The sequence below is a fragment of the Spongiactinospora sp. 9N601 genome (genome assembly GCF_044326295.1).
Classification (GTDB): domain Bacteria; phylum Actinomycetota; class Actinomycetes; order Streptosporangiales; family Streptosporangiaceae; genus Spongiactinospora; species Spongiactinospora gelatinilytica.
Map to the genome: position 1 here is coordinate 1 of NZ_JBIRBB010000003.1, position 56,871 is coordinate 56,871.

54 protein-coding genes, 1 tRNA gene and 1 rRNA gene (1 of these 56 only partly in view) are annotated in these 56,871 nt (G+C 71.9%); 32 read left to right on the plus strand and 24 right to left on the minus strand.

Translation table 11 applies throughout. The features are described from left to right. The first annotated feature begins 184 nt into the window (after positions 1–184). The 23 genes from rrf to ACH34R_RS07160 all read left to right on the plus strand — a co-directional run bounded on the left by rrf (position 185) and on the right by ACH34R_RS07160 (position 26,660). Positions 185–301: ribosomal RNA gene (gene rrf, locus ACH34R_RS07050) — 5S ribosomal RNA — on the plus strand. 159 nt (positions 302–460) lie between these two features. Continuing rightward, entirely contained in the window at positions 461–1,750 is a 1,290-nt protein-coding gene (locus tag ACH34R_RS07055; protein ID WP_397561016.1) for a bifunctional folylpolyglutamate synthase/dihydrofolate synthase, read from the plus strand. 58 nt (positions 1,751–1,808) lie between these two features. Continuing rightward, positions 1,809–2,159 (plus strand): DUF4233 domain-containing protein, encoded by a 351-nt coding sequence (locus ACH34R_RS07060; RefSeq protein WP_233508517.1) that lies wholly within the window; start codon positions 1,809–1,811, stop codon positions 2,157–2,159. A 101-nt stretch (positions 2,160–2,260) separates the two neighbouring features. Further along, a complete protein-coding gene (locus ACH34R_RS07065; protein ID WP_397560477.1) occupies positions 2,261–3,838 on the plus strand; it encodes a hypothetical protein in 1,578 nt (525 codons plus the stop codon). A gap of 55 nt (positions 3,839–3,893) precedes the next feature. After that, on the plus strand, positions 3,894–4,304 hold the full coding sequence (gene ndk, locus ACH34R_RS07070; RefSeq protein WP_225878921.1) for a nucleoside-diphosphate kinase: 411 nt from the start codon (positions 3,894–3,896) through the stop codon (positions 4,302–4,304). A gap of 209 nt (positions 4,305–4,513) precedes the next feature. Next, positions 4,514–5,545 (plus strand): rod shape-determining protein, encoded by a 1,032-nt coding sequence (locus ACH34R_RS07075; protein ID WP_397560478.1) that lies wholly within the window; start codon positions 4,514–4,516, stop codon positions 5,543–5,545. After that, the gene (gene mreC, locus ACH34R_RS07080; protein ID WP_397560479.1) at positions 5,545–6,861 is read left to right on the plus strand and encodes a rod shape-determining protein MreC; all 1,317 of its coding nucleotides are present in this window, start codon (positions 5,545–5,547) and stop codon (positions 6,859–6,861) included. The genes ACH34R_RS07075 and mreC overlap by 1 nt, the downstream gene beginning before the upstream one ends. Positions 6,862–6,909: 48 nt before the next feature. Beyond that, complete coding sequence (gene mreD, locus ACH34R_RS07085) at positions 6,910–7,440, plus strand: rod shape-determining protein MreD (RefSeq protein WP_397560480.1); 531 nt, start codon at positions 6,910–6,912, stop codon at positions 7,438–7,440. Then, positions 7,437–9,503 carry a penicillin-binding protein 2 gene (gene mrdA / locus ACH34R_RS07090; RefSeq protein ID WP_397560481.1) on the plus strand — a complete coding sequence of 689 codons (2,067 nt, stop codon included), beginning with the start codon at positions 7,437–7,439 and terminating at the stop codon, positions 9,501–9,503. The genes mreD and mrdA overlap by 4 nt, the downstream gene beginning before the upstream one ends. Further along, positions 9,500–10,657 (plus strand): rod shape-determining protein RodA, encoded by a 1,158-nt coding sequence (rodA, locus tag ACH34R_RS07095; protein ID WP_397560482.1) that lies wholly within the window; start codon positions 9,500–9,502, stop codon positions 10,655–10,657. The genes mrdA and rodA overlap by 4 nt, the downstream gene beginning before the upstream one ends. Before the next feature lie 130 nt (positions 10,658–10,787). Next, positions 10,788–11,057, plus strand: a complete 270-nt coding sequence (locus tag ACH34R_RS07100) for a hypothetical protein (RefSeq protein ID WP_111171223.1) — start codon at positions 10,788–10,790, stop codon at positions 11,055–11,057. Continuing rightward, positions 11,054–12,484: a hypothetical protein gene (locus ACH34R_RS07105; RefSeq protein WP_397560483.1), complete on the plus strand. Its 1,431-nt coding sequence runs from the start codon at positions 11,054–11,056 to the stop codon at positions 12,482–12,484. The genes ACH34R_RS07100 and ACH34R_RS07105 overlap by 4 nt, the downstream gene beginning before the upstream one ends. Further along, a complete protein-coding gene (locus tag ACH34R_RS07110; RefSeq protein ID WP_397560484.1) occupies positions 12,481–13,374 on the plus strand; it encodes a phosphotransferase enzyme family protein in 894 nt (297 codons plus the stop codon). Before ACH34R_RS07105 ends, ACH34R_RS07110 begins: the two co-directional genes overlap by 4 nt. Positions 13,375–13,390: 16 nt before the next feature. After that, positions 13,391–15,301, plus strand: a complete 1,911-nt coding sequence (locus ACH34R_RS07115; RefSeq protein WP_397560485.1) for a TIGR03960 family B12-binding radical SAM protein — start codon at positions 13,391–13,393, stop codon at positions 15,299–15,301. A gap of 136 nt (positions 15,302–15,437) precedes the next feature. After that, positions 15,438–16,235 carry a TIGR03936 family radical SAM-associated protein gene (locus tag ACH34R_RS07120; protein ID WP_397560486.1) on the plus strand — a complete coding sequence of 266 codons (798 nt, stop codon included), beginning with the start codon at positions 15,438–15,440 and terminating at the stop codon, positions 16,233–16,235. Positions 16,236–16,332: 97 nt separating this feature from the next. Beyond that, positions 16,333–19,092, plus strand: a complete 2,760-nt coding sequence (locus ACH34R_RS07125) for a ribonuclease E/G (protein WP_397560487.1) — start codon at positions 16,333–16,335, stop codon at positions 19,090–19,092. 201 nt (positions 19,093–19,293) lie between these two features. Then, positions 19,294–19,596 (plus strand): 50S ribosomal protein L21, encoded by a 303-nt coding sequence (gene rplU / locus ACH34R_RS07130; protein WP_111169688.1) that lies wholly within the window; start codon positions 19,294–19,296, stop codon positions 19,594–19,596. Positions 19,597–19,614: 18 nt separating this feature from the next. Further along, the gene (gene rpmA / locus ACH34R_RS07135) at positions 19,615–19,875 is read left to right on the plus strand and encodes a 50S ribosomal protein L27 (protein WP_111169687.1); all 261 of its coding nucleotides are present in this window, start codon (positions 19,615–19,617) and stop codon (positions 19,873–19,875) included. Between the two features lie 95 nt (positions 19,876–19,970). Further along, a complete protein-coding gene (gene obgE / locus ACH34R_RS07140; RefSeq protein WP_397560488.1) occupies positions 19,971–21,323 on the plus strand; it encodes a GTPase ObgE in 1,353 nt (450 codons plus the stop codon). A 28-nt stretch (positions 21,324–21,351) separates the two neighbouring features. Beyond that, a complete protein-coding gene (gene proB / locus ACH34R_RS07145) occupies positions 21,352–22,497 on the plus strand; it encodes a glutamate 5-kinase (protein WP_397560489.1) in 1,146 nt (381 codons plus the stop codon). Continuing rightward, on the plus strand, positions 22,490–23,776 hold the full coding sequence (locus ACH34R_RS07150) for a glutamate-5-semialdehyde dehydrogenase (RefSeq protein ID WP_397560490.1): 1,287 nt from the start codon (positions 22,490–22,492) through the stop codon (positions 23,774–23,776). Before proB ends, ACH34R_RS07150 begins: the two co-directional genes overlap by 8 nt. A 120-nt stretch (positions 23,777–23,896) precedes the next feature. Further along, positions 23,897–24,661: a DoxX family protein gene (locus ACH34R_RS07155; protein WP_397560491.1), complete on the plus strand. Its 765-nt coding sequence runs from the start codon at positions 23,897–23,899 to the stop codon at positions 24,659–24,661. 103 nt (positions 24,662–24,764) lie between these two features. Then, complete coding sequence (locus ACH34R_RS07160; protein ID WP_397560492.1) at positions 24,765–26,660, plus strand: serine/threonine-protein kinase; 1,896 nt, start codon at positions 24,765–24,767, stop codon at positions 26,658–26,660. Positions 26,661–26,681: 21 nt separating this feature from the next. On the opposite strand, the gene ACH34R_RS07165 is transcribed toward ACH34R_RS07160, so the two are convergent. After that, on the minus strand, positions 26,682–27,704 hold the full coding sequence (locus ACH34R_RS07165; protein WP_397560493.1) for a M48 family metallopeptidase: 1,023 nt from the start codon (positions 27,702–27,704) through the stop codon (positions 26,682–26,684). 86 nt (positions 27,705–27,790) lie between these two features. Here ACH34R_RS07165 and nadD point away from each other — a divergent pair, with 86 nt between their 5' ends. The 4 genes from nadD to ACH34R_RS07185 all read left to right on the plus strand — a co-directional run bounded on the left by nadD (position 27,791) and on the right by ACH34R_RS07185 (position 29,674). Further along, complete coding sequence (nadD, locus tag ACH34R_RS07170; protein WP_199537162.1) at positions 27,791–28,408, plus strand: nicotinate-nucleotide adenylyltransferase; 618 nt, start codon at positions 27,791–27,793, stop codon at positions 28,406–28,408. A gap of 36 nt (positions 28,409–28,444) precedes the next feature. Beyond that, on the plus strand, positions 28,445–28,849 hold the full coding sequence (gene rsfS / locus ACH34R_RS07175) for a ribosome silencing factor (RefSeq protein WP_397560494.1): 405 nt from the start codon (positions 28,445–28,447) through the stop codon (positions 28,847–28,849). Continuing rightward, positions 28,846–29,487, plus strand: coding sequence for a histidine phosphatase family protein (locus tag ACH34R_RS07180; protein WP_397560495.1), 642 nt, complete (start codon positions 28,846–28,848; stop codon positions 29,485–29,487). Before rsfS ends, ACH34R_RS07180 begins: the two co-directional genes overlap by 4 nt. Before the next feature lie 114 nt (positions 29,488–29,601). Beyond that, a tRNA-Ala gene (locus ACH34R_RS07185) sits at positions 29,602–29,674 on the plus strand. A gap of 34 nt (positions 29,675–29,708) precedes the next feature. On the opposite strand, the gene ACH34R_RS07190 is transcribed toward ACH34R_RS07185, so the two are convergent. The 9 genes from ACH34R_RS07190 to ACH34R_RS07230 all read right to left on the minus strand — a co-directional run bounded on the left by ACH34R_RS07190 (position 29,709) and on the right by ACH34R_RS07230 (position 40,405). Next, positions 29,709–30,152: a Pycsar system effector family protein gene (locus tag ACH34R_RS07190; RefSeq protein WP_397560496.1), complete on the minus strand. Its 444-nt coding sequence runs from the start codon at positions 30,150–30,152 to the stop codon at positions 29,709–29,711. 43 nt (positions 30,153–30,195) lie between these two features. Next, entirely contained in the window at positions 30,196–31,539 is a 1,344-nt protein-coding gene (locus tag ACH34R_RS07195) for a hypothetical protein (protein ID WP_397560497.1), read from the minus strand. Continuing rightward, positions 31,540–32,835 carry an OmpA family protein gene (locus tag ACH34R_RS07200; RefSeq protein ID WP_397560498.1) on the minus strand — a complete coding sequence of 432 codons (1,296 nt, stop codon included), beginning with the start codon at positions 32,833–32,835 and terminating at the stop codon, positions 31,540–31,542. Further along, a complete protein-coding gene (locus tag ACH34R_RS07205; RefSeq protein WP_397560499.1) occupies positions 32,832–33,731 on the minus strand; it encodes a hypothetical protein in 900 nt (299 codons plus the stop codon). Before ACH34R_RS07205 ends, ACH34R_RS07200 begins: the two co-directional genes overlap by 4 nt. Then, positions 33,728–35,836, minus strand: coding sequence for a hypothetical protein (locus tag ACH34R_RS07210; protein WP_397560500.1), 2,109 nt, complete (start codon positions 35,834–35,836; stop codon positions 33,728–33,730). Before ACH34R_RS07210 ends, ACH34R_RS07205 begins: the two co-directional genes overlap by 4 nt. After that, on the minus strand, positions 35,833–36,588 hold the full coding sequence (locus tag ACH34R_RS07215) for a hypothetical protein (protein ID WP_397560501.1): 756 nt from the start codon (positions 36,586–36,588) through the stop codon (positions 35,833–35,835). Before ACH34R_RS07215 ends, ACH34R_RS07210 begins: the two co-directional genes overlap by 4 nt. Positions 36,589–36,734: 146 nt before the next feature. Next, entirely contained in the window at positions 36,735–37,442 is a 708-nt protein-coding gene (locus ACH34R_RS07220) for a Crp/Fnr family transcriptional regulator (protein ID WP_397560502.1), read from the minus strand. 501 nt (positions 37,443–37,943) lie between these two features. Continuing rightward, positions 37,944–39,200 carry a cytochrome P450 gene (locus ACH34R_RS07225; RefSeq protein ID WP_397560503.1) on the minus strand — a complete coding sequence of 419 codons (1,257 nt, stop codon included), beginning with the start codon at positions 39,198–39,200 and terminating at the stop codon, positions 37,944–37,946. A gap of 101 nt (positions 39,201–39,301) precedes the next feature. Then, positions 39,302–40,405, minus strand: a complete 1,104-nt coding sequence (locus ACH34R_RS07230) for an NAD(P)/FAD-dependent oxidoreductase (protein ID WP_397560504.1) — start codon at positions 40,403–40,405, stop codon at positions 39,302–39,304. 184 nt (positions 40,406–40,589) lie between these two features. On the opposite strand from ACH34R_RS07230, the gene ACH34R_RS07235 reads away from it, so the two are divergent. Next, positions 40,590–41,495, plus strand: coding sequence for a GNAT family N-acetyltransferase (locus ACH34R_RS07235; RefSeq protein ID WP_397560505.1), 906 nt, complete (start codon positions 40,590–40,592; stop codon positions 41,493–41,495). A gap of 333 nt (positions 41,496–41,828) precedes the next feature. On the opposite strand, the gene ACH34R_RS07240 is transcribed toward ACH34R_RS07235, so the two are convergent. Together ACH34R_RS07240 and ACH34R_RS07245 are read right to left on the minus strand one after the other, a co-directional pair. Continuing rightward, the gene (locus ACH34R_RS07240) at positions 41,829–42,539 is read right to left on the minus strand and encodes an N-acyl homoserine lactonase family protein (protein ID WP_397560506.1); all 711 of its coding nucleotides are present in this window, start codon (positions 42,537–42,539) and stop codon (positions 41,829–41,831) included. A 94-nt stretch (positions 42,540–42,633) separates the two neighbouring features. Next, the gene (locus ACH34R_RS07245) at positions 42,634–43,149 is read right to left on the minus strand and encodes a DUF523 domain-containing protein (protein ID WP_397560507.1); all 516 of its coding nucleotides are present in this window, start codon (positions 43,147–43,149) and stop codon (positions 42,634–42,636) included. A 122-nt stretch (positions 43,150–43,271) separates the two neighbouring features. Here ACH34R_RS07245 and ACH34R_RS07250 point away from each other — a divergent pair, with 122 nt between their 5' ends. The 4 genes from ACH34R_RS07250 to ACH34R_RS07265 all read left to right on the plus strand — a co-directional run bounded on the left by ACH34R_RS07250 (position 43,272) and on the right by ACH34R_RS07265 (position 46,238). Next, the gene (locus ACH34R_RS07250; RefSeq protein WP_397560508.1) at positions 43,272–43,634 is read left to right on the plus strand and encodes a hypothetical protein; all 363 of its coding nucleotides are present in this window, start codon (positions 43,272–43,274) and stop codon (positions 43,632–43,634) included. Further along, a complete protein-coding gene (locus ACH34R_RS07255; protein WP_111165840.1) occupies positions 43,631–44,035 on the plus strand; it encodes a hypothetical protein in 405 nt (134 codons plus the stop codon). Before ACH34R_RS07250 ends, ACH34R_RS07255 begins: the two co-directional genes overlap by 4 nt. Before the next feature lie 123 nt (positions 44,036–44,158). Then, positions 44,159–45,442 carry a CynX/NimT family MFS transporter gene (locus ACH34R_RS07260; RefSeq protein ID WP_397560509.1) on the plus strand — a complete coding sequence of 428 codons (1,284 nt, stop codon included), beginning with the start codon at positions 44,159–44,161 and terminating at the stop codon, positions 45,440–45,442. Then, positions 45,387–46,238, plus strand: coding sequence for a metal-dependent hydrolase (locus ACH34R_RS07265; protein ID WP_397560510.1), 852 nt, complete (start codon positions 45,387–45,389; stop codon positions 46,236–46,238). The genes ACH34R_RS07260 and ACH34R_RS07265 overlap by 56 nt, the downstream gene beginning before the upstream one ends. Positions 46,239–46,265: 27 nt before the next feature. Here the strand turns inward: ACH34R_RS07265 and ACH34R_RS07270 are convergent, their stop codons facing one another. From ACH34R_RS07270 to ACH34R_RS07325, 12 genes are all read right to left on the minus strand, one after another. Next, positions 46,266–47,108 carry an SMP-30/gluconolactonase/LRE family protein gene (locus ACH34R_RS07270; protein WP_397560511.1) on the minus strand — a complete coding sequence of 281 codons (843 nt, stop codon included), beginning with the start codon at positions 47,106–47,108 and terminating at the stop codon, positions 46,266–46,268. 58 nt (positions 47,109–47,166) lie between these two features. Continuing rightward, positions 47,167–47,565 carry a hypothetical protein gene (locus tag ACH34R_RS07275; RefSeq protein WP_397560512.1) on the minus strand — a complete coding sequence of 133 codons (399 nt, stop codon included), beginning with the start codon at positions 47,563–47,565 and terminating at the stop codon, positions 47,167–47,169. Positions 47,566–47,648: 83 nt separating this feature from the next. Beyond that, positions 47,649–48,953, minus strand: a complete 1,305-nt coding sequence (locus ACH34R_RS07280) for a hypothetical protein (protein WP_397560513.1) — start codon at positions 48,951–48,953, stop codon at positions 47,649–47,651. Position 48,954: 1 nt separating this feature from the next. Continuing rightward, complete coding sequence (locus tag ACH34R_RS07285; RefSeq protein ID WP_397560514.1) at positions 48,955–49,698, minus strand: VOC family protein; 744 nt, start codon at positions 49,696–49,698, stop codon at positions 48,955–48,957. A gap of 5 nt (positions 49,699–49,703) precedes the next feature. Beyond that, positions 49,704–50,585, minus strand: coding sequence for an aminoglycoside phosphotransferase family protein (locus ACH34R_RS07290; RefSeq protein WP_397561017.1), 882 nt, complete (start codon positions 50,583–50,585; stop codon positions 49,704–49,706). Between the two features lie 37 nt (positions 50,586–50,622). After that, positions 50,623–51,600 (minus strand): helix-turn-helix transcriptional regulator, encoded by a 978-nt coding sequence (locus ACH34R_RS07295; RefSeq protein ID WP_397560515.1) that lies wholly within the window; start codon positions 51,598–51,600, stop codon positions 50,623–50,625. A gap of 36 nt (positions 51,601–51,636) precedes the next feature. Continuing rightward, positions 51,637–52,470, minus strand: coding sequence for an alpha/beta hydrolase (locus ACH34R_RS07300; protein WP_397561019.1), 834 nt, complete (start codon positions 52,468–52,470; stop codon positions 51,637–51,639). 38 nt (positions 52,471–52,508) lie between these two features. After that, positions 52,509–53,693: a copper amine oxidase gene (locus ACH34R_RS07305; protein WP_397560516.1), complete on the minus strand. Its 1,185-nt coding sequence runs from the start codon at positions 53,691–53,693 to the stop codon at positions 52,509–52,511. A gap of 2 nt (positions 53,694–53,695) precedes the next feature. Beyond that, positions 53,696–54,421 (minus strand): hypothetical protein, encoded by a 726-nt coding sequence (locus ACH34R_RS07310; protein ID WP_397560517.1) that lies wholly within the window; start codon positions 54,419–54,421, stop codon positions 53,696–53,698. A 148-nt stretch (positions 54,422–54,569) separates the two neighbouring features. After that, the gene (locus tag ACH34R_RS07315; RefSeq protein WP_397560518.1) at positions 54,570–55,079 is read right to left on the minus strand and encodes a DUF1990 family protein; all 510 of its coding nucleotides are present in this window, start codon (positions 55,077–55,079) and stop codon (positions 54,570–54,572) included. Between the two features lie 8 nt (positions 55,080–55,087). Next, positions 55,088–55,891, minus strand: a complete 804-nt coding sequence (locus ACH34R_RS07320; protein ID WP_397560519.1) for a YndJ family protein — start codon at positions 55,889–55,891, stop codon at positions 55,088–55,090. A gap of 163 nt (positions 55,892–56,054) precedes the next feature. Beyond that, positions 56,055–56,871, minus strand: partial view of a serpin family protein gene (locus tag ACH34R_RS07325; protein ID WP_397560520.1) — the 3' portion only. Its footprint extends 386 nt past the window's final position; only the last 817 of its 1,203 coding nucleotides appear in the window; the start codon falls outside the window, past its right edge — the gene reads right to left on this strand; its stop codon occupies positions 56,055–56,057.

Sequence of the window (56,871 nt, forward strand, 5' to 3'; positions counted from 1 at the left end):
GTGGAAGCGTTGTGAGGCGTGGAGCTGACCGGTACTAATAGGCCGAGGACTTGACCACAACAAACATGCTTTCTTTTTGTGCTGTGTGTGGTGCTCGCGTTCACTGTGTGATTCTGAGACTGCAACCGGGTCATGGCTCGTCGTTTCGGCGGTGGGTTGTGTCGGGTTGGTGGTTTCGTGGGGTTGCGGTGGTTATGGCGGTGGGGAGACACCCGGTTACATTCCGAACCCGGAAGTTAAGCCTGCCTGCGCTGATGGTACTGCACTGGGGACGGTGTGGGAGAGTAGGTCGCTGCCGCACAATCATTGAATAAAGAGAAAAGGGTCCGACACATTTTCATGTGTCAGGGCCCTTTTTTCATGCCCTTGATCAGGGCCCGCCCGTGGGTCAGCGGATTCACCACCGCGTCGGGTCAGTAGGGTTGGTGGTGTGGAGTATCGCGCGGTAGAGCAGGCCATCATGGGACGCGGCGTCGAGTGGCAGTTCGACCCGACGCTCGACCGGATCGTGGCGTTGATGGATCTCCTCGGTTCGCCACAGCGCTCCTACCCGGTCGTACATCTGGCCGGCACCAACGGCAAGACCAGTACCGCACGCCTCACGGAGAGCCTGCTGATGCGGCGCAACCTGCGCGTGGGCAGGTTCACCAGTCCGCATCTGACTTCGGTGCGGGAGCGGATCTGTGTGGACGGCGTCCCGCTGTCGGAGGAGCGGTTCGTCGAGGTCTACCAGGACGTCCTGCCGTACATCGAGCTGATCGACAAGCAGGTCGGCAAGGTGTCGTTCTTCGAGACGCTGACCGTGATGGCGTTCGCGGCGTTCGCGGACGCGCCGGTCGACATCGCGGTGATCGAGACCGGGATGGGCGGCACCTGGGACGCGACGAACGTCGTCGACTCCGCCGTGGCCGTGATCACGCCGATCTCCCTGGACCACACCGAATACCTGGGCGACGACGTCGCGACCATCTCCGAGGAGAAGGCCGGGATCATCAAGCCGCACATCACGGCCGTGCTCGCGCAGCAGGACGTGACCGCCGCCGAGGTGCTGATGCGCAGGGCGGCGGAGGTGGAAGCCGTCGTCGCGCGTGAGGGGCTGGAGTTCGGGGTTCTGGCAAACGAGGTGGCGGTCGGTGGCCAGTTGCTCCGGTTGCAGGGTCTCAAGGGGGTCTATGAGGAGGTCTTCCTCCCCTTGTACGGCGCGCACCAGGCGAGCAACGCCGTCTGCGCCCTGGCGGCCGTGGAGGTCCTGACCGCCGGCGACGACCCGTTGGACCAGGAGCTCGTACGGCAGGCGTTCGCCGCCGCCTCCTCGCCGGGCCGGCTGGAGGTCGTCCGGCGCGGCCCCACCGTCCTGGTGGACGCCGCGCACAACCCCGGGGGCATGCAGGCGACCATCGAGGCGGTCCACGAGTCCTTCGACTTCGCCCGCCTGATCGGCGTCGTCGCCGTGATGGCGGACAAGGACGTCAGGGGCCTGTTGGACCTGCTGGAGCCGATCGTGTCGGAGATCGTGGTGACCCGCAACTCCTCTCCCCGGTCCATGGAGCCCGCCGAGCTGGCGGAGCTGGCGGAGGGGTTGTTCGGCGCGGACCGCGTGCGGGTCGCGGACAGGCTCGACGACGCCATCGACACGGCGGTGGGGCTGGCCGACGAAGACGGCGAGTTCGGTGGCGCGGGGGTGCTGATCACCGGTTCGGTGGTGACGGCGGGAGACGCCAGGCACCTGCTGCACGTGGAAGGCGCGTGAGCGGGCCGGGCGGACGCGAGGCGGGGCAGTGGTCGGAAGCGATGACAGGAGGGATGCCGTGGCACGCAAGACGTTCCAGGTGACGCCGGGTATGCGGCGGTTGGGCTCCACCGTGCTCGGCATGGAGGCGATCGTGGTGGCCCTGACCGCGCCCGTGGCGATCAACCTGAACGGCACGCCCCCGGGCACCGCCCTGGCGGTCGGCCTGGGCGTGGCCGTCGTGTGCGTGGTGGCCGCGGCGCTGCTGAAGCGGCCGTTCGGGTACATCCTCGGGAGCGTGCTCCAGGCGGTCGTGATCGCCACCGGTTTCCTGGTGTTCCCGATGTTCTTCCTCGGTGTGATCTTCGCCGCGCTGTGGATAACGGCGATATTCGTCGCTCGCCGTGTCGAGGGCGTGACTTCACGCTAAAGTCGGCGGACATGGCCGACCCCCTCACTGAGCGGTCCCAGGCGGCGACCGGCGGACCTTCGACGACGAAGGCGACAAAGGCGACGAAGGCGACGAAGGCGATGCATACGACGAAGGCGCGTGACACGCGCGTCTCCCGCGTTCATGACGTGGTGCTCGGGCTGCTCGTCATGGTCGCGCTCCCGCTGGCGATCGTCGCGGTGCCCAACACGATCTCGGTGGTGTCCGCGCTGCTGCCGCCCGGAGTGCCGGCCGCCGACATGGTCCGCGCCCACGGGCTCGCGCTGCCCGCGATGATGCTGACCGTGCCGTTCGCCGCGCTGCTCGTGCGCCGCGTGCCCGCCGCGCCGGTCCTGGTCGGCGGGCTGACCGTGCTCGCGGTCGCCGACGTGGCGGGCGGGTTCGCCGGCACGCCCATGGTGGTCGGCGTACTGCGTGCCCTGCACGGCGTGGGGGCGGGCCTGCTGGTGCCCGCCACCCTGGTGGCGGTGCGGGAGCGTCCCGCCCCGCTGCGCGCGCTGTGGGCGGCGACGCTCGCGATGAGCATGCTCGGCGCGCAGGCTCTGGCGCTGTGGCCGCTCGACGACGTGGCGGCATGGCAGGTGACTTTGCAGCCCTACCCGCTGCTGACCGGCATCGCGCTGGCGCTCGCCGCCGTCTACATGATGCTCCGGACACCGGCGCGTGGCGCTCGGTCGCTGCAGGTCGCCGCCGGGCCGGGCGCGCCTGGCCGTACGCCGGCGGCGGCCCACGCCGAGCCGGGCCGGAGGCATGGGCGCACGCCGGCGGCGGCGCATGCCGAATCGACCCGGCACCGGCTTGCGCTCACCGCGGTGCCCGCCGCGGGGATCGCGGTGCTGGGGTTCGCGATCTCCAACGCCTGGCCCGTGCCGGTGGTGCTGCTCGCGTCCCTGCTGGCGCTGGTCGCGTTGCTCGCCGTGGCGTCGCTGGGCGGCGCGCGCCCCGCGGCCTACGTCATGGTGGCGGTGGGGGCCGTCGTGCTGCCCACCGGGGCGCAGGTCACCAACATGGAGCTGGGGGGCTTGGGCGGCCCGGGGCTCTCAGGGCTGTGGCCGGCGTTCGTGCTGGCCGCCGTGGTGGCCGTGGGCGTGGCGTGGGCGGTCGCCAGGGCGCGCACGCACACGCCGGTGATGGTGAGCGAGGCGGGGCTGGTGGCGCTGGTGGCCGGGTTGTGCGCGGTATGGCGGCTGGTGCCGACCGAGCAGGGGATCATACTGCTGCTGCCGTTCGCGCTGATCGCGGCGGGTGCGGCGGTCGCACTCAGTGCCGCGCTGTCCTCGGCCGACACGGACGGCGCGCTGTTCGCGCTGTCGCTGTGCTTCCCGGCGATGCTGGCCGGGTTCCTGCTGGGCAGCGGCATCCAGTTGCCCGGCATGCGCGCCGCCACCTCCCCGGAGGGGCTGGCCGACGCGTTCCTGTCCGCGCTGGACCTTTGGACACTGGCCGCCGGGCTGCTGGTGGTGGCCGTGATCCTGCTGGCCGCCTTCCTGGCGCGGCGCGAGTCGTACGCCGGGGAGCCGGCCCACGTGGGCGCGCCCCTGGAGATGCCCGACGAGCCCGGCAGGCCCGATGGCGACGACGCCGAGGCGGGTGAGCGCCCGGCGGTACCGCCGCCTACTCCTTCGCCGGAAAGCGGCGGATCGCCGCAAGGACGGTAGGCTTCGCGCATTCACCGCATTCTGCGAGAAATTCCATGGTTGAAGGAGAACCACAGTGTCCGAGCGCACACTTGTCCTGATCAAGCCTGATGGTGTGGCCCGTGGGCTGGTCGGCGACGTGATCGGCCGGATCGAGCGCAAGGGCCTCACGATCGTGGCGATGGACCTGCGCACCCTCGACGCCGACACGGCCAAGGCCCACTACGCCGAGCATTCCAGCAAGCCGTTCTTCGACAGCCTGGTGGAGTTCATCACCTCCGGCCCGCTGGTGGCCATGGTGGTCGAGGGTCCGCGGGCCATCGAGGCGTTCCGCGGGCTGGCCGGTCTGACCGACCCGGTCAAGGCCGCGCCCGGCACGATCAGGGGCGACCACGCGCTGGAGATCGGCGAGAACATCGTGCACGGCTCCGACGCGCCCGAGTCCGCCTCCCGGGAAATCAAGATCTTCTTCCCCGACCGCTTCTAGCGGCCCACGCACACACGACAAAGGGCGCCGTTTCCGGCGCCCTTTTGCGTTCCCGAACCGAACCGGCGATCCGCGGCCAGGGGCGGGGCGCGGGAAAGTTTTCCCGAGGCCGGGGCGGCCTTTGCGGTTGACGGTGGGTACGTCACGTTACGATGCGAATGCGGTAGGTGACCGTTCGCTGATCGACGTACGGAAGGCTCGGCGTCCCCATGGGTAGCAAGCTCGCTCTTTTCGGCCGTGACATGGCCGTCGACCTCGGCACCGCGAACACGCTGGTGTACGTCCGGGGCCGCGGCATCGTGCTGAACGAGCCCTCCGTGGTGGCCCTCAACACCATGACCGGCAAGATCGTCGCGGTGGGCGTCGAGGCCAAGCGGATGATCGGCCGCACGCCGGGCAACATCCTCGCGGTGCGCCCGCTGAAGGACGGCGTGATCGCCGACTTCGAGGTGACCGAGCGGATGCTGCGCTACTTCATCCAGCGGGTGCTCCGCCGCCGCCACTTCGCCAAGCCGCGCATCATCGTCGCGGTGCCGAGCGGCATCACCAGCGTGGAGCAGCGGGCGGTCAAGGAGGCCGGCTACCAGGCCGGGGCTCGGAAGGTCTACATCGTGGAGGAGCCGATGGCCGCGGCCATCGGCGCGGGCCTGCCGGTTCACGAGCCGACCGGCAACATGGTGGTGGACATCGGCGGCGGCACCACGGAGGTGGCGATCATCTCCATGGGCGGCGTCGTGACCAGCCAGTCGATCAGGGTCGGCGGCGACGAGCTGGACCAGGCGATCATGACCTTCGCCAAGAAGGAATACTCGCTGATGCTGGGCGAGCGCACCGCAGAAGAGATCAAGATGGCCATCGGCTCGGCGTGTGAGCAGCAGGACGAGGGCCATGCCGAGGTACGCGGGCGCGACCTGGTCAGCGGCCTGCCCAAGACGGTCGTGGTGTCGGCGCACGAGATCCGCAAGGCCACGGAGGAGTCGATCAACGCGATCGTCGACGCCGTGAAGTCCACGCTCGACCGCTGCCCGCCGGAGCTGTCCGGTGACCTGATGGACCGCGGCATCGCCCTGACCGGCGGCGGCGCGCTGATCAGGGGGATGGACGAGCGGCTGCGCGACGAGACCGGCATGCCCGTCCACCTGGTGGACAACGCACTCGACTCGGTCGCACTGGGCACCGGCAAGTGCGTAGAGGAGTTCGAGGCGTTGCAGCAGGTGCTCGTGCCGGAGCCACGGCACTGATGCGCGACACCCGCCGCACCCGGCTCATCCTGGCGTTGCTGCTGGCCACCGCCCTGGTGCTGATCACCGTCGACCACCGCGCGGGGGCGGGCTCGCCGTTCGGCCCGCTGCGTACGGCGGGCGCGTCCGTGTTCGGTACGGCCGAGCGGGCCGTGGCAGGGGTCGCCCGCCCGGTCGGCGACTTCTTCGCTTCCCTGGCGTCGGCGCCGTCGGCGCAGCGGCGGGTCGCCGAGCTGAGCGCCGCCAACCAGCGGCTGCGTGGCGAGCTGGCCGCACACCGGCTGGACCAGGGCAGGTCGACGGAGTTGCGGTCCATGCTCGGGCTGGCCGGGCGCGGCGGGTACAAGATCGTCGCAGCGAACGTCATCGCCAGGCGCGGCCTGCCCGGGTTCGAGGACGCCGTCGAGATCGACGCGGGCGCCGCTGACGGAGTGCGCCGCGAGATGACCGTGATCAATGGTGACGGGCTGGTCGGCAGGGTCGTGCAGGCGGGGCCGACGACGTCCACGGTGCTGCTGCTCAGCGATCCGGCCTCGGCGGCGGGCGCGCGGCTGGAGGGCGGCAGGGAGATCGGGGTGGTGCACGGCGTCGGCGAGACGGGAAGCCTGGTGCTGTTCCGGCTACTTGACTCCACGGCTCCGATCGCGGCGGGCAGCCGGATCGTCAGCTTCGGGTCGCAGCGCGGCGTGCCGTACGTCCCGGGGGTGCCGCTGGGCGTCGTGGAGCGGGTCGAGGCCACGCCGGGAGAGCTGACGCGGGTGGCGTACGCGCGGCCGTACGCGGACCTGTCGGCGCTCGACGTGGTCGGCGTGGTGGTGCAGGGGCCGCCGCGCGACCCACGGGACGCGGTGCTGCCGCCGCGCCCGTCCGAGGCGGGCCAGGCGCCGGACACCGAGAAGGACCGCAAGGGCAAGGCCAGGCGGGCGCGCGCGGACGAGCGCGACGGCGCACCGGCGGCCCCCGAGACGGGGCAGGAGCCGGGCGTGGGGGCCGCCGAGGGCCGGGAGACGGTACGTCAGCCGCGGGGCCGCAGGGGCGACTCTGCGCTCGGCGGCGAACCGGGCCGCAGTACCGAGCGGTTCCCCCACCGCAACCGGCCCTTCGACCGCCCGCTGGACCGGCCGCTCGATCGTCCCCTGGATCGCCCGCTCGACAGGCCGCTCGATCGGCCGCTCGACAGACCACCTGACCGGCCACTTGATCGGCCGCTCGACCGGCCGCTGGGCCAGGCGGGCCCGCAGGCCCCGGCCGAGCAGCGTCACCCCATGGTGACCGACTGGCGGGGGCGGCCCCTGGACGAGGTGGGAGCGCAGTGACGGCACGGGCGGCGCGGGGGCGGTCCGGCCGGAGGCGGAGGTGTCGCGATGGTGGCGGGGGTGCTCGTGGTGGCCGCGGTGCTGGTGCAGTTGACGCTGCTCAACCGGCTGACGCTGCCCGGGGGTGAGGTGCCCGACCTGGTGCTGCTCGTGGTGGTGGCGTGCGGGGCGCACCAGGGGGCGGCGGCGGGCGCCTTCGCCGGGTTCGGCGCCGGCCTCGCCGTGGACCTGCTGCCGCCGGTCCACCATGTGGCCGGGCAGTACGCGCTGGTGTTCTGCCTGGTCGGCTTCGTGGTGGGACGGATGGTCGAGCGCACGTCCGCCGCCGTGGTGCCGGCGGCCGTGCTGGCGGCGGTGGCCGGGCCGCTGCTCGCCGCCGGGGTGGCGGCGCTGCTCGGCGTACCGGGCATCACCGGTGCCGCCCTGCTCTCCCGGCTGCCCGGGGCCGTGGTCTGCAACCTGCTGGCCGCGCCGCTGGTGGTCTGGGGCGCCGGGCGGCTGCTCGGCGGCAGGCGCGGCGAACAGCCGGTACGGCACGCGCTGCGCGCCGCGAGCGGTACGAGGGGAGCGGTGTCGTGACGAGGATCCGCACCCGCCTGCTGATCGTCCATGTGCTCGTGCTGTCGGTCCTGGCCGTGCTGGCCGTCCGCCTGTGGCAGGTGCAGGTGGTGCGCGGCGCGCAGTACGTCTCGGCGGCGACGGAGACCCGCACCCGCGACGTCATGGTGCCCGCCGTACGCGGCCAGATCCTGGACGCCAACGGCAGGCCCCTGGTGCGCAACAGGACCGCGCTCGTGGTCTCGGTGGACCGGACGGCGCTCTACCGCATGCGCGACGGCGGCAACGCGGTGCTGCGGAGGCTCGCCGCCGTGCTCGGGCAGCCGGTGCAGGCGCTGCGCGACCGCATCCGGTCGTGCGGGCCGGGCGTCACCCGGCCGTGCTGGCCCGGCTCGCCCTACCAGCCGATCCCGGTGGACGAGGGCGTCTCGACCCGGCAGGCGCTGCAGATCCTGGAGCGGCAGGAGCAGTTCCCCGGGGTGACCGCCGAGGTCCAGGCGTTTCGCGAATATCCGATGGGCAGCGCCGCGGCGCAGATGCTCGGCTACCTCCAGCCGGTCACCCAGGAGGAGCTCGACCGGCGCAAGGGCATCGCCGACGCCTTCTCCGGAGTGGACCTGGTCGGGCGGGACGGCCTTGAGTCGGTCTACGACGAGGCGCTGCGCGGCGTGCCCGGCCTGCGCAGGGTGCAGGTCGACCGGCTGGGCAAGGTCCTCGGCGTGGAGCGCCAGGTGGCGCCGGTCCCCGGCGACACGCTGATCACCAGCATCGACTCCAAGGTGCAGCTCATCGTGGAGAAGGCGCTGGTCAACGCGATGAAGAAGGCGCCCAAGGCGGACGGCGCGGCTGGCGTGGTGCTCGATCCGCGCAACGGGCGGGTACTGGCGCTGGCCAGCGCGCCCACCTACGACCTCGGCGTGTGGAGCGGCGGCATCTCCGAGGCCGAGTACCGCGGCCTGCTGTCGGAGAAGTACGGCAAGCCGCTGGTCTCGCGGGCCACCAAGGGCGAGTTCGCGCCCGGGTCCACGTTCAAGATCTCCTCGGTGTCGGCGATGCTCGCCGACGGCTATCCGCTGAACGGCAAGTACAACTGCCCGGGTTCGTTCATGGTCGGCGGCCGGCCGTTCAGCAACTTCCGTGGCCAGGGGCTCGGCGTGCTGACGCTGCACCAGGCGCTGGTCAAGTCGTGTGACACGATCTTCTACCGGGCCGGGTTCGAGCAGTGGCTGCGCGATGGCGGGCTCAACCCCAAGGGGCCGACGAAGGAGCCGATGGCCCACACCGCCCGCGCCTACGGCTTCGGTTCACGGACCGGCATCGACCTGCCGGGCGAGTCGCCCGGGCGCATCCCCGACCGATCCTGGAAGAAGGAGATGTGGGCGGCCACCAGGGACGGCAACTGCAAGCGGGCCAAGACCGGCTTCCCGGAGGTGGCCAAGAGCAGTCCGTCGCGGGCCTCGTTCCTCAAGCGCCTGGCGCACGAGAACTGCCTAGAGGGCTACCGGCTGCGCGCCGGTGACGCGGCCAACTTCTCCATCGGGCAGGGCGACGTGCTGGTCACGCCGCTGCAACTGGCCCGCGCGTACGCGGCGCTGGTGACCGACGGCAAGGTGCGCAGCCCGCGGATCGGCTGGGCGCGGGTGCGCCCGGACGGCAGGCTGGTGGAGCGGATCAAGTCCCCGGTGACGGGCAGGCTGCCGATCACCGCCGAGCAGCGGACCTACATCAGGAAGGCGCTGAGCGAGGTCACCTCCGACGGCACGGCCGCGGGGGCGTTCAACGGGTTCCCGATGGACCAGATCAGGATCGGCGGCAAGACCGGCACGGCTGAGGTGTACGGCAAGGAGGACACGTCGTGGTTCGCGTCGTTCGCTCCCGCCGCCGATCCGCGGTTCGTCGTGGTGGTCATGGTGTCCCAGGGCGGGATGGGCGGCTCGACGGCGGCTCCGGCGGTCCGTGAGATCTACGAGCAGATGTTCGGCATCGCGCCGCAGGGCGGCAAGAAGTCCGCGCCGGCGCTGCCCGGGATGCGGGCCGCGCAGACCCTGCCGGTCATCAGCCCCGACGGGCTGGTGGCCCGGTGATCGCGCCGGCCGCCCGCGGGCGGACGCCGCTGCACCGCGCGCCCGGCGCCACCCGCGTGATGTGGCGGATGGACGCGGTGTTGCTGGTGGCGGTCCTGGCGCTGACGGTGATCGGCACGCTGCTGGTGTGGTCGTCCACGCGTACCTGGGCCCCGGGCTCCACCGGCCTGGTCAAGAAGCACGTGCTCAACGTCGCCATCGGGCTGACGCTCTACAGCGTGGTGTCGATGGTGGACCACCGGCTGCTGCGGGCGTACGCGCCGCTGGCGTACGCGTTGTCGATCGCGGGGCTGGTCGTCGTCATCACGCCGCTCGGCTCGACGGTGAACGGCTCGCACTCGTGGGTGATGCTGGGCGCGGGCTTCGCCGTGCAGCCCTCGGAGTTCGCCAAGCTGGGCCTGGTGCTGCTGCTGGCGATGCTGATGGCCCAGCCGGCCGAGGGCGGCGACCGGCCGCGCGGGCTGGACGTGACGCTGGGGCTGGCCGCCTCGGCCGTGGTCATCGGCCTGGTGATGCTCCAGCCTGACCTCGGCACTGCCATGGTGGTCGGGGTGATCACCGCCAGCGCCCTGGTGGTCGCGGGCGTGCGCAAGCGCTGGATCGCGGCGCTGGGGCTGGCGGCGGTGGGGTCGGGCGCGGCGGTGTGGTTCCTGGGGCTGCTGGAGCCGTACCAGGTGGCGAGGTTCACCGCGTTCGTCAGGCCGTCCACCGATCCGCGCGGCGTCGGCTACAACAGCACGCAGGCGCTGAACGCGATCGGGTCGGGGCAGATGTTCGGCAAGGGGCTGTTCGGCGGCGGGCAGACCACCGGGCGGTTCGTGCCCGAGCAGCACACCGACTTCATCTTCACGGTGGCGGGGGAGGAGTTCGGGTTCGTCGGCTCGGTGACGGTGGTGCTGCTGATCGGGGTGGTGCTGCTTCGGGGGGTCCGGATAGCCTGGCAGTGCGAGGACCGGTTCGGCACTTTGGTGGCCGGCACGATCGTGTGCTGGCTGGCCTTCCAGTCGTTCGTGAACATCGGGATGACCGTGGGGATCATGCCGATCACCGGGCTGCCCCTCCCCTTCGTCTCCTACGGCGGCACGGCGACGTTCACGAATCTTGTAGCGGTCGGACTGCTTCAGGCGATTTACATCCGTGACCGGCGGTTCTAGGGCGTTTTGGGACTGAGAGCCATTCTCATGGTGTGAACATGTGACTCTCACTACCGGCGCGTGCGTCAAGCGAACATCCTGGGAACATACCCGGGTCGGGGGATGAACGCTCGATGACCTAGGAGCCGTGATGCCGGATCGACCGCCCCTCCTCACTGAGGGGCAGGAGGCCGCACTGCGTAACCGTGCGCTGGAGCTGCTGCGCATCGCCTTTCCCGACTACCGGATCGTGTACGGCGGGGGCCGCTGGGCGGCCGCCGCCGCCGGCGACCCGCCGCAGGTGTGGTTCGCCGAGACTCCGGGCAGTCTGTGCGGGCAGCTCTTCACCGCGCAGTTACACGGAGGCGGCACGATCGTGCCGATGCAAAGTCCACCACCGGAACCGAAGGAGCAGGCATGACGGTGCGCGGGCACGAGCGGCGAGGAGGAGACCGGTCCGTGCAGACGTGCGCCGCGATCGTCCGCGAACGCGCGCTCGCCGACCTCCGTGGCGCACCACTGACCGCGGAGGTGGCGCACCGGATCGCCGAGGAGGTGCACGCCTGCTGCCCGCAGGCGTCCAGGTTCAAGTGCTTCAGGCTCGCCTGGGGCTGGACCGTCGAGGAGGCCATCGAGCAGTTCCACGCGATGTGCGACCGCGACGGCGTACGGCGGCGCGGTCTCACCGAGCGCTCCTGGCGGGAGTGGGAGGCCGGGGCGCGTCCCGATCGGGAGTACACCGACCTGCTGAGCCGGCTGTTCGAGACCGGGCCGGTACAGCTCGGGTTCGCCCGCGACTACACCCCCGACCATGTGCGCGCCGCCACCGCGGCCCCGCTCGACCCCATCGCGGCGGCGGCCGACGAGGCCGGTGAGCACGCCGAGCGCGCCGAGACCAGCGAGCTGGGCCCGGCCGCGCTGGAACGTCTGCGCGCCGAGGTGACCTGGCTGGGCAGGCGCTACGTGTGGGAGTCGCCACTGCCACTGTTCGTCGAGATGCGCTCGCTGCAAGAACGCACCAGACGGGCGCTGCAACGACGGGTCCACCCCGGCCAGGCCATCGAGCTGTACTTCCTGACCGGCGCCCTGTGCGGCCTGATGGCCAACGTCAGCATGGACCTGGGCCGCCGCGGCCCGGCCGACACCTTCGCCAGGGCCGCCTGGACCTACGGCAGGGTGTCCGGGCACGGGCCGCTGATGGGCTGGGCACGCGGGATGCAGGCGTCGGTGGCGCTGTGGGACGAGCGCTACCACGACGCCGCCGGCTACGCCGAGGACGGCCTGTCGCACCTGCGGACCGGCTCGGGCGGGGCACGGCTGCACATGCTGCGAGCGCGGGCCAGCGCCATGCTGTCCCAGCGCGACATCGCGGTGGAGTCGCTGGACCGCGCGGGCGAGGCCAGGGAGTCCGGCACGGACGAGCTGCACGACGAGATCGCCGGCGAGTTCGCGTTCCTGCCCGCCAAACAGCACTACTACGCGTCCGTGACCTATCTGCACCTGGGCGACAGCGAACGCGCGATCCACGAGGGCGAGGCGTCGCTGACCGGCTACGCCGCGGTAGTGGACCAGAACCGCTCCTACGGCTGCGAGGCCATGGCCCGCGCCCACCTGCTGATCGCCCACCTGCTCGAAGACGACGCCGAGGGCGCCGACCGCGTGGTGGCCCCGCTGCTCGCGCTGCCGCCCGAGCGCCGGATCAGCAGCCTGGCGGTCACACTCGGCACCGGCGGCGAACTGCTCGCCGGACGTCCCGGCGGCCAGAGCACGGCACGCCGGATAGCAAGCTTCTGCGCCTCCGGGCTGCCCCAGGCGGCCCCGGCGCTCAACGAGGGAGTCAGTCGATGACCATAAGCGCTGGGGACGGCGTACTGACCGGTGCCGTCGCGGCGCTGCAACGGGCCTGCCGAGCCGCCGGCCTGGACCCCACGGGGGCCAGGCTGATGCGCAGCTTCGCCAGCACCGTCTACCACCTGCCCGAGGAACGCGTGGTGGTGCGCCTCGCCGAACCCACGCCGGGCAAGTACGACAGGCTGGTGGCCTCCCTGCGGGTGACCCGCTGGCTGGCCGAGCACGGCTACCCCGCCACCAGGCCGCTCGACGTCAGGCAGCCGGTGGCCGAGGAGGGGTTCCTGGTCACGTTCTGGCACCACGAGGAAGACGAGGGCGACCGGCACGACCCGGCCGCGCTCGGCCCGATGCTCCGGCGGCTGCACGACCTGCCGCCGGTCCCGTTCGAGTTGCCGGTGTACGACCCGTTCGGACCAGTGCGGACGGCCATCGCGGCCTGTCGCGTGCTCGGCGTCGGCGATCGGGGCTGGCTGCTCGACCGCTGCTCCGCGCTCGCCGAGACCTACTACGAGCGGCTTCGGTTCACCCTCCCGTACGGGTTGATCCACGGTGACGCACACCGGGGGAATCTGATTCGTGCATCTGGGCGGCTGTTGCTGTGCGACTGGGATTCGGTGAGCGCGGGGCCGCGTGAGATCGACCTGGTGCCGACGTTGCAGGGCGCGCGGTTCGGCTACACGGCCGCGCAGCGCGCCGCGTTCTGCCGGTCCTACGGCCACGACGTGCGCGAATGGGAGGGGTACGGCGTGCTGCGCGAGATGCGGGAGCTGCGCACGCTGACCGCGGTGCTGCGCAACGCGCACCGTGACCCGGGCGCGGCGGACATCCTGTCGTTCCGGCTCGCCTCGCTGCGCGCCGGGGACGACCGCCAGTGGCAGCCGTTCTAGCCGTTACGCTTGTGGCATGTCCGTCGAGTCACTGTTTCCGCGCCTGGAACCGCTGCTGCCCAAGGTGCAAAAGCCGATCCAGTATGTCGGGGGTGAGCTCAACTCGACCGTCAAAGACTGGGACGACGCCCAGGTCCGCTGGGCGTTGATGTACCCGGACGCCTACGAGGTGGGCCTGCCCAACCAGGGCGTTCAGATCCTTTACGAAATCCTCAACGAGCTGCCCGGCACGCTCGCCGAGCGCACGTACGCGGTGTGGCCCGACCTTGAGGCGCTGATGCGCGCCGAGGGGGTGCCGCAGTTCACCGTGGACGCGCACCGGCCGGTGCGGGTCTTCGACGTGCTCGGTGTGTCCTTCGCGACCGAACTGGGGTACACCAACCTGCTGACCGCGCTCGACCTGGCGGGCATCCCGCTGCACGCCGCCGAGCGCGGCGAGGACGACCCGATCGTGCTCGCCGGGGGCCACGCCGCCTTCAACCCCGAGCCGATCGCCGGGTTCCTGGACGCCGCGGTGCTCGGCGACGGCGAGCAGATCGCCATCGCCATCACCGAGGTCATCAGGGAGTGGAAGGACGAGGGCCGCCCGGAGGGCCGTGACGGGCTGCTGATGCGCCTGGCCGAGTCCGGCGGGGTCTACGTGCCCAAGTTCTACGACGTGGAGTACCACCCGGACGGCCGGATCAGGCGGGTCGCGCCCAACCGCCCCGGCGTCCCCTGGCGGGTCCACAAGCACACGGTGATGGACCTCGACGAGTGGCCGTACCCGAAGAAGCCGCTGGTGCCGCTGGCCGAGACGGTCCACGAGCGGTTCAGCGTGGAGATCTTCCGGGGCTGCACGCGGGGGTGCCGGTTCTGTCAGGCCGGCATGATCACCCGCCCGGTGCGGGAGCGGTCGGTCACCACCATCGGCGACATGGTCCAGAACGGCATCACCGAGTCCGGCTTCAACGAGGTCGGCCTGCTGTCGCTGTCGTCGGCCGACCACTCGGAGATCGCCGAGGTCACCAAGGGCCTCGCCGACCGCTACGAGGGCACCCAGACCAGCCTGTCGCTGCCGTCCACCAGGGTCGACGCCTTCAACATCGACCTGGCCAACGAGCTGTCGCGCAACGGCAGGCGCTCGGGCCTCACCTTCGCGCCCGAGGGCGGCTCGGAGCGGATGCGCAAGGTGATCAACAAGATGGTGACGGAAGAAGACCTGATCCGCACCGTCACCGCCGCCTACGGCCAGGGCTGGCGGCAGGTGAAGCTCTACTTCATGTGCGGCCTGCCCACCGAGACCGACGAGGACGTGCTCGGCATCGCCGATCTCGCCAAGAAGGTCATTAAGGCGGGCCGCGAGGCCACCGGTTCGCGTGACGTGCGGTGCACGGTCTCGATCGGCGGGTTCGTGCCCAAGCCGCACACGCCGTTCCAGTGGGCCGCCCAGTGCGACGCCGAGGTCGTGGACCGCCGCCTGTCCGCGCTCAAGGCCGCGCTGCGCGGCGACAAGGAGTACGGCAGGGCCATCGGCTACCGCTACCACGACGGCAAGCCGTCCATCGTGGAGGGCCTGCTGTCGCGGGGCGACCGCAGGGTCGGCGCGGTCATCGAGGCGGTCTGGGCCGACGGCGGGCGCTTCGACGGCTGGAGCGAGCACTTCTCCTACGAGCGCTGGGCCGCCGCCACCGAGCGGGCCGGGATCGACCTCGACTGGTACACCACGCGCGAGCGCGAGGAGAACGAGGTCCTTCCGTGGGACCACCTGGACGCCGGCCTCGACCGCGAGTGGTTGTGGCAGGACTGGCAGGATGCCATCGGAGAGGGTGAGGTGGAAGACTGCCGCTGGACCCCGTGCTATGACTGCGGTGTCTGCCCGACCATGGGAACGGAGATCCAGATCGGTCCCACCGGCCGGAAGTTGCTGCCCCTGACCGTCGTGTGACCCCTCCCGGTCGCACCGGGCGGGAGAGTTTCCGCTGTCAAGCGCATATCCTGGGATGACAACCAGACCATGGATTGTTGTAAGAAGGGACAACAGCACACTGAAACCTGTTCCTGAAGGGCCACCGCCCGCGCCTGTGGCGCAGCGCCTCCGAGTGCGCTACGCCAAGCGTGGCCGGCTGCGCTTCACCAGCCATCGTGACATCTCGCGTGCCGTCGAACGGGCGGTGCGCCGTGCCGGTATTCCGGTGGCGTTCAGCGCGGGGTTCACTCCCCACCCGAAGATCTCCTACGCGGGTGCGGCCCCCACCGGGGTCGCGAGCGAGGCGGAATACCTGGAGATCGGCGTGACAGCGCCGTGTGAGCCCGAGCGGATCCGAGCGGACCTCGACGCGTCCCTCCCGCCCGGCCTCGACATCCTTGACGTCGTCGCGGCGCACGCCGGCTCTCTCGCCGACCGGCTGGAGGCATCGGCTTGGGAGATGCGACTTCCCGGGGCCGATCCAGGTCTCGCCACCGCGGCCGTGGAGAAGTTCCTCGCCGCCGGGCACGTGGAGGTCGAGCGCCTGACGAAGAAGGGCATTCGCCGTTTCGACGCGCGAGGCCCGGTGCTGGTGCTGCGGACGGCCGATCCGGTGATGGGCGGGTCCTCCGAGGGAACAGGCGGAACAGCAGGTCAGGCCGCCGGACACTCATGTGTCATACTTCACATGGTGGTACGGCACGCGAATCCTGCCGTTCGACCCGACGACGTTCTCACGGCTCTTCGACGTGTGGCAGATTTCGCGCCGCCGGCGCCCCCCGAGGTGACCAGGCTGGCGCAGGGGCCGCTCGACGAGAGAACCGGTGAACCCGCCGACCCGCTCGGCCTTGACCGCGACGTTTCGCGCGGCGGCGAGGCGGGACCGGTCGGGCATGTCGTCGGCGACCTATAGGACTTTGCCGCCGGCCCGTAAGGGCGGGCGGCCAGCAGCGACGAGAGCTCCTGCGCGGCGCGGAGACGCGCCCGGGAGCTGACGGGAGATTGCCCGCATGCTCGACAACGAGCCCGGCGCCGAGGCCAACCGGCCTGACGGCGATACAACAGAACACTCATCGACGACGACACCCCGCCGCCGGGCGGCCAGCCGCCCGGCGGGCCCGCCGCCCGAGCCGGAGGAGTCCGGCCCGAGCGCCGCGCCGCGCACCCTGCCGGCCTTCGCGGCCGAACCCGCCGCGCCGGCCGCGGTCCAGGAAACGCCCGCCGAGGCCCCCGCCGAACCGGCGGCCGAGGACGAACCGGTCAAGCGCACCCGGCGCAGGACCACCTCGACGGCGACGACGGCGCGCCGCCGTACGACCAAAAAGACCGAGCCGTCCGCCGAGGTTCCCGCCGAGGAGACGGCGGAGATCCCCGAGCAGCCGGTCAAGCGCAGCCGCACCCGGAAGAAGACCGAGGAGCAGCCGCCCGCCACGGAACGATCCACCGAGGTCCAGGCCCCCGCCGCAGCCGCGCCGACCGAGGACGAACTGCTCGCGCTGCCGGAGAACGAGCCGCTGGACGACGAACCGGCCGGCGAGGACCTCGACGTGGAGCCGCGCGGCGAGGCCGCCTCTGACGCCGATGACGACTCGGCCGACCGTCGCGGGCTGCTCGCCGACCCGTTCGGGCTGACCGCGCACGAGCGGCTCGCGGCCGGCCCGCCCGCGGTGAGCTTCCAGGCGCCCGCCGCCGTGTTCACCCCGCTCTTCCAGGCCCCCGAGCCCCGTACCGCCGAGCCCGCGCGCCCGGCCCCGCAACCGGCCGCCGCGGCGCCCGAGGAGGAGCCGGAGGCCGCCGAGGAGCCGCTGCCCGAGCCCGAGGAGGCCGAGGCGGCCGACGACACCGACGACGACATGGAGGCCGACTCCGACGATCAGGGCGAGGGCGGTGGCCGCCGCAGGCGGCGCAGGCGCGGCGGACGCGGCCGGGGCAAGACCCGCGACCGCGACGAGGCCGACGGCGAGGACACCGAGGCGGCCGAGGCCGAGGCGGAGGACCAGCCGGAGGATGAGTCCGAGGAGTCCTCGGGCGGCTCGCGCAGGCGGCGCAGGCGGCGCAGGCGCGGCAGCGAGGAGGGCGCCGAGCCGTCCGCCGACGACCCGCCCAACACCGTGGTCCGCATCCGCGCGCCGCGCGCCGGGCGCGGCGGTTCGGTGAGCACGTCCATCGACCAGGTGCAGAGCGTGCGCGGTTCGACCCGCCTGGAGGCCAAGAAGCAGCGCCGCCGCGAGGGCAGGGAGCTGGGCCGCAGGCGTCCGCCGATCATCACCGAGTCGGAGTTCCTGGCCCGCCGCGAGTCGGTGGAGCGGGTCATGGTCGTGCGCCGCACCGGCGGCCGGACCCAGATCGCCGTCCTTGAGGACGGCGTGCTCGTCGAGCACTACGTGGACCGCGAGGCCGGTCAGTCCTACGTCGGCAACGTCTACCTGGGCAAGGTCCAGAACGTCCTGCCCTCGATGGAGGCCGCCTTCGTCGACATCGGCAAGGGCAGGAACGCCGTCCTGTACGCGGGCGAGGTCAACTTCGACACCGCCGGGCTGGAGGGCCAGCCCAAGCGGATCGAGGTCGCGCTGAAGTCCGGGCAGTCGGTGCTGGTGCAGGTCACCAAGGACCCGATGGGCCACAAGGGCGCCCGGCTGACCAGCCAGATCAGCCTGCCCGGCCGCTACCTGGTCTACGTCCCCGAGGGGTCGATGACCGGCATCTCGCGCAAGCTGCCCGACAAGGAGCGGTCGCGCCTCAAGAGCATCCTGAAGAAGGTCACCCCGGAGAACGCGGGCGTGATCGTCAGGACCGCCGCGGAGGGCGCCTCGGAGGAGGAACTGGACCGCGACGTCGCCAGGCTGTCGGCGCAGTGGGAGAACATCCAGCGCAAGGCCAAGTCCGCCGGGCCGCCCGAGCTGCTGTACTCCGAGCCCGACCTCACCGTCCGCGTGGTCAGGGACGTCTTCAACGAGGACTTCTCCTCGCTGGTGGTCGCCGGTGACGTGTGGGAGACGGTGGACGAGTACGTCCGCTACGTGGCCCCGCATCTCGCCGACCGGGTGACCCGCTGGCAGGACGACGCCGACGTGTTCGCCGCCTACCGGGTGGACGAGCAGATCGCCAAGGCGCTGGAGCGCAAGGTGTGGCTGCCGAGCGGCGGTTCGCTGGTCATCGACCGCACCGAGGCGATGACCGTGGTGGACGTCAACACCGGCAAGTTCACCGGCCAGGGCGGAAACCTGGAGGAGACGGTCACCCGCAACAACCTGGAGGCGGCCGAGGAGATCGTCCGTCAGCTCCGGCTGCGTGACATCGGCGGCATCATCGTCATCGACTTCATCGACATGGTGCTGGAGAGCAACCGCGACCTGGTGCTGCGGCGGCTGCTGGAGTGCCTGGCGCGCGACCGCACCAAGCACCAGGTGGCCGAGGTCACCTCGCTGGGTCTGGTCCAGATGACCCGCAAGCGGGTCGGCCAGGGGCTGCTCGAGGCGTTCTCCACGCCGTGCGAGTGCTGCAACGGCCGCGGGCTGCACATCTCCGCGGAGCCCGCTCCGGGCGTCCCGGAGCCGCGCGGCACGCAGGGCAAGATGGCGATCGAGAAGACCGTCGCGGGCAAGCTGTCGAAGAACGGCGAGGGCTCCGCGGTCGCGGCCGGGGACCAGGCGGGCCGTGATACGGTGACCGATGCGCTTGGTGGCGACCGGGCAGATGATGATCAAGCCGCCCAGGGCACGAGCAGGGGGCGGCGACGCACTCGCCGGGCCGCCAGGCAACCCGACTAGCGGCCGGTGTCCGGCCGAGGTCGGCCGGTCCGACGTTCCGCCCGGTTCGACCGGGGCTGCCGATATCCGGTACCCTAGTGAACCGGTGCGTCCGCAGACGCGCCCTGTTCGCGCGCCTACCCGGTTCGTCGGTCCAAACAATTGATGGTGACCGGATGCGGGGCGCAGCATCCAGCGAGCACGAAGCAGAAGGGTTCCGCGGTGTACGCGATCGTTCGTTGCGGCGGCAGGCAGCAGAAGGTCTCCGTCGGCGATGTCCTTGAGGTGGACAAGCTCGCCGGCGAGGTCGGTTCCACGGTCTCGCTGCCGACGATCCTCGTCGTCAACGACGGGGACGTGACCACCGAGGCGGGCAAGTTCACGGTCTCGGCCGAGATCCTGGGCGAGACCAAGGGCCCCAAGATCCGCATTCTGAAGTACAAGAACAAGACCGGTTACAAGAAGCGCCAGGGCCACCGCCAGCGGTACACCCAGGTGAAGATCACCGGTATCGACCAGGCCTGAGTTACGGGAGTTTGCGAGATGGCACACAAGAAGGGCGCGTCGTCCACGCGGAACGGCCGTGACTCCAACGCCAAGCGCCTCGGCGTCAAGCGGTTCGGCGGTCAGCTCGTGAAGGCCGGCGAGATCATCGTCCGGCAGCGCGGCACCCACTTCCACCCGGGCGACAACGTCGGCCGCGGTGGCGACGACACGCTGTTCGCGCTGGCCGCCGGGCACGTGGAGTTCGGTCGCAAGCGCGGCAGGCGCGCCGTTAGCATCGTCGTCCCGCCCGCGGAGTAGATCCGCGCCGGTAGACGTTAAATCCGACAGGGGTGGATCGCCATTCGCGGTCCACCCCTGTTCGTGTCTTCACAGACCATGATGGGAAGCAAGCAGTGGCCGAGTTCGTAGACCAGGTCGTCCTTCACGTCCGGGCGGGTGACGGCGGGAACGGCTGCGCGTCCGTCCACAGGGAGAAGTTCAAGCCGCTCGGCGGCCCCGACGGCGGCAACGGCGGGCGGGGCGGGGATGTGATCCTGGAGGTCGACGCCAACACCTCCACCCTGCTCGACTACCACCACCGCCCGCACCGCGCCGCCCAGAACGGCCGGCAGGGCGAGGGCTCCAACCGGGACGGCGCGCGCGGCGCGGACCTCGTGCTGCCGGTGCCCAACGGCACCGTGGTGAAGAACGCCGCCACCGGCGAGGTGCTGGTGGACCTGGTCGGCATCGGTACCCGCTACGTGGTGGCGAGCAGCGGGCAGGGCGGCCTCGGCAACGCGGCGCTGGCCTCGACCAAGCGCAAGGCCCCCGGGTTCGCGCTGCTCGGCGAGCCGGGCGACCGGCTCGATGTGCTCCTGGAGCTGAAGACGGTCGCCGACGTGGCGCTGGTCGGCTTCCCCAACGCGGGCAAGTCCTCGCTCATCGCCGCGCTGTCGGCGGCCCGCCCGAAGATCGCCGACTATCCGTTCACCACGCTGGTCCCCAACCTGGGCGTGGTCACCGCGGGCGACACCGTCTTCACCATCGCCGACGTACCCGGCCTCATCCCCGGCGCGTCGGAGGGCAAGGGCCTCGGGCACGAGTTCCTGCGGCACGTCGAGCGCTGCTCGACCATCGTGCACGTGCTCGACTGCGCCACCATGGAGCCCGGCAGGGACCCGCTGAGCGACTTCGAGGTGATCGAGGCCGAGTTGCACGCGTACGGCGAGCTGTCCGACCGCCCCCGCCTGGTCGCGCTCAACAAGGCCGACGTGCCCGACGGCCGCGAGCTGGCCGAGCTGGTCACGCCGATGCTCAAGGAGCGCGGGCTGCGGGTGTTCACCGTCTCGGCGGCCAGCCGGGAGGGCCTGCGCGAGCTGTCCTTCGCGATGGGCGAGATGGTGGCCGCGTTCCGCGCCGCCGCGCCCGTGCAGGAGCCGACCCGCCTGGTCATCCGGCCGCGGCAGCTCGGCGAGGAGGGCTTTTCCGTACGCCGGGTCGGCGAGGACACCTTCCAGGTCACCGGCGAGAAGCCGGAGCGGTGGATCCGCCAGACCGACTTCAACAACGACGAGGCCGTCGGCTACCTGGCCGACCGGCTGGAACGCCTCGGTGTGGAGGAGGCGCTGCGCGAGGCGGGCGCCACCGAGGGCGCGGAGGTCGTCATCGGCCCGATGGAGGGCGGCTACGTGTTCGACTGGCGGCCTTCGCTCGGCGGCGGCGTGCCGCGCCGTGGTCCGCGCGGCACGGACAGCAGAATCGGATGACAGCGCAACCGGGAAATGGGGACAGCGAGTGAATGCTGAGCGCGGGGGGCTGCGTACCGCGTCCCGCCTTGTGGTCAAGGTGGGATCGTCGTCGCTGACGACCCCCCAGGGGATGATCGACGGTGACCGGGTCGACGCGCTCGTCGACGTACTGGCCGCGCGCCGGGCCGGCGGCACGCAGATCGTGCTGGTCTCCTCCGGCGCCATCGCCGCCGGGCTCGGTCCCCTCGGCCTGCCCACCCGCCCCCGCGACCTGGCCACCCAGCAGGCCGCCGCGTCGGTCGGGCAGGGCGTGCTCATCGCCCGCTACACCTCCTCCTTCGCCCGGTACGGCCTGCGCGTCGGCCAGGTGCTGCTGACCGCCGACGACATGATGCGCCGCTCCCACCACAGGAACGCCCAGCGCACCTTGGACCGCCTCCTTGAGCTGGGCATCGTGCCGGTGGTCAACGAGAACGACACCGTGGCCACCGACGAGATCAGGTTCGGCGACAACGACCGGCTGGCCGCGCTGGTCACCCACCTGATCCACGCCGACGCCCTGCTGCTGCTGTCCGACGTGGACGCGCTGTACGACGGCGACCCGCGCAGGCCGGGCGGTGCCAACCGGCTGACCGACGTGCGCGGTCCCGCCGACCTCGCGGGCGTGGAGCTGGGCCGGTCCGGCCGGGTGGGCACCGGCGGCATGGTGACCAAGGTCCAGGCCGCGCGGATCGCCACCGGGGCCGGGGTGCCCGTGGTGCTGACCGCCGCCGCACACGCCGCCCAGGCGCTCGCCGGGGCCGACGTCGGCACCTACTTCCACCCCGACGGCAGGCACCCCGGCACCCGGCTGCTGTGGCTCGCCCACGCGGCCACCGGCCGCGGGCGGCTGCACCTCGACCACGGCGCGGTGGAGGCCGTGGTGGGCCGGCGCATGTCGCTGCTGCCCGCCGGGGTGACCGCGGTGGATGGCGACTTCAGCGCGGGCGACCCGGTCGACCTGTGCGGTCCGCACGGCGACGCGGTGGCCCGCGGGCTGGTCAACTTCGACGCCGCGGAGATCCCCGGCCTGCTCGGCCGGTCCACCAGGGAGCTGGCCGGCTCGCTGGGGCCCGAGTACGAGCGCGAGCTGATCCACCGCGATGACATCGTCCTGCTTGAGCCTGATCTTTCTGGAGCGTCCCATGTCTGATACAGCCGAGTTCCGCGCCGTGGCCACGGCCGCCAGGGAGGCGAGCGCCGAGCTGGCGCCGTTGCCCAGGGCGGTGAAGGACGCCGCGCTGCGGGCCATCGCGGACGCGCTGGTGGCGCGGTCCGCGGAGCTGGTCGAGGCCAACGCCGCCGACGTGGCGCGGGCCCGCGAGGGCGGCCTGTCGGAGGCCATGATCGACCGGCTCCGGCTCGACCCGGAGCGGATCGAGAAGATCGCGCAGGCGGTGCTGGAGATCGCGGACCTTCCGGACCCGGTCGGCGAGGTGGTGCGCGGCGGCACGCTGCCCAACGGGCTGGAACTGCGCCAGGTCCGGGTGCCGCTGGGCGTGGTCGGCATCATCTACGAGGGCCGCCCCAACGTCACGGTGGACGCCGCCGCGCTGTGCCTGAAGAGCGGCAACGCCACGCTGCTGCGCGGCTCGTCCAGCGCCTACTCCTCCAACGTGGCACTGGTCGGCGTGATGCGCGACGCGCTGGCCGGGACCGGCGTGCCCGCCGACGCGGTGCGGCTCGTGCCGGGCCTGACCCGCGAGTCGGTCAAGCACCTGATGCGCGCCCGCGGCCTGGTGGACGTACTGATCCCGCGCGGCGGCGCGTCGCTGATCAACTCGGTGGTGGAGGAGTCCACCGTGCCGGTGATCGAGACCGGGGTGGGCAACTGCCACGTCTACGTCGACGCCGACGCCGACGTGGCGCTGGCCGTGGAGATCCTGCTCAACGCCAAGGCCCAGCGCCCCTCGGTGTGCAACGCGGCCGAGACGGTGCTGGTGCACGCCGATGTGGCGGCGGAGTTCCTGCCCCGGGCGCTGGCCGCGCTGGCCGAGGCGGGGGTGACCGTGCACGGCGACGAGCGGGTGGCCGCCCACGGCTCCGTGGTCGCCGCGACCGAGGACGACTACTACACCGAATACCTCTCGCTCGACCTGGCCGCCGCCGTGGTCGATTCGCTGGAGGACGCGGTGACGCACATCAGGAAGTACGGCTCGGCGCACACCGAGGCGATCGTCACGCGCTCGCAGCGGGCGGCCCGCCGGTTCGTGGCGCTGGTCGACTCGGCGGCGGTGGCGGTCAACGCCTCCACGCGGTTCACCGACGGCGGGGAGTTCGGCTTCGGCGCGGAGATCGGCATCTCCACCCAGAAGCTGCACGCCCGCGGCCCGATGGGGCTGCCCGAACTCACCTCCACCAAGTGGATTTACGTCGGCGACGGGCATCTTCGCACCTCGGCGGGCACGGCGATCGCGCCTGTAGCGGACTGAAATCGGTGTGTCGCTCTAGGTAATCGGCCTGTTATGGCGTTTACTAGGAGTCATGGAGCTTGTCGTCGTATTTGACCCGACCGGCCGTACCGGCCTTCCCCGCGAAGGGGGGTGGCGGCCATGAGGCGATGGCTTTACGACATCGCGGCGCTGATCGCCCGGCTGATCGTGGGCGTCATCTTCATGGCGCACGGCCTGCAGAAGATCCGAGCGGGTGGGGTGGGGCCCACGGCGGCGGGCTTCGCCGAGATGGGGGTTCCGATGCCGCAGATCGCGGCCGGGTTCACCATGGCGGTGGAGCTGGTCGGCGGGGCGCTGCTGATCCTCGGGCTGGTCACGCCGCTGGCCGCGCTCCTGCTGGCCGTGGTCTGTGCCGCCGCGGCGATCTTCGTGCACGCCCGGAACGGCATCTTCATCTCCGACGGCGGGTTCGAGCTGGTCGGCGGGCTGGGGTCGGCGGTGCTGCTGCTCGCGGCGGGCGGCGCGGGCCGGTTCAGCCTTGACCACCTGATCTTCGGGCGGCGCCGGGAGCGCAGGCGCAGGGAGGCCGACGAGGTCACCCCGGGGGCCTGGTACGGCGGGGCGGGGCGGCAGGGCGAGGGCGGCGCCGGCAACGGCGACCCGGCGCACTTCGCCGACCAGGCCGACGAGTCCGAGCGGTCGGCGGGCGGCAGGGCCGGGCGGCGGGCCCAAGGCGGTGACACCGCCCATCTGGCGGACCAGGCCGACGACGTCGAGCGCGGCGCGCCGCCGAAGGCCGAGCCGGGGTCGCTGGGCGAGTGGCCCGCGACCGCGCGGCAGAGCTCGACCGGCCGCCATGCCGCACCTGCGGCGCCGGAGGAGCCGGGCGGGCGGCGCGGCGAAGGTGAGTCCGGCTCTCGTTGAAGTACATTGTGCCCATTTTCCGCGTACGGCGCGCCGTACGGCCTATCAGGGCGAGGCTGCACTAGGGTGTGGGCCCTGAGAATGCGCCGGGCGAGGAGGGAGCGTGGGCAAGCTCGGCCGGGTCGGGCCGTACACCCTGCTGGAGCGGCTCGGCCGAGGGGCCATGGGCGAGGTCTACCTCGCGAGCACCCGGCGCGGTGATCGTGTCGCCGTGAAGCTGCTGCGCGATTCGCCGGACTACGACGCGGAAGCCAGATTACGGCTGGATCGCGAGGTTCGCGCGCTCCGCCGGGTCGAGAGCCCCTACGTCGCCCGCGTGCTCGACGCCGACCTGCGGGCCCGGCGGCCCTACCTGGTGATGGAGCACATCGACGGCGAGACGCTGCTGGAGCGGGTGCGCAGGGACGGGCCGTTCGAGCAGGGCGAGCTGGTCGAGCTGGCGCTGCGGATGACGACGGCGCTGGCCATCATCCACGCCGCGGGCGTGGTCCACCGCGACATGAAGCCCGGCAACGTGCTGATCGGCCCGGAGGGGCCGATCCTGATCGACTTCGGCATCGCCCAGCTCGTGGACGCCACCCGGCTCACCATGACCGGCACCTTCCTCGGCACTCCCGGCTACGCCGCGCCCGAGCTGTTCGCCGACGAGCCGGTCGGGCAGCCCGCCGACGTCTACGCCTGGGCCGCCACCATCGCCTTCGCGGGCACCGGCCGGCCGACCTTCTCCGGTGGCACCGCCGAGGCGCTGATGTACGCGATCCTGAACGGCCAGGCCGACCTGGACGGCGTGCCCGCGGCGCTGCTGCCGCTGATCAAGGCCGCGCTCAACCGCAGCCCGGCCAAACGGCCCACCGCCGCGCTGCTCGCCGACCGCCTGAGCAGGCTGGCCAAGGCGACGCGCGTGCTCGGCGCGGAGGAGGGCGGCCCGGACGCGGCCGGGCCGCCGGTGGCGGACGAGGTGGCCGCCGTCGCCGCGGACGCGGCCGAGGGGGCGCCCGGGGCCAAGCGCGGCGCGGCCAGAGCGGCCTCCGCGCGGCCTCCGCGCCGGGGGGAGGCCGAGCAGGCGCCTGGGGCCGAGGAGGGCGTGCCGGGCGGCGGCAGACGCAGGGCCGCCGCCACGGCGGCGGAGGCCCGCGCCAAGGAGGCGGAGGCGGCCAAGGGCCCTGTCCGGGGCAGGGCCAGTGCCGCCGAGCCGCACGATGACATAAGGGTCGCCACCGGGCCTCCCGACAAGGCCGAGCGGGGCAGGGCCGCGCCGGAGGGCCGATCCAAGGACGGTGCCAGGCTCCTCGCCGAGGGCCGGGCCAAGGGGGCCGTGGACGGTGGCAGGGCCGTCGCGGAGGGCAGGGGCAGGGGCGTCGCGGACGGCGGTAGGGGCGCTACGGAGGGCCGGGGCAGGGGCGGCGGGGAGGGCGGCCGGGCCGCGAAGGCGGGCGTACAGGTCAGGGCCAGGCGGGCGGTGCGGCGCGGGAGCACGGGCCCGCTGCCGGCCGGCAACACGGCGTTGCTGGTGCTCGCCGTACTGGCCGCGCCGTGTGTCGTGGCCTCGGTGATCTGGGCGCCCGTCACACCCGTGCTCACCGCCGGCTTCGTGGTGCTGGTCCGCACCATCTGGCTCGGGCATTGGTCGGTGCGCAAGCGCAGATCGGCTCCGGCCCGGCGGATCCTGCGGGTGGTGTCCTTCCCGCTCGCGCTGGCCGTCTCGGCGCTGAGCGCGGCGGTGTGGCCTGGAGTGCCCGCCGCGGGCGCGGCGGGCCTGACGTTGTGGGCGGTGTCCGGCGGTCACCTGGGGCCGGTCTGGTGGGAGGAGCCGGTGCCGGTGACCGTCGCCGGGGTCGTCTTCGCCGTCGTGTGCGGGGCGATCATCGGCCGGGAGATCGAGCGGGTCGGTCCGGCGCTGCCGGAGCTACGGAGGGAGGGGTTGCGCGCGCTGGCCGTACTGGGCGGGTTCGTCGCGCTGTGCGCGGCGACCGTGCGCGTCATATCCCTCCTGCTCTGACCGCCTCGACCCGCCCGACGCTCAGCCGTCCCGGCGCGCGAAACGGTTGAAGATGCGCTCGCCCGCGTGTACCGCGCCCTCGGCGACGTCGCGCAGCACGCCGATGAAGGGGTCCTGGGACTGCGACCACGACTCGCGGTAGGAACGCGCGGCGGCCTTGACCTCTTCGGAGATCTTGGCGTTGGCGTCGTCCTCCCGGCGCGGGTACTCGCCGCCGAGAATCCGCTCGTACTCGCCGCTGCGCCGCCACTTGTCCAGCTCGGCGACCCTGGCCACCGCGAACGGGTGGGTGGTGCCGAGCAGGTTGAGGACCTTGAGGAAGCCGTCGCGGACGTCGCCGCCCGTGTCGTACTCCCTGGCCTGGTCGAGGAACGCCTCGACGTTCATCTCGTGCAGGCGCGATCCGCCGGCCAGCTTCATCAGCGCGCGCAGCGCGGCCTCGGGGTCCTGGCCGCAGAGCAGACCGCCACGGTCGGCGGAAAGCTCGGACTTGCGGTACCACTCCTCAAGGCCGGCCACGATCGCCCGCAGCCCGATGTAGCCGAGCGGGATCCACGCCACCCGGGTGGCCAGGCGGGTGAGAATGTCGAGCATGGTCCGGTAGACGGCGTGGCCGGACAGGATGTGCGCGGTCTCGTGGCCGATGACGAACCGCTGCTCCTCCTCGTCCATGAGGTTGAGCAGGCCGGTGGTGACGACGATGAACGGGTCGTCGAAGCCGATCGCCTTGGCGTTGACACTGGGGTCCTGCTGGACATAGACCTCCGGGATTCGGCGCAGGTCGAGGATGTAGGCGGCGTCCCGGCCCATGTCGTGGAGCGCGCGGAACTGTGTTTCGCTGGTGCGGACCGCCGAGGCGAGATAGATCAGGCGCAGCCGGCGCTCACTGATCAGTCCGGACATCTGCTTGAGAACGGTGTCGAACCCGCTCAGCGAACGCAGGGCGACCAGCGCGGACCGGTCGGCGGGGTGTTCGTAGGCGCGGGACGAGATGCCGGCAAGCTGTACTCGGTTTCGATCCGGGGTGGTCGTCATGCCCGGCATGCTACGTCGGCGGCGGGCCCTTCGCGCGTGCTCCCAGGGCGGGGGCGGGTCAAGTCCACCGTATTGAGACGCGTATGGTCCCTTGCATGATGAACGCGCCGAACGGCCAGGGCCATCGGCGGGTGGGGGTCATGGGCGGCACGTTCGATCCCATCCACCACGGCCACCTGGTCGCCGCGAGCGAGGTAGCGCATCACTTCGACCTCGACGAGGTCGTCTTCGTGCCCACCGGCAGGCCGTGGCAGAAGGCGTCCCAGGCGGTCTCCGCCCCCGAGGACCGCTACCTTATGACCGTCATCGCCACCGCGTCCAACCCCCGCTTCTCGGTGAGCCGGGTGGACATCGACCGCCCCGGGCCGACCTTCACCATTGACACGCTGCGCGACATCTGCGGAATATATGGGCCTGACGTAGAGCTTTACTTCATAACGGGAGCTGACGCGCTCGCGCAGATACTTTCCTGGCGAGATGTTGACGAGCTGTTCACCATCGCGCATTTCGTAGGCTGTACCCGGCCGGGTCATGTGCTGCATGACCCAGGTCTCCCGGAGGGGAAGGTCAGTCTGGTGGAGATCCCGGCCCTCGCGATCTCGTCCTCGGAGTGCCGCCAGCGGGTGCGCGACGGGGAGCCCATCTGGTACCTGGTGCCCGACGGGATCGTGCAATACATCAATAAACGCGGCCTGTACCGGGAATCCTCATAGGAGACAGCGCCGACAACAGGAGGTCTGACCCACATCGTGACCGCTACCGAACGAGCCGTCCGGCTCATCGAGGTCGCCGCCGAGGCGGCGGCCGAGAAGCTCGCCGACGACATCCTCGCCTACGACGTGAGCGAGCAGCTCGTCATCACCGACGCCTTCCTGCTCTGCTCAGCGACCAACGACCGCCAGGTCCGTGCCATCGTCGATGAGATCGAAGAGCGCCTGCGCATCGAGGCCGACGCCAAGCCGGTGCGCCGCGAGGGAGAGCGTGAGGGACGCTGGGTCCTGCTCGACTACATCGACATCGTCGTGCATGTGCAGCACGAGGAAGACCGCACCTTCTACGCCCTGGAGCGGCTGTGGAAGGACTGCCCGCCCATCCCGCTGCCGGAGGGCGTACGGCACGCCGCCGCGCAGCGCAGCCGCGGAGCGGCCACGTGAGCAACCGCCGCATCGTGTGCTGGCGGCACGGCCAGACCCTCTGGAACGTCGAACACCGTTTTCAGGGGCACTCGGACATCGTGCTCGACGAGGTCGGGGTGGCACAGGCGAACAGGGCCGCCGCGCTGCTGGCGGCCCTTCGCCCCTCCATGATCGTCTCCTCCGACCTGAGGCGTGCCCACGACACCGCCTCGGCCCTGGGCAGGCTCACCGGCCTTAACCCCTACACCGACAAGGACCTGCGCGAGCGCGGCGGCGGCGAGTGGGAGGGCCTGACCCGCGACGAGATCGCCGCGCGCTGGCCGCTGGAGTTCGCCTCCTGGGACGCCCCGGGCGGCGAGCACGTGGTCGAGGTCGCCGACCGCGTCGCCGCGGCCATGCGCCGCTGGGCCGGCGAACTCGCCCCCGGCGCCCTCCTGGTGGTCGCCTCCCACGGCGCCGCCCTGCGCCTCGGCATCGCCCGGCTCCTCGGCCTCCCCGAGGAGCTGTGGTCCGCCCTCGGCGGCCTGGGCAACTGCTCCTGGTCGGTCCTGGAGGAGGGCCGCAAGGGCTGGCGCCTGCTCGAACACAACGCGGGCACCCTCCCCGAGCCCGTCCACAGCGACGACATCCCCGAAGCCGCCGAAGACCGCCCCTGAACCGCCGTACGGCCCGCGCCGGCCCCCACCCCGGCCCGGGCCGCACCACGCTCAAGCGCGCGATTATGCGTAGGACCCGCCGTACCGGTATGCTTCCCGAGCATCGAAACGCAAGGGGCTATGGCGCAGTTGGTAGCGCGCCTCCATGGCATGGAGGAGGTCTGGGGTTCGAATCCCCATAGCTCCACTCTCCGGCGTGAGTGCTTCTGTGATCATGATCATCAGGCGCGCAGCGCCGAGAGCAGCCAGAGCCCGGCCGCCACGGCGAAGGTCCACACCCCCGCTCTCGTCAGCAGATACTTCGTCCGGACGAGCTTGCTCATCACATAGATCTGGTCCGCCAGCACTTCCATTTCCGCCTGTGCCGAGCGTTCCAGCGCGTTGAGCAGTCCTTCCGCGGACCGCTGCCGGACAGCATCACCGTAGTAGCCGACCATCTTCGGTGAGCGCCCACCGGTGCCGCGCGGATAGACGACGGCGAGGAACAGCGCGATCGAGACGCCGATCAGGACCGTTCCGCACCACCACAGCCACTCGGCTGAGCCCAGGTGCGCGGGTCGCCAGGAATCGGCGAACAGGCCGCCGAGTACCGCACCCACGGCGACGCCGGTGACACCCAGCAGCACCGACGCCTTGTTGTCCGCGCGGGTCGCCTCGCCCCGCACCTCCGAGAGGATTCTCTCCGCCTGGAGGGTCGGCCCCCGCCCATCACCCATCGCTGGATGCCCGTGGCGAAGGTGGCGCGGGCGACGGCGGTGCTGCCGCCGAAAGCTGAACGGCGAGGGCCTCACGCAGGTTGTGCAGCCGGGGTTGGTTCGCGTCGGGCCGGTAGCGGTCGATGGTCTCCTCCACCTGTCTCAGCCCCCCGAATTCGGGCTCCGGTCCGGTCACCCCGGCGAGTTCCGGGCCGATGCGTTCGCGCAGCGATGTACCGCGCTCCCCCTGCGCGAACTCCGGCGGGATGCTCCCCGCCTTCTCGTGAAAGCCACGGGCGTACATCATCAGCCGATAGGCGTCGCCGTACCGCTCGGCGATCCCGCTCACCAGATCATCGCGCAGCGCGCACAGATCGCTCCAGGCCAGGGCATGCCCGGTGACCCTGCGCTCGGCGGCGCGCAGCAGGCGGCGGGTTCTGCGGCGAGCAGTGCGCATCCGCCGGCGGGCGTCGGTTTCCGCGGCCGAGTAAGGGTCGTACGCGATGACCTTCAGCACGAGCGCGCACAGGGTCAGGGTGACGATCAGTATCGCCACGAAATCCACCGGCAGCGGCAACTGGGCCAGGCCGGCGGACCTGGCGTTCGCCTCACGAGTCCGCTGGACGGACCAGACGAGCCCCACGAGCAGGAGCATCGCGGGCAGTAGAAGATGCAGCGCCCAGGAGCCCAGCCGAACGAGGAGGCGCCACACTCCGCGGCGCCGTGCCTCACGCCCGGCCTCCGAACGCGCCGCCCGGTGCAGGGCCTTGCCGAGCGTCGTGCCGGCGGCCAGTAGCCCGGCGGTGATGATCAGGCCGGGAAAGAGTGTCACGATCTCCCCCGGCAACGTGATGTCGAGGTTGCCGACGAGCACCTGGAAGATGCTCCTGAAGTACCAGGCGTCGACGCCGCCGGCCGCGATGGCCGTGAGCCATGCCAGGCTTCGCAGCCACCGTGGCCGTGGCGGGGTGTCCGTCGAGATCCGCCTCTCGCGGACCCGGCCCAGGTCCCGTGCCGCGGTGCCAAGTGTCCCGGCCTCGAGTTGCGCGCTCAGCTCGGCGAGCGCGGACTCGGCGGCCTGACACGCGCCGATCACCTGCTTGCGGCCCGCGGCCAGCTCAGGGACATGCCGGCGGACCAGCCGGGCGGCCCGGTTCTTGGCTTCGAGGAGCGCGTGCGCCTCCACGTTGTCCAGTTGATCGGGCGGGCGCTCCGGCGTCGTCCGCACATACCGGTCGAAGTTCTTCTGCCAGCAGTCACAGCCGTGGTGGCACAGGTGTACCGGGCGATCGCCGGCTGCGGGCACAACGCGGCCGTTCAGCGTCCGGTCGTCAGGGTTGATCGCTTCACTGGTCACTCAGCCACGCACCTTGTATCTGATTTCGACTCGGCGATTGCACGCCCGGTCGGCCTCGCTCCTACCAGAGCACTTCGGGGCCCGCTCTCCCCGCCCGGCGATACGGATGTCGTCCAGGCCGTACGCCCGCAGGGCCTGCCGTACGGCCCCGGCCCGCCGCCTGGAAAGGTCGTCGTTGTAGCCCGTGTCGCCTCGATCGTCGGTGTGGCCGGCGACCTCTATCCATTCCGGTGCCTCTGTCAGTACGGCCTTCGCGAACGCGCCGACCGCCTGCCGGCCCCGGGCCGACAGGCGGTCGGAGTCCGTGGCGAACAACAGATCGCTCGGCAGCGTTTCGACTCGTACAGGGTCAGGGGCCCACTCGACGTTACGGAACTCGATCACACTGTCCTCCGCCCCCTGCACGGCGGGTGGGACGTCGGCGAGCGGGGCGGGCCGGGGCTTGGCTTCCACTACGCAGTTCCGAGCCGATCCGGTCGCCTGCTCGCAGATGCCCGTCCACACCGTGTGCAGCCACCGCAGATGCGGCTCTTGCGGCTGGGGATGGCCCGATCCCGTGCCGCCGATCCAAGGGAGCAGGACCTTCCACCCGGTCAGGTCGGGTATCGCCTGCTGTGCGCGGCATGCCTGGACGATGCGGTCGGCGTGGGCGGCGGCGCGCATTGCCGTGTGGCGCAGGTCAGCGCACCCCGTGGTGGCGAGCCCGTCGGTGGCCAGCACCAGAGTGCGCCCGGCGGCACCGGAGCCGGGTCCGCCGGCCTGGAAAGCGGCCATGACGTTGCTGCCGGGCTCCGCGCTCGGTGAGCGCACCGCGGTACCGATCCGTTCACGCAGGCACCTGCCGGTGCCGGCGGCGAACTCGGCCCGGTTGCGCTCGCCGCCCGTCATCCTTGGCAGGTGGATGGGTTTGCCCCGCCAGACGACGCGCCTGCCGCCGTCGAACGTGCCGACCCTGATGATGGCGGGTGTGGGCAGCACCGGAATCAGCGATCCTTCCCGGGCTCCGAAACCGACGGCTCCATTGGCCTGAGGGACGCCGTGGCCACCGAATATCGCGGTGTACCAATCGGCGGCCTGCCCGGTCCGTGCGTCCAGCATGGACGCGCTCGTGTCGATCAGGACGGTCAGCTCATAGGCGGTCGGAGTGTCGTCCCGGTCCAGCCGGTCGAGCGCGGCGCAGGCGGCACCTGGCGTCGGCGTCGCGGTGGCCGCCTGAGGGGCGTCCATGAGGGAGCACCCGGCAGCCGGCAGCGTACACGCCAGCGCCAGCGCCGCGAGGCGCGCCATGGTGTTCATTCCCGCTCCCACGGCAGCGCTTCAGACCGCGGCTCGGGCAGCCTGACGCCGAGCCGCTCCAGGGCGAACCTGAGCGCGCTCTCGCTGTCCCGGACCAGGTCGAAGACGTTCACCGACTGCTGAGCGCTGACGACGTTCTGGAGCAGCGTCAAGAAGCGCTCGGCCTCCTCGCGACGCTCGTTCTCCATGGTCGCCATGACGTGGGCCACGTTGTTCCCCTCGCGCTCGGCGAGGTCCACCGCGTAGCGGCTGCGCCAGTCCTCCTTGCAGTCCTCCAGAAAGCCGAGCCAAAGATCCCGTTCCGCACCCAGCCGCTGGACCTGCGCGCGGGTGCGCTCCAGCCGTGCGTGCTCGGCCAGCAGCTTCTTGTCGGCCTCACGCTGGTGCGCCAGCACCTCCTCGCCGAGGGCCACCCAGCCTTGCGCCGAGCAGGTGACGCTGATGTCGTCGCAGTCGTGGACGGGCCGGAGGAACACTTTGGCCAGTTCCTCTTGCAGAGCCCGCTCGGCTTCTTCGGGAAGGTGGGCGGAGAACCTGCGGGCCGTGGCACGTACCAACCTGTGCACCGTGTGCTGTACGGCGGGCCGCCTGAGGTCGATCTCCGCACGCAGCGCCTCCAGCGAGCTCGCGGTTTTCGGCTGGGCGCACCATGAGATCCATACCCGCACGGTGAAGAACAGCGCGTCGCCGCGCGCCGGGGTCTCGATGAGCAGGGCTTCGTCCCAGATGTGCAGCCCTTCGCCGGCCGGATGGTCGCATGGCCGCGGCGGCGGCTGGAGCAGCCGCTGCGCCAGCATGATCGGGTTGTCCGGTTCGGCTTCGTGGTAGAGATGGCGGTGAGTGCGGGAGAGCGAGCGGCGTCGTATCGTCCGCCAGATCCTGCGAAAGATGTTCATCGGATGGCTTCACCTTCCATGAGTCGGTGCAGATGCCGGCATAGCTCGGCGTCGGCCGTACCGGCGCCGAACCAGCGGCACAGATGGACCCGCAGCGGCGCGCGCAGATCGCGGTCGTCGCTCTCGAAGATCCCCTCGACGATGGCGCGGCGCCGGGCGTCCTTTTCGGCCCAGCCCTCGACCCATGTGCCGAGCGCCGTCCACGCCTCGTGGACGGGGGCGCCGATGATGCGGTGCCGGGCGCGTGTCCGCAACCCGCAGGTGAGGGCTTCTCGCCACAGGGCGACAAGGTGCCCGCGGATGTCGGGCCACAGCGCGTCACCGATGTCGCCGAGCCGTAGCCGGACCCCACCGGACGAGGCGAGGCGGGTCAGCGCCAAGACCGCGCCGCGTCGCAGGACCGGATGGTCCGTTTCGATCCACCCGGCCAGTCCCTCGATGATGGCCGAAGTGGTGCGCGACGTGCATATGTCGGCGAGCGCGCGGGCGATCGCGTCGGGGAGATGGGTCTGCCGCGCGGCCGAGCGCAGCGCCATCTGCCGGAAGGAGCCGAGCGCCTCGTCGACGCGATCCTCGCCGATCTGTGAGCCGTAGGCGCGCGCCGCCGTACGGCTGGTCACCAGGGCCCGTGACCAGGTGGCCAGGCAGCTCAGGACCTGCCGGTTGCCGGGGTCGGCCGCGTACGCCGCCTCAAGCGCCCAGGCGGCCAGCCACGACTCGCTCTGCCGCCGCGCCCGGCTCCATTTGTTCAGGAACTCTCTGTTGATCCACTCGAAGTCGTGGACCGCCAGCCGGCCTACCGCGTGGGCCACCTTGATCCGCACCTCGCGGGCGGGATGCGCGGCGAGCCGGTGCAGCCAGGCGCGGACCGGCTCGCGGATGCTCTGCCCCTCCTGCCAGACCACCTCCAGAATGGCGCCCGCCTGACTCGGCCGGGTGAGACGCACCCGGCTGGTGCCCGGATGCTGCTCGCGTTCGGCGTGCGCGTACTCCAGCCAGTCCGACAGCCATTCCCAGGGAGTCGGCACCGCCCGTTCGCCTTCGCTGGGTGCCCCCTGCATCAACAGCTCCAACGCCGCGGCCTCCTGTGAGATGGTGATGAGCGGAAGCTCGTTCAGCACGGCGGCGCTGATCAGGAAGCAACGCTGACCTGGGGTCGAGCGAGGATCGTCGAGCTTCTTCTTGGCGACCTGGCGGCGCATGGCCGGCAACCTGGACGCGAAGTGCTCCGCCGGTACCTCACTGACGATGGCGGCGGCCACCTCTTTGGCCAGTGCGTGGCTTTCGGCGGGCGGCCGGTCCTCGTTGGACGAGCCGAGGAGGTCGCGAAGGTCCGGCGGCCGACCGGCGTAGTCCAGTCGGTTCAGTTCCCAGCGAAGCCAGCTCGCGAAGACCTTCTCCGAATCGGGCGGCTCGTGGTGGATGGCCGGATGCCCGTGGACGCCGTCGGGGTCGGTCAGGACGACGAACCGGCCGGAGAGCTTGTCGGCCAGGGAGCCGAGGTGCTCAAGGTGGTCGCGTGGGGCATCTTTGACCCAGGTGGCGTCCGTGGCGTCCAGCACGTAGCCGGTGTGCTCCTCCAGCTCCTTGGCGTCCAGTTCGATCGGGTCACCGCGGAGGAGGAGCCTGCCGGGCGCCGTCACGCCGCAATGGGCGAGCGCCATGAGCGCGGTGTGCCGCCGCCCGGTACTCGGCGGCCCTTTGAGGATCACGACGTGTTCGGTGCGCAGCCGATCCGCGAGCAGGTGATAGGAGGGGCAGTCGACATAGCTGCCGTCGAAAGCCTTGATCTCCTCGTGACTCAGCCGGGACGCCTTGATGACGAGCCCTGGCCGGGCCGGGCCGAGGTTGATGTCGCCACCATGGGTCTCGAACAGCACGCTGTCCGTGACGGTGTGAGCGGAGCCCCTGACGAGCGTGTCGAGGTTGCGGACGCGCAGCAGACGCTCCGCCTCCTCCTCGGGAAGTCGCTCGCCGAGCGGTCGCCCATCATCGTCGTCCTCCTCGTCCATCAGGACGGGTTCCGAGGAGGTTTCCGTCTCGTCCTGGGGCGGCTCCTGATAGGCGTTCGGCACCGGGCCCCCGCCGGGATCGGGGGTGCTCATCTGCTCCCTCCGAAGGACACGCCGCCGACGTTGATGTCCCCCTGATGCGTCTCACTCACGTTGGAGTCGGTGATCGTGTGGGCGGAGCCGTACACGATCCGCTGCGCGCCCTCGGGCGGCGCGGCCGCCGCGCCGCCCGCGTCACCATCGCCGGCCTCGGCGCGGTCGGGGTCGTAGTGGTCCAGTTCACCGATCGCGAAGAGATCGATTCCTGGAACGTATACATAGGCCGTTCTCACGTGCCCCTTGAGGGAGACGCGCACTGGCCGGAACTCCGCCGGGCTGAGTGATCCGTAACCGTCGTTGAGGTAGTCATCGAAGATGCGTGCCGAGACGATCACACCCAGGTACGCGCCCGGGCAGGCGGCCAGCGCAGCCCGCAGCGGGTCAGCGTTGACGAGTCCGGTGACCTCGACGGCGGGCGGCCCGGACCTGCCGGTGGCGCCGTCCATCCTGATCGGCCCCTCGTGTACCGACAACCGCAGCCGGATGTGCGTCCACGGAGTGGGACGCCTGCGTGCGTTGCGGTTCGCCAGCGCCACATGGAGTTCCTCGATGAACCTCTCGGTCACCTCGCCCGACGGTACGCCGGCGGGGAGCACGGCGAAGCCGCCGTCGCCTGACCATTGGATCGAGAGTCCCGCAGGATCGAACCCCGCACGGGACGCCGTGTCGTTGAGCAGCGCAGCGAGGGCCTGCTGTGCTTCGTGCTGTTCCCGGGAATTGCGGTCGCGGTATCGCTCGATGTCCACAGTGATCATCAAACGGGCTGCCGGGATGCCGGATTCAGGCATGGGTTCCTCCAGGGGAAGGGGAAAAGAGTGCTGAAAGCCTGCCACCGGGCAGGCTCCGGTGAGCCGTCAAATGTCGGCTTACGGGAGAGTTCTTTTCGGACCGGCTATTGCGCCAGTTCGGCGTACTCCGTGAGCCGGTCGCGATCAACGATCACGATCCGGCGGCGGCCTCGTTTGATGAGACCTTCGGCGGCGAGGCCGCGCAGGGCCCGTTGCACCGAGTCCTCGGTCGCCCCGACCAGCGCGCCGTACTCCGCCTGGGACAGCCGTACCCCGATGTCGACCCCGCCTGCGTACGCGCGCCCGTGCTGCGCGGCGAGTTCGAGCAGGGCGCGTGCCAGGCGCACATTCACCGGGTAACCCGCGAAGTCCAGCCGTCTGCGGTTGGCCTGGCGCAGCCGCTCGCCCAGCAGCCGGTGCACGGCCACCGCCCCGGCCGGGGTCCTGTGGAGAAAGCCCATGAACGCCGGCCCGGGGATGTGGCTGAGCAGCGAGTCCCGGCAGACCGTGACGGATGCGAACCGGCTGGTGTCGTCGATCACCGCCATCTCGCCCACGAGGTCGCCGCTGACCCGGATGGCGATCAGGGTTTTGACGCCGTTCTCTACACAGGCGGTGACGGTCACCACGGCATCGAGCAGGATGTAAACCGCGCCCGGCGGGCCTCCCTGTGTGATGAACTCGCATCCTGCCGGGTGCCATTGCTTGACGCCCAGTTCCAGCAACTCATGCCGGGCGTCTTTGGGCAGTCGGGCGAGGAACGTGCCATCGGACCAGCCGCGTGCCGTAAATGAGGATTGTTGAGCCTTCACGCCGTCTCCCGCCGCAGCGCTACATATCGCCGAATCGCGATCAAGTGGGGGCCGCGCCACCCTTACGACGGCGATATTCCTACCACAGCAGAGTATTCTTCCGGTGCGACATTCTTGACCGATTGTCCTGATTTGGCGATATGTGGGTGGAAATAGAGGGTTGTAGAGCTACATGAAGAATGCTGGCCGGCTAGATAATCCTAACTATTTTGGTCAGAGTGAGTAAGGAGTCAGCCGAATCGAGCACGCGAAGTAGGCCGTAGGAGATCACGTGGTCCTCGGTCGAGCCCGCGATCGGCAGGAAAGTACGCAGGCCGGGGCGGTGGCCTCGCGGACATGGACGGGGCCGAAGTCCTTTCAGCACGACACTCCGGGGGCGCCGGCGAAGAGGACGTCGGGTACGCGCGGCGGGGCGTCGCCCTGGGCGGTCGTCGTCGGACTCCGGGTGGTCGCGGAAGAGCGCGTGGCCGCGGCCGTGCCGGGATTCGATCAGGGTGTGGCTCAGGCGGCGCCTTGGTCGCCTGTCGGCCAGGTCACCTGCAGTGTGGCGGGGGAGCGGTGGATGAGGGTGGGGAGCATGGGGGGCGGTGGGCCGGGGGCCAGGCGGAGGCCGGGCAGGTGGGTGGTCAGCGTGCGCAGGGTGACGTGTAGCTGCTCGCGGGCGAGCTGGGAGCCGGGGCAACTGTGCGGGCCGTGGCCGAAGGCCATCGTGCGGGCCGGTGGGCGGGTGATGTCGAAGTCGTCCGGGCGCTCGTGACGGGACTCGTCGCGGTTGGCCGAGCCGTAGGCGACCAGTACGGCGGTGCCCTCGGGGAGTTCGGTCCCGGCTAGCGTCAGCGGCCGGGTGGTGATCCGCCGGAACGCCTGGATCGGCGGGTCGTACCGGGCGGCCTCCTCGATCGCGGCCGGGATCGCCTCCGGGCGGGCGCACAGCGCCTCCCAGCGGGAGCGGTCGGTGAGCAGGTGGAGCAGCGTGGTGCCGATCAGCGCGGTGGTGGTGAGGTGCCCGGCGATCAGCAGGTTCTGCAGGTTGGACACCAGCTCGGCGCGTTGCTCGGCGGTCGGCTCCGACGTACCGGGGGCGAGGCCGCGCACGAGTTCGCCGCACAGGTCGTCGCGCCGCTCAGCGTGGGCGCGGCGGATGTGGCCGTCCAGGAGGTGCTGCAACGCGACCACGTCGCGCGCGGCGGCGAGCTGCTCCTCGGCCGGCATCGGCCGGAACAGCAGCGCCTCGGCGCGGTAACCGCCGTGGATCACGGCCGGTACGTCGGCGGGGTCGAAGCCGAGCAGCCGGCCGAGCACCTCGCCGGGCAGTCGCCTGGCGTAGTCGTCCATCAGCTCGGCCCGGCCGTCCGCCGCGAAGGACGCGACCAAAGCCTCGGCCCGCTCGGCGATGTACGGCGCGAGCGCGGCCACCTTGGCCGCCGCCAGGCCCCGTACCAGCGGCGCCCGCAACCGCTGGTGCGCCGCGCCGTCCGTGGTGAGGACCACCCGCCCGCCCCTGATGCCCTTGGCCAGCTCGGCCTGTACGGCCGGCGACGGCGGCACGTCGGCGCGCAGCGCCTGCGCCGAGGAGAAGTCCTCCGGCCGCCGCAGCACCTCGCGCACGTCCGCGTACCGGCTGACCAGCCAGGCGTCCATCTCGGGGAGATAGGTCAGCCCGTGCGCCTGGCGGGCCCGCGCATAGACCGGGTAGGGCTCACGCATGAACGCGTCGCGCTCCCGCGTCCGGCGTTCCATCTCGACGGCGTCACCCACGGCCTCGACCTCCGGTCATCGCGATCTGCAGAACCACCCCTGGCCATCCTCCGGGACCGAACCCGATCAATGAACCCCTTTTCCCTGGTGATGAGGGGGCTTTATGGAGGGCCCGGACGGAGTGGCGAGAAGGGGGAGAGGTCTGTGCCGGGGGATCGGCCGAGGGCGAGGTGGGCGGCGGCGGTGCCGGTGAGGGGGCCGGCGGTGAGGCCGTAGGCGCCGAGGCCGGTGGCCACCACGACGCCAGGTGTGAGCAGGCCGATCATCGGTCGTCCGTCGCCCGTCACCGGGCGGAAGCCGACGCGGGTCTCCAGGACCGTGGCGTCGGCGAGGCCGGGGGCCACCGCCAGTCCGGCGGAGAGCAGCCCGGCCAGCCCGCCGACCGTCACCCGTCCGTCGAACCCGGCGTCCTCGCGGGTCGCGCCGAAGACGATCCGCGAACCGGGGAAGCCCAGCAGATACGGACCGGACCGGGGGAGCACGATGGGCCAGCCGGAGGTGTCCACGCCGGGCAGGCGGGCGTGGACGATCTGGCCGCGCTGCGGGTACACCGCGAGCCGGTGCCCCAGCGGCTCGCACAGATCCGCCGTCCAGGCCCCGGCGGCGACGATCACCGCGTCCGCGCCGATCGGCTCGCCGTTGATGTCCAGCGCGACCCTCTCCAGGCCGCCGAGGCGCGCCGTACCGGTGCGGAGTACCGCGCCCCGCCGGGCCGCGGCGCGCAGCAGGGCGTCCCTGAGAGCGCGCCCGTCCACCCGGGCCGCCCCGCCGACGTGTACCGCGGCCAGCCCACCGGCCAGCGGCGGGAAGGCGGCACCCGGGTCGTCCACGGGGGAGATATCGCCTATTTCCGGGGCGCCCTGCCGCCTGCGGTGCAGCAGCGCCGTCACACCCTCCAGTTCGGTGGCGTCGTCCGCGGCCAGCAGCGCCCCGGTGGAGGCGTGCCCGCAGTCGTCCTCGCCGTCCTCGGCCAGCTCCGCCACCAGCTCCGGGTAGCCGCGGGCGCTCTCGCGCGCGAGGCGGTACCAGGCGTCGTCGCCCTCGTGGTCCACCCACGGGCAGACGATGCCCGCCCCGGCCGCCGTCGCCTGGCCGCCGCCCGCGGGCCGGTCGATCACGGTGACCGCGACGCCCATCCGGCACAGCCGGTAGGCCGCGGCGGATCCGACGATTCCGCTACCCACGATGGCGATGTGTGTGCGCATACCTCATGATCGCGCACAGCGGAATTCAATGGACGCCGATGGCGTGAGTGTGGTTGGCTGTTTCCACGCCCACGGAGCCAAGGGAAGGAGGCGAGTCGCGATGTTCACCATTCAGACCGCGCGCCTCCCCTTCACCCGGGCGATCATCTGACCGGGAGGCGCTTCGCCTTTCCGGAGGATTCACATGACCGACCTGGTCATCCGCCCGCTGCGCGCGGGCGAGGAAGATCGTTTCTTTGAGCTGGCCGATCCCGCGCTCGTCGGGATGGCGTGGACCGGCCGTGACTATCGGGAACTGCTGTCCCGGCACGAGTACCGGCCCGAATGGACCTGGGTGGCGCTGCGCGATGAGCGTGTCGTGGCCAGGGCCGCCTGGTGGGGCGGGCCGGACGACGCCGACCCGATCAACCTCGACTGGTACGACTTCGACGGCGACCGCGAGGCGGCCGTCGCGCTGCTGCGCGGCGCGCCGTTCACCGCGGAGTACTGCCTCGTCCTGCCGCCGGCCTGGCGCGACCATCAGGCGGTGGCGGCGGAGGCCGAGGCGCGGCTCGGCGCCGCGCGGGAGGCGGGCATGCGCCTGCTCGTCGAACGGATCCGCTTCCGCTGGACTCCCGCGGACGGCCTGCCGGTCCGGCCCGCCCGCCTCGAATACCGTCCCTGCGACGACGACGCCGTGCTCGACGCCATCAGACGCGTCCACGTGGGCACGCTGGACGCGCATGTTCGCGACCAGACGGCCCGCGAGGGCGCTGAGGCGGCGGCGAAGGAGGAACTGGAGATCCTCAAGTGGTTCCCCGGGCCCCGCGAATGGTGGCGGCTCGCGTACACCCCTGCGGGCGAACTCGCGGGGCTGACCGTGCCGAGCCGTAACTACGCGGTCCCGGTGATCGGCCTGATCGGGGTGGTGCCGGAGCTGCGCGGCCACGGCTACGGCTACGACCTGCTGGCCGAGGCCACCCACATGCTGGCCGAGGAGGGCGCCGAGGAGGTCATCGGTGAGACCGACTTCGGCAACACCCCGATGGCCGCGGCCTTCCACAAGGCGGGTTACCCGGTCGTACAGGAGCGCGTCTTCATGAAGTGGTGACACACTCCGGCCGGGCGCGGCACCCAAGGCGGTGCCGCGCCCGGCGCATCACCCGCCACGCTCAGCGGCCGGCCGCACGTGCCGGCGGTACGCGGCCCGCACGTGCCGCTGCGCGCGGCCTGAGCGTGGACGGCGCGCGGATGCTGCGCGCCGCCCGGCGCGGCCCTGCCCTGCCGATGTCGCACGGCTCGAAGCGGCGGCGGCCGAACTGTTCCCCGCGTACGCCGGATCCGAGCATCAGCCGCTCGGGCTCCGTACGGCGGGCCTCGCGCAGACCCTCCCGTCGCTCGCGGCCCTTCTCATGCTGCTGGAGGTGATCCTTCTTTGAAGCTTCTAGAAGACGCCCTGTGCGGGTTCCCAGACCGAGCAGTCGTGGGCGAACAGCACACGTCGCGGGTCGAAGTCGGCCAATCGCTCCAACCACTGCGCATAGTCGGGAAGCGGCTGTTCGACGCCCTGAAGTGCGGCCTGGCGGGCCAGTTGGTCCGACGCGAACCGGGATGCGAAGTCGTGTGCCTGACCGGCGAGGATCACGGTGCCGTCGCCCTGCCGGATGACCAGCGACTGATGTCCTTGGGTATGCCCAGGTGTCGGGATGATCCAGACGCCCGGCCAGACCTCGGCCTCACCGGCAAGCTCCTCGTAGGACGCCCCGGGGAAGTCGACAAGCTCGTCGATGGTGTAGTCGCCCCGGCGGGCGGTGGCCAGCTCGACTTCCTGGACCAGGATCGGCTTGCCGCCCAGCAGGGGATTCCCGCCGCAGTGGTCGAAGTGAAGGTGGCAGTTCACGACCAGGGAGATATCGCCGAGGGTGACTCCAGCCGTCCCCAGTGCCTGTCGCAACGCGCGGCGTCGGGGTCGGTAATGCGCCTCGGTCTCGGGGTCGGCGCTGCCGATGCCGGTGTCGAAGAGGATCAGTCCCCGGTCGTGTTGCACCAGATACGCGAGCACGGGTTCGACTCGCGGTTGCGGCCCACCTGTCTCTGAAGCCGGCCGGATGAAGTAGCCCAGGTCGAGTCGCCGAACCGCCGTGTTCTGCCCCATGTGGCCATCCTGACAAGGCCGCGACGCGCCCTCCAGCGGATCTGCCGCCAGCAGAAATCGCGACCACGACGTCAAATCGGCCGGTACCCGGGGCTCATGGGGTGGTGGGGGCGGAGGGAGGCTCCAGGCTGGTGAGGTAGGTGGCGGCCTCGGGGATCTGGGCTTCGGTAAAGACGCGGATGCCGTGGCCGGTGAGGAGGGCCGTCGTCACGCCCTGGCCGGGGATCTTCCGGCCGCGGAAGGTGCCGTCGTGGACGGCGAGCGCCCCGCAGGACGGGCTGCCCTCCTTCAGGATCGCGATACGCACGCCGTACCGCTCGGCCGTGGCCAGGGCCCGCTCCGCGCCGGCCAGGTAGGCGGCGGTGACGTCGGCCCCCTGCGGGGTCAGCACGCGGGCCGTCCCGGACAGTACGGCGGCGCCGCCCGCGCCGTCCTCGATCTCGGCGGGCGGGCGTGGCACCGGCAGCCCGCCGTCCACTTCCGGACACACCGGTACCAGCCGGCCCTGCGTCCGCCACTCGGCCAGCAGCGCGTCACCGCTGGTCTTCGCGCCGCCGTCGAAGCGGACCCGCCGTCCGAGCAGGCACGCGCTGACCAGAATCCGTTCCACCGACTCATCGTACGTGCGCGGCGGAAGGCGGTGCCGAGAGCCGGACCGGGCCCTTGCGGCGATACGCTGATGACCATGTCATCGGCTCTGTCCACCCCCACGCCGCTCGCCGGAGCGGCGGCGTGAACGGCCCGCTGACCGCCACGGTGATCATCGGGGCGGTGGTGCTGACCCTGGGGAGCCTGGTCGGCGCGATTCGCGACCGGGCGATGGGGATGATCCTGCTGATCGGGTTCGCCGTGCTCGAACTGGCCGTGCTGGTGCAGGCCGGCGTCATCATCGCGGCCGTCATCGGCGGCGCGGGCCCGCAGGACAAGGTGACGCTGTTCGGCTATGTGGCGGGCACGGCGGTGATCCCGCCGGTCGGGGTCGTGCTGGCGCTGGCCGAGCGCAGCCGCTGGGGCACGGCCATCCTGGTGGTGGCCGGGTTCGCGATCGCCGTGATGACCGCGCGGATGCTGCAGATCTGGCAGGGCGTGGCGTGAGCCCGCGCGGGGAGGCGGCGGCGATCGGCACCGGCCCGGGCCGGGCGCTGGTCGCGGTCTACGGGGTCTTCGCGCTGGCGGCGGGGGCGCGGGCGGCGGTACAGATCGCCACCAGGTTCGACCAGGCCCCGCTGGCCTACTCGCTGTCGGCCTTCGCCGCGGCGGTCTACATCCTGCTCACCGTGGCGCTCGCGGTGTCGGCCCGCCGTACCGCGCTGGTGGCGTGCCTGATCGAGCTGGCCGGCGTGCTGGTGGTGGGCACGCTGAGCCTGGCCGATCCGGCGGCGTTCCCGCGTGCCACGGTGTGGTCGGGGTTCGGGAGCGGTTACCTGTTCATCCCGCTGGTGTTGCCGCTGGTCGGGCTGTTCTGGATCCTGCGCGGACGGCGGCCCGCGCGCTAGCATGTGCCCAACATCACCAGCGGACAGGAACTAAGCTCGCATTCGCTCCTGTTAGCGTAGGAGTCATTGATTCATCCCATGATTCGATGATCCCCAATCACTCGCAGGAGGATGTGACGCCGCATGACCGTGCTCGCCCCCGAAGTCAGAGGACGTAGCGGACCGCTGGCATGGCTGCTGGTCGCCGGGATCGTGCTGGCCGCGCTGAACCTCCGCACCGCCGTCACCAGTGTCGGACCCCTGCTGGACCAGATCGCCACCGCTCTTGGGATGTCCGGTGTGACGACCGGCCTGCTCACCACACTACCCGTGCTCTGCTTCGCCACGGTCGGCGTCATCACCCCCGCCCTGGCCCGCCGCGTCGGTGAGCACCGGCTGCTGCTGCTCGCCCTGCTCGCGCTCGGCGTGGGCCTGCTCACCAGGGCCATGGTGGACTCGGCCGTGATCTTCCTGTTCAGCAGCGCGGTGGCGCTGTCCGGCGGGGCCGTGGGCAACGTGCTCATCCCGACCCTGATCAAGCGTCACTTCCCGCGCCGCACCGGCACGATGACGACCGTCTACACCACCGCCCTGGCCGTGGGCACCATGCTGGCCGCCGCCGCGACCGTGCCCATCGAGCAGGCCGCGAACGGCGACTGGCACGTGGCGCTCGGCGTGTGGGCCGCCCTCGCGGCCGTGTCCGCGCTGCCGTGGCTGATCCTGCTGCGCAGCGAGCCCGCGCGCGACACCGGCGCGGGCGTCCTCGGCCCCCGCGCGCTCGTCCGCAACCGCCTGGCCTGGGCGGTCGCCGCGTACTTCGGCACCCAGTCGATGGTGGCCTACATCATGTTCGGGTGGCTGCCGCAGATCCTCATCGACCTGGGCTACACGACCGGGCAGGCGGGGTTCATGCTCGCCGCCTTCACCGCCCTCGGCATCCCGGTCGCCATCGTCGTCCCGGCCGTCACCGCGCGCTTTTCCAGCCAGCGCCCGCTGGTCATCGGACTGGCCGTGCTGTATCTGGTGGGCTTTTCCGGACTGTGGCTCGCGCCGTCCGGCACCGCGTGGATCTGGGTGATCGCGGTGGGCCTGGGCATGGGGTCGTTCCCGCTCGCGCTTACCATGCTCGCGCTGCGCACCCGCAGCGCCGAGGCCACCGCGGCGCTGTCGGCCTTCGGCCAGAGCGCCGGCTACCTGATCGCCGGAGCGGGGCCACTGATCGTCGGCGTCATGTACGCGGCCACCGGCGGCTGGACCCTCCCGTTCCTGCTCCTGATCGGCGTCGTCGCGGTACAGGTCGCCACCGGCTGGTACGCCGGAGCCGACCGTTATCTGGAAGACGAGCACGACCGCGTACGGCAGCATGGAGACCATGAACATCGCCGGATCGACGAGAGTGACCTATCCCTCGGGGGCGCTCGCCGGTAGCTCGCCGATCGTCGCGACCCTCCGCCGCAACGGCGAGCACGGCGTCGTGGTGACCGAGACGCCGTTCCACCCGCTCGACCACACCTGGCCCGACCAGCCCGCCGACACGGGCACCATCAACGGTGTCCCGGTGACCGACTGCGTCACCGGGGCGGTGGAGCACGGTGCGGCGACCCTCTACCTGGGCCACGAGATCCCCGTCCGGCGCGGCGACCCCGGCTGGCACTGGCTGGTCGTACACCTGACCGGCGAGCCGGTCGGCGACGTGGGCGAGACCGCCGCGCTCGCCGTCGAGCCGGACACCCGGCGGGCGCTGTCCGCCGGGCACACCGCCTGCCACCTGACCGCGCTCGCTCTCAACGCCGTGCTCGCCGACCGCTGGCGCAAACCCGCGCCCGCCGACGGCCTGGGCAGCCCCGACTTCGACCAGGCGGCGATCAGTTCCTCCCGGATCCTGCCCGGCGGCAGCCTGGACACCTACCGGCTGGGCAAGTCGCTGCGCAAGAAGGGGTTTCCCACCGAGGGGCTGGCCGACGACCTGCCCGGCATCGCCAAGCAGGTGGGCGAGCGGCTCACCGAGTGGATCGCCGCGGACGCCCCGGTGCGGATCGACGCGCCCGGCCCCGACCTCGCGGCCCGCCGTACCTGGCGCTGCGCACTCCCCGAGGGCGAGGCCGCGATCCCCTGCGGCGGCACCCACCTGACCGGCACCGGCCTGCTCAAGGCCGTCGATGTGACGCTCGACCTGTCCGCCGACGGCGCCGAGCTGACCATGCGCACGACCGTGAGCGGCTGACTCGGGCGAGCGGCCCAGGCGGGTGACTCAGCCCGCGAACGGCGTGCCGGGCAGGCCGATCCCCGCCGAGGGCACCACCAGCAGCGCCCCGGACAGCGGCTCGGCCGCGAGCGTGGCCTCCGGCAGGCCCTCGGTGGCGCTGGTGATATAGAGGTCGGCGAGGCCGGGGCCGCCGAAGGCGCACGCGGTGGGCCTGCTGACCGGGACCTCGACCTCCCGGTCCAGGTCGCCGCCCGGCGTGTACCGGCGGACGGCGGCGCCGTCCCAGAGCGCCACCCAGACGCACCCGTCGGCGTCCACCGTGATGCCGTCGGGCAGCCCCCGGTCGATCTCGGCGAGGGTTCGGCGGCGGCGCGGCAGGCCGCCTTCGGGGTCGGTGTCGAAGACGTCGATGCGGCCGGTGTCGGTGTCCACGTAGTACATCAGCGCGCCGTCGGGGCTCCAGGCGATGCCGTTGCTGGTGCCCACCCGGTCGAGGAAGGTCACGACCCCCCCGTCCGGGGTCACCCGGTACAGCGAGCCGCCGCCCCCGCCGTAGCTGAGCGTGCCCGCCCACAGGTTGCCCTGCGGGTCCACGCCCGCGTCGTTGCCGCGCCTGCCCTCGATCGGCCACTCGGCCAGCCAGCGAAAGCCGCCGCCGGGCGCGAGCAGCCCGGCGCCGTCACGCAGGTTGACCACCAGGCCGCCGCCCGCGCGCGGCTTGGCCGCGCCGACGTGCTGGGGCACCTCGCGTACCGAGTCCGTGCCGCTCGCCGGGATGTACTCATGCACCTCGCAGGCCGGGATGTCCACCCAGATGAGCCGGTCGTGGTACCAAGTGGGCCCCTCGCCGAGCGCGGCACGGACGGGCAGGGCGACGTCGATCTTCATCTCGACAGGGTAGTCCGCCGGGAGATTCCCCCGGCGGACCGCCCCACCGTGCCGAAACTCAGCTCCGGCGCAGCCCCAGGTACTGAAGCTCGGCGAAGATCCCCACGAGCACCGCCTGTGCCACCCAGAAGGCGATGCCCAGCGGGGTGGGGTCGATCCAGCCGGTGAACAGCAGCGCGACGCTGTCCACCGTCCACAGCGCGTTGATCGCGATCAGCGTCCACACGGCCGCGCGCGGCGGGGTGGGCCGGGTCGCCAGGAAGGCGATGAACGCGGTGATCGGCAACAGCCCGACGCCGATCCAGCGCAGCATCGGCTCCGGCAGGCCGGTCGGCCCGGCGAGCGGCCCGGCGGCCACCGCGAGCAGGACCGCGAAGCCTCCGGTGAGCACGGCGTCGGCCCGCAGGACGCGGCGCAGCAGGGGAGCGCGGGTACCGGGAGCGGTGATGGCGGCCATCGGATGTCTCCTGTCATGAGATGGATGCGATGCCCTCAGCACACCGCGTCAGGCGCTGCCACCTGCAGACATTCCACTGCCATTCACTGCCGATCGGCGCTGCGGAGATCGTCCGCCACGAGTTTGGCCGCCGCGTTCTGCCAGTTGTAGCACGTACGTTCGGGAACCTCCCGGACGAACCAGTCGAACGCCTGCCGGTCCAGCGCGTCCAGCCCGTGCCGTCCGGCGCCGCGCCGGTAGGGGCGCAGCCCGCGTACGTACGGGAAGTACAGCACGTTGTAGAAACGCCACTCCTCGCTGGTGCCGAACTCCCCGTCGCGCGGCTTGAGCCGCCGGATGCTCTCCAGCAGCAGGTGCTTCAGCTCGGCGGCCCGCTCCAGCGGGATGTCACCGGACACCCGCTCGTCGATCAGCGGCAGGCCCGCCAGCGGGCTGCTGGCCAGCTTGCCGAGGTCGCCGTAGTTGGCCAGGGCCCTGCGGGTGAGCCGGACGAACTCCGCGTCGTCCAGCGGCGGCGGGCCCTCCTCGCGGCGCGGCAGCGCATCGGCGGAGTCGCGAAGCTGGGCGCGTTCGCGGCGGATGGCGGGGTCGCCGGGGAAGGCGATCCGATCCAGCGCGCGGTGCAGCGGACCGGCCATCGTCTGCGCGGTCACCGCCACCGCGAGCACGCCGTACAGCAGTACGGCCAGCGCCGGGGTGGCCCCGCCCAGCGCGACCGCGATGGCGACCTGCCCGCCGGTGGCGGCGGCCACGACGATCGCGCCCAGCGCCGAACGCGCCATGTCCCGCCAGAGCGCCTCGCCCGCCCGGAACGCGCCGGCCATCGCGATCGCCACGCCCAGCAGGGCCATGTCCAGGTCGATCGCGATCGCGGCGAGCAGGCCGGGCGGGCCGGAGAGGGAGGTCAGCAACAGCGCGGTGCCGAGGCCGAAGAACAGCGTGGCCACCGCCGCCAGCCAGCCGACCCGCTCCGGCCCCGCGCGCACCAGCAGTACCAGCGCCCCGGCCAGCGGCACCAGCAGCAGCGCGCCGAGCACCGCCCGGGCCGTGCCGCCCGCGACCGCGGCCCAGCCGATCGCGGCCAGCGTGACCGGGACCAGCCCGCGCGACCAGATCCGGTCCAGCCGCCCGGTGCCCGGGACGAGCGTGAGCACCGCGCCGGTCCACAGCAGCGCGGGCAGGAAGGTCAGCGCCGTCTCCAGCGCGTCCAGCGGCGCGGGGGAGGGCAGCAGCAGCGCGCGGACCTGCCCGGTGGCCAGGGCGGCGGCGTAGGCGAGCAGGCCGAGCCCGGCCCGGCGCGCGCCGCGCTCGCCGGGCTCCCCGCCGAGCACGTACAGGCCCAGCCACCAGGTGAGCGCGAACACGGCGGCGATCAGCAGCAGCGGCATGCTAACGCGGGGGGTGGTCGCGCGGGCCGAGCACGCAGAACTCGTTGCCCTCCGGGTCGGCCAGCACGTGCCAGGGCGCGCCGCCCTGGCCCACGTCGGCCCGGCGCGCGCCGAGGCCGATCAGCCACTCGGCCGCGTGGTCGTGGTCGCCGCCCGGGGGCGGCGCGACGTCGAGGTGCAGCCGGTTCTTCACCGCCTCTGGCTCGCCCGCAGGCACGAACTCCAGCCACGGCCCCACCCCGGTGGGGGCGCGCAGCGCGGGAAACGGCGCCGACGTGCGGGCCGGCCGCCACCCGGTGGCCTCCGCCCAGAACGACGCCAGCCGCTCGGGGCCGGCGGCGCCGATCACGACGGCCGCGACCGCCCCGCAGTTCTGGTAGATCGGCCGCGGCTCCAGCACGCAGAACTCGTTGCCCTCCGGGTCGGCCAGCACCTCCCAGGGCACGTCGCCCTGGCCGATGTCCAGCGGCCGGCCGCCCAGCTCGCGCGCCGCGGCCACCCGCTCGGCCTGGGCCCGCGCGGTGGCACTGGCCAGGTCGAGATGGATGCGGTTTCGCCCGGTCTTCGGCTCTCGCACCGGCACGAAACAGACGTCGAGGTCCCAGCCGTCGCCCGCGGGGGCCCGCACGACGACCACGCCGGGGCCGGTGAGCGCGATCCGCCAGCCGAGCAGGCCCGCCCAGAACGCGGCGAGCCGCCGCGGGTCGGCGGCGTCGATGACGAGGTTGACCAGCCTGGTTGACACGCTCATCACGTTAGCCCGCGCAGCGCGTCGCCGATCGCGAACTGCGTCGCGGAGATCTCGGGTTCGCCGTCCTCGATGTCCCACAGCGCGTTCTGGAGCACCCGGCCGAGCGTCCAGCCCGCGGCGCGTTGCCTGGGCAGTCCTACCACCTCGGTCATCAGGTCGAACCTGCGCCGCACGGCCCTGGCCACGTCGCCGGTGGCGACGATCTCCTCCCACCGGTTGTCCAGCGCGGGCATCAGGTCGAAACACGGGTCGCCGGCCAGCGGCTTGGGGTCGATGGCCAGCCACGGCTCACGCTCCCCGGCCAGGACGTTCTCGTAGTGCAGGTCCCAGTGCAGCATGCGGTCACCGGGTTCGGGCAGCAGGTCACCGACCACGCCCGCGCAGTGTTGCAGCAGGTCGCGGTCGTCGGGGTCGGACAGGCGGGTCAGCGCTCCTGGCACGTCCGCGAGCATGCGCCCGGCGATGTCGGCCAGCGTGCGCAGCCCGGCGGGGGCGGGCGTCGCGGTCAGCCGGGCGAGCAGCCCGGACAGGATGGTCAGGGCCTCGGTCTCGTCGGGCACGTCGGCCAGCGACCGCCCGGCGTCGAGGCGTTCCAGCAGCATCGTGCCGGTCGCCGGGTCGTGGTCCAGCAGGTGTACGGCGCCGCGCCCGTTCCACAGGCGCAGCCCGACCGGCTCGGTCTCGGTCTCCTCGTCCAGCGGCTGGAGCTTCAGGGCGGCGGGCGTGCCGTCGCCCCGCCGTACCGGGATGACCAGGCCCACCCAGCCGTGCCGGGACGGGCCGTCGGGGGTGAGGTCCCAGCGCCGTAGGTACTCCTCGCCGAGCCGGGGCAGGTCCGCGACCCACGCGCGGCCCTCGTCGCCGAAGAGTTTTTCGTGCATGGCGGCCAGGGCGTCGGGAACGACGATCAAACGGGGTTCACTCCTTCGTGTCGCGCGCGGGCCCGACGGCCGCGGCGGCGCAGCGCACCGCTATTGCGCGCAGGTGTTCACGCAGTTCAGGGGGGTCTTGTACGTCGAAGTCGACGTCGAGCATGACCAGGAACCCGGCGAGCAGGGCCAGTGACTCGCTGCCGATCTCCAGTTCGCAGGTCTGATCGTCGATCGGCCGCAGCCGGCCGTCGGCGGGGGAGATCCAGTCGGCCAGCCGCGCGGCCGGGGCGTGCATGACGAGCCGCGCGCGGTAGGGCCACATGTCGGCCGACAGCCGCCGGGAGACGTATGCGGCGACGTCGCCCTCCGGCGGGTCGCGCGGCTCGAACCGGGGCCCGCTCGGCACCCGCGGCCTGATCCGGTCCACCCGGAAGGTGCGCCAGTCGTCCCGCTCGACGTCCCAGGCCACCAGGTACCAGCGGCGTCCCCAGCTCACCATGCGGTGCGGCTCGGTCACCCGCACGCTCGCCGCGCCCTCGTGGTCGAGGTAGTCGAACCGCAGCCGCTCATGATCGCGGCAGGCCGCGGCGATCGTGCTGAGCACCGCGGAATCGACGGTCGGGCCCGCGCCGGGCATCGGCACGGTGGCCGAGTGGACCGCGTTGATCCGGTGCCGCAGCCGGGACGGCAGCACCTGTTCCAGCTTGGCCAGGGCGCGCAGGGAGTTCTCTTCGATGCCGGAGACCGTGCCGCCCGCGGCAGTGCGCAGCCCGACGGCCACCGCCACCGCCTCGTCGTCGTCCAGCAGCAGCGGCGGCAGCGCCGCCCCCGCGCCGAGCCGGTAGCCGCCCGCGATCCCCATCGTGGTGTGCACCGGGTAGCCCAGCTCACGCAGCCGATCGACGTCGCGGCGGATCGTCCGCGTGCTCACGCCGAGCCGTTCGGCCAGCTCGGCGCCCGGCCACTCGCGCCTGGCCTGCAACAGCGAGAGCAGCCGGAGCAACCGCGCGGACGTTTCCAACATGAGGCTCAATATAGGGGCGAGGTGGGACAGGAACCGTCAGTGCGTCCGCGGGTCCGCCCGGTCGGCGAGCACGGTCACGGCCTTGATGACCTGCGGCCCGTCCAGCAGTACGGCGTCGTTGTGCCCGGCCCCGGCGACCTCGACCAGGGCGACCAGGCCGGGGGTGGCGGCGGCGACCCGCCGGCTCAGCTCGGCGGGGACGATCGTGTCGCGCGTGCCGTACAGGACGACCGTGGGGGCGCGTACGGCGGGGAGCGTCGCCGCGACCGGGAAACGGTCCTTCAGCAGCGACTCCACCGGCAGGAACGGGTAGGCGATCCGGCCCGCCGCGGCCAGGTCGGTGAACGGCGAGCGCAGCACCAGCCCGGCGGGCGGGTGCGCGGCGGCCAGCCGGGTCACCACGGCGGCCCCCAGGCTCTCACCGAAGTAGATCAGCCGCTCGCCCGACCCGGCCAGGTGCCGCCTGGCCGCCTGTACGTCGAGCGCGAGCCCTTCCTCGGTCGGCGTGCCCGGGTTGCCGCCGTAGCCCCGGTAGTCCATCAGCAGCACCGACATGCCGCGCGCCGTGAGCGCCCGGGCCAGCGGGGCGCGGTAGGCGCGGTTGCCGCCGTTCCCGCCCGCGACGAGCACCGCCACCCCGCGGGGCTCGCCGGTGGGCGGGAACGACCACGCGCCGAGCTTCAGGCCGTCGGCGGTGGTCAGCGTGACGTCACGCCCGCCCGGCAGCACCGTGGCCGCCCGGGGGACGGGGGAGGGGTCCGGCAGATAGATCAGCCTTCGCTGGAACACCCAGGCCAGGCCGACGACGAGCACGGCGACCGCGAGGATCGCCGCCGCCGCCATCAGGCCGCCCCGTACCGGCCACATCATCACCATGCCGACGATACGGGGCGAACCTGGGTCCTCCGCTAATGCGGGTTGCTCGCCGTTATGTCGCGGGGCTGGATGAAGAACCCCTGCCAGTGCGTCGGCATCGGGTCGTGGTCCTCGTCCCTGGCGACATGGTGGTAGTCGACGCTCACCCACACGACCGGATCGGTGATCGTCTGGCCGTTGACGAACCGATCGACCGACTCGTCGCACGGCGGTTCGGCGTTCTCCGCGGTCAGTCGCTCGCACGCGTTGTACTGGGTGACGTAGACGTCGGAGTGGCTGTACGGCTCGGTGTCCGGGCCGCGGTACTGGCTGCTGTCGGAGTTGGTGATCTCCCAGGACGCCGCGTGACCGTCGGAGTTCTTCACCGTCTTGTCGACGACCCGCCACCACCGGGTGCGATTGTTCGTCACCCCGGCCTCCTTGGTGAGCGCCTTCCGCTGCATCTCCAGGCCGGCCGTGCCGGAGCCGGCGAAGTCGTACTGTTCGACCACGTCGTCCGCGGGACCCTGGACGTCGAAGTCGAGCCGCCAGAAGATGTTGTGCTGGTGGCTTTCCTCGAAGTCGCTCGCCCCGACGCCGATCGGCCAGCCGTGCTTCGGGCTGACCACGACGCCGTCGCTGCCGCGCAGCGAGCCGGTCGCGCCGACCCTGGGGTTGATCGAGCCGTCGTCGGCGAACCGCCACTCGACCAGGTAGGTGTACCAGCCCAGCTCGAAGGCGGAGAACAGCACCAGCGCCTTGCCCTGCGCCGACCTGCGCAGTGAATCTTCGCCGAGGGAGGGGTTCAGGTAGGCGATGCCGCGCGGCTGGTCGGGCAGCACGCACAGCACGGGGACCTCGTCCTGCTCACGCCGCTCGCCCTCCGGGCAGTCCTGGTCTTGCAGCGGCACCGCGGAGAACCCGAGCCCGCCCGCCATGTCATGGAAACGCGGCTCGCCGCTGTCGTAGGGGACGTGGATCTGTGCGAGGTGCGCGCTGGTCAGCACGCTCACCGGCGCGTGGCCGTTCGGGGTGTAGACGGCGTCGGTGAGGGTCAGGCCCTCGGTCTCGCGCATCTCCCAGCAGAGCTGCCAGCGCGCGCCGTTGGCGAACGTGCGCTCCACGAGGTACGGCTCGGCGCACGACGGGGGCTCGGCGACCGCGAGCGCGGGCACCGCCGCCGGCGGAAGGGCGATCAGCAGGCACGCGGCGATCACGGCCGCTCGGAACGACCGCATGGTCACCACTCCATCGTGTAGATCTCGCGGGCCGACAGGTCGATCACGATCCGGCTGGTGTCCAGCCACTTGCCCTTCGGCAGCCGGACGAACAGCCGCAGGCAGCGGTGCTCGGCGCAGGCGGCGACCGCGCGGGCGTTGGACACGCCGTGGACGTGGTCCGGCTTGAAGATCACGCCCCGCAGGTGGAGGTCGTCCGGTGAGCGCAGCGGGCGGCCCGCCCGCTTCTCGAACTGCTCGCGCACTCCCTTGCCCAGCCCGGCGTCGGCGAGCAGCAGCCCGGCCGCCGCGCGCTCCTCGTCGTCGGAAGGCGGCGGCTGCACGCCGGTGGCGGTCTCGGTCGAGACGATCCGGCCGCTGCCCAGGTCGATCGTCCGCAGGGTGAGCCGGTCGGAGTCGTAGTCGTAGCTGAACGCCTCGGCCCGCCGGCCGGTCACCGCCTTGTCGTCGTCGCGCTGGACGTAGAGGAGCTCGGTCCGGCCGCCGCGGCGGCGGGCGTCGGCGTCGCCGGCGATCTCGATGGCGCGCCGGCGTTCGCCGGCGCTGAGCGGGTCGTTCTGGCCGGGCGCGAGCCTGGCCGCCGCCCGCCCGGCCGCGGGGCGGTCGGCCGCCACGGCCGGGCCTGCGCCGGTCGTCCGACCCCCGCCCCACACCAGCCCCGCGGTGGCGGTGGCCGCGCAGGCGATGACCGCGAGCGCGGCGAATGCCGCCTTTTTACGATTTAACATTTGATTATCACCCCGTTCGGTACGGGTGAATCCCGATGGCGCCGATCATCTGCCATCACGGGGCGAAGAACAAGACCTTTTTTGTTTCTCCCGGCCTTCTGGGTCCGATGGAATTCCGTATTAGTGACATTCCATGGAAAAAGCTCGATTACTCGTGCACACCAGGTGAACGGCGGGATTCCCAGCGCAATGCCATGGTGTAGAGGCGGGCGAAGATCCCCATGAGCAGGGGCAGCGCCGGAGCGCCCAGGCGGGTGTACCACGCGCCCGGCCGGGCGAACGCGGTGACGGTGAACCACACCAGGCCGTCTTCGTCCCGTTCGAGCAGGAAGGACTCCTCGCCGATCTCGGGGTGGCCGGGCAGCGTGCCGTACCCGAAACCGGCCCGGCCCTCCTCCTCCACCGTCCACACCACCCGGCACGGCACGCGCACCGGGCCCAGCAGGCAGATCACCGTGACGCCGGGCGCGGCCCGCGGGCCGGTCACCATCGGGTGCAGCAGCAGCCTGCGGTGTACCCGCCAGCCGAGCAGGGCGTCGGCGGCGGCCCGCAGGGTGATGCCGGGACCGAGGCAGGCCCGGTGGCGGATGTGGTGGTAGCCGTCGGGCAGTCGTCCCTCGCGGGTCGCGCCGACTTCGGGGTAGGTGAACTCCTGCATCGGACCTCTCATGGCTGTCGTGGACGCAGCCGTACCCAGGCGGCGAGGCCGCACAGCGCGAAGCCGGCGGCGTTCGCCACGCCGTGGGTGGCGATCATCCAGGGGATGGTGGGATGCGGCAGCCCGGTCGCCTCGCCCAGGGCCCAGGCCAGGGCGAGGATCATGGACACCGCCAGCGCGGTCGCCGAGACGCGGAACAGCGCGCGCGTCAGCCGGTCGGCCTCCCGGGACCGTACCAGCGTGAGCCAGGCGACCGCCCACATGCCCGCGGTCAGGACCACCGCCCCGGCCAGTTCGGCCAGGTCGCCGACGAAGTAGCCGCCGAGGACCAGGAGGGTGCCCGCGGGCACGGTCAGCGCCGCCGCCCGCCCGGTCGCCGACTCGGCGAACGAACGGCACAGCAGCCCGGCCACCAGCGCGGCGGCGAACCCCGCGTAGTGGAAGTGGGCGGTGGTGAGGGCCAGGATGCCGAGGTCGAAGCCCCACAGGGGATGTCCGGCCCGCTCGGCCAGCAGGGCGACCCCCGCGATGGCCGGGGTGATCAGCGCCGTCGCGAAGGCCAGCTCGCTCGCCGTACGGCGGGCCCACAGGCGCGCGGGGATCTGGGCGGCCAGGACGAGCGCCGCGCACAGGTAGATCCCCGCGAGCGTCGCCGCCACCGCGCCCCTGGGCAGCCAGAGCGACACCGCCCCCGGGACCGCGCCCACCCACCACAGGCCGGCCGCCAGGCGGGAGAACCCGGCCAGTCGCAGGCCCACCGGAACCACGACCAGCATCCCGGCCACCACGATCACGTCGACCACAGCGCGCATGACCCGCCTCCTGCCCATCGTTGAACAGGTTCAAAACGATAGCAGGCGGCGTTGATCCGATCGCATCCGGGATGCCGGAAAAAGGGCACGAAAAAGGCGCGACCGAGTCATTCGATTCGGTCGCGCCTTATCGCCGGGGCGTGTTCGTCCTACACCCCTGAGGTCACTTCTTGGCCGGGTCCGAGACCTGGCCCATGAACAGCGGGGCCCCGGTCTTCTTGTGCACGATCGCGAAGGCGAACGGGTGGTCGGCGCGGACCGTGGTCTCCGCCTCCGGCGCCGCCGACACCGGGAAGGCCAGCCCGGTGACCGCGGCGGCCTCCGTGCCGTGCTCGTCCACGGTGATGTTGGCCCGGTGGACCGCCTGCTTGAGGGTCAGCCCGTCGGAGATGCCGGAGAAGTCGCCACCGGCGCCCAGCCCGAGCGCGGACATCGGCGGCATCAGGTCCAGGTCGGTGCCGAAGTCCCAGCGGGGCAGGAAGACGCCGACCCTGGTGTCGGCCAGGTTCGAGCCGACCTGCTGCAGCGTCTCGGCCTTGAGCAGGTCGCCGGGGGCGCCGCCCGCGTCCGGCACGAGCACCCACATGGCCAGGTCGCTCTTGGCGTAGGGAAGCTCCACCGCCTGCCAGCCCGAGCCCTTGGCGTAGCGGAAGTTGCCGGACTGCTTCATCAGCTCGACGGTCTTGCGCGAACCGTCGGCCAGCGTGAACGGCGCCTTCTGCGCGGGCTCGGCGGTGAACGGCTTCTCCCAGTCGGCCTTGAGGTAGACGGCGTTCGCCAGGACCAGCTTGGTGGCGGGGTCGAGGCTGTCGAACAGCTTGTTGATCCGCCCGGCGGTCTGCTCGGTGACCCACTTGTCGATGGTCTTGGTGGCCTCGCCGGCGAAGTCCACCGCGTGCAGGCCCGCGTCGTACTGCGACTTGGCGGTCTTCAGGAAGCCCGGCTTGACGGGCAGCCCGTGCTGGGCGAACAGCCCGTTG

Excerpts from the sequence above, each read along its gene's own strand:
- ACH34R_RS07240 (WP_397560506.1), bottom strand. The coding sequence starts at position 42,539 with ATGGGGCAGAACACGGCGGTTCGGCGACTCGACCTGGGCTACTTCATC.
- ACH34R_RS07260 (WP_397560509.1), top strand. The coding sequence starts at position 44,159 with ATGACCGTGCTCGCCCCCGAAGTCAGAGGACGTAGCGGACCGCTGGCA.
- ACH34R_RS07315 (WP_397560518.1), bottom strand. The coding sequence starts at position 55,079 with ATGCAGGAGTTCACCTACCCCGAAGTCGGCGCGACCCGCGAGGGACGA.
- nadD (WP_199537162.1), top strand. The coding sequence starts at position 27,791 with ATGATGAACGCGCCGAACGGCCAGGGCCATCGGCGGGTGGGGGTCATG.
- ACH34R_RS07165 (WP_397560493.1), bottom strand. The coding sequence starts at position 27,704 with ATGCCGGGCATGACGACCACCCCGGATCGAAACCGAGTACAGCTTGCC.
- ACH34R_RS07150 (WP_397560490.1), top strand. The coding sequence starts at position 22,490 with ATGTCTGATACAGCCGAGTTCCGCGCCGTGGCCACGGCCGCCAGGGAG.
- ACH34R_RS07300 (WP_397561019.1), bottom strand. The coding sequence starts at position 52,470 with ATGATGTGGCCGGTACGGGGCGGCCTGATGGCGGCGGCGGCGATCCTC.
- ACH34R_RS07105 (WP_397560483.1), top strand. The coding sequence starts at position 11,054 with ATGACGGTGCGCGGGCACGAGCGGCGAGGAGGAGACCGGTCCGTGCAG.
- ACH34R_RS07265 (WP_397560510.1), top strand. The coding sequence starts at position 45,387 with ATGAACATCGCCGGATCGACGAGAGTGACCTATCCCTCGGGGGCGCTC.
- ACH34R_RS07295 (WP_397560515.1), bottom strand. The coding sequence starts at position 51,600 with ATGTTGGAAACGTCCGCGCGGTTGCTCCGGCTGCTCTCGCTGTTGCAG.
- mreD (WP_397560480.1), top strand. The coding sequence starts at position 6,910 with ATGGTGGCGGGGGTGCTCGTGGTGGCCGCGGTGCTGGTGCAGTTGACG.
- ACH34R_RS07320 (WP_397560519.1), bottom strand. The coding sequence starts at position 55,891 with ATGCGCGCTGTGGTCGACGTGATCGTGGTGGCCGGGATGCTGGTCGTG.
- ACH34R_RS07280 (WP_397560513.1), bottom strand. The coding sequence starts at position 48,953 with ATGCCGCTGCTGCTGATCGCCGCCGTGTTCGCGCTCACCTGGTGGCTG.
- ACH34R_RS07055 (WP_397561016.1), top strand. The coding sequence starts at position 461 with ATGGGACGCGGCGTCGAGTGGCAGTTCGACCCGACGCTCGACCGGATC.
- ACH34R_RS07210 (WP_397560500.1), bottom strand. The coding sequence starts at position 35,836 with ATGAGCACCCCCGATCCCGGCGGGGGCCCGGTGCCGAACGCCTATCAG.
- ACH34R_RS07065 (WP_397560477.1), top strand. The coding sequence starts at position 2,261 with ATGCATACGACGAAGGCGCGTGACACGCGCGTCTCCCGCGTTCATGAC.
- ACH34R_RS07155 (WP_397560491.1), top strand. The coding sequence starts at position 23,897 with ATGAGGCGATGGCTTTACGACATCGCGGCGCTGATCGCCCGGCTGATC.
- ACH34R_RS07290 (WP_397561017.1), bottom strand. The coding sequence starts at position 50,585 with ATGCACGAAAAACTCTTCGGCGACGAGGGCCGCGCGTGGGTCGCGGAC.
- ACH34R_RS07115 (WP_397560485.1), top strand. The coding sequence starts at position 13,391 with ATGTCCGTCGAGTCACTGTTTCCGCGCCTGGAACCGCTGCTGCCCAAG.
- ACH34R_RS07310 (WP_397560517.1), bottom strand. The coding sequence starts at position 54,421 with ATGTTAAATCGTAAAAAGGCGGCATTCGCCGCGCTCGCGGTCATCGCC.
- ACH34R_RS07075 (WP_397560478.1), top strand. The coding sequence starts at position 4,514 with ATGGGTAGCAAGCTCGCTCTTTTCGGCCGTGACATGGCCGTCGACCTC.
- mreC (WP_397560479.1), top strand. The coding sequence starts at position 5,545 with ATGCGCGACACCCGCCGCACCCGGCTCATCCTGGCGTTGCTGCTGGCC.
- ACH34R_RS07235 (WP_397560505.1), top strand. The coding sequence starts at position 40,590 with ATGACCGACCTGGTCATCCGCCCGCTGCGCGCGGGCGAGGAAGATCGT.
- ACH34R_RS07205 (WP_397560499.1), bottom strand. The coding sequence starts at position 33,731 with ATGAACATCTTTCGCAGGATCTGGCGGACGATACGACGCCGCTCGCTC.
- ACH34R_RS07110 (WP_397560484.1), top strand. The coding sequence starts at position 12,481 with ATGACCATAAGCGCTGGGGACGGCGTACTGACCGGTGCCGTCGCGGCG.
- rpmA (WP_111169687.1), top strand. The coding sequence starts at position 19,615 with ATGGCACACAAGAAGGGCGCGTCGTCCACGCGGAACGGCCGTGACTCC.
- ACH34R_RS07200 (WP_397560498.1), bottom strand. The coding sequence starts at position 32,835 with ATGAACACCATGGCGCGCCTCGCGGCGCTGGCGCTGGCGTGTACGCTG.
- ACH34R_RS07275 (WP_397560512.1), bottom strand. The coding sequence starts at position 47,565 with ATGGCCGCCATCACCGCTCCCGGTACCCGCGCTCCCCTGCTGCGCCGC.
- ACH34R_RS07230 (WP_397560504.1), bottom strand. The coding sequence starts at position 40,405 with ATGCGCACACACATCGCCATCGTGGGTAGCGGAATCGTCGGATCCGCC.
- ACH34R_RS07270 (WP_397560511.1), bottom strand. The coding sequence starts at position 47,108 with ATGAAGATCGACGTCGCCCTGCCCGTCCGTGCCGCGCTCGGCGAGGGG.
- ACH34R_RS07125 (WP_397560487.1), top strand. The coding sequence starts at position 16,333 with ATGCTCGACAACGAGCCCGGCGCCGAGGCCAACCGGCCTGACGGCGAT.
- ACH34R_RS07305 (WP_397560516.1), bottom strand. The coding sequence starts at position 53,693 with ATGCGGTCGTTCCGAGCGGCCGTGATCGCCGCGTGCCTGCTGATCGCC.
- ACH34R_RS07100 (WP_111171223.1), top strand. The coding sequence starts at position 10,788 with ATGCCGGATCGACCGCCCCTCCTCACTGAGGGGCAGGAGGCCGCACTG.